Raw genomic sequence first — 55,414 nt, 5'->3', positions numbered from 1 at the left:
CAGCGGCCTGCAGGAAGACCGCGACGGCAGCCACCCGCTGGCCCAGCAAGTGGTGATGCTGCGCTACTCGCGGCGCTTCGGCGAAGGCAGCGGCATCGGCCAACTGGCGCGCTGGGTCAACCAGCAAAACGCCGAAGAAGCGCGGCGGTTGCTGGCCGCCGGCAGCCACCGCGATTTGTTCTGCGTCAGCCTCAAGGGCGAACACGACCACGCACTGGAACGCCTGGTGCTGGATGGACCGGGCGACGGCGCCGAAGGCTATCGTGCTTACCTGAACCTGCTGCACGCTGCGCGTCCACCGGCCGACACCCCGCGTGACGACCCCGCCTGGACCCACTGGGCACAACAACTGCTGCAAGCCTTTGACGCCTTCCAACTGCTCTGCGCCGTGCGCAAGGGCCCTTGGGGCGTGGAAGGGCTGAACCTGCGCATCACCGCCGCCTTGCGCAAAGCGCGGCTGATCGACAGCGATGAGCAATGGTACGAAGGCCGCCCGGTGCTGATGACTCGCAACGATTACGGCCTGGGCCTGATGAACGGCGATATCGGCATCGCCCTGAAGCTGCCCGAAAGCGACGGCGGCTCCCACGTGTTGCGCGTGGCCTTCCCACGTAACGACGGCCAGGGCGGCGTGCGCTTTGTGCTGCCCAGCCGGCTCAACGACGTGGAAACCGTGTACGCCATGACCGTACACAAATCCCAGGGCTCCGAGTTCACCCACACCGCGTTGATCCTGCCGGATGCGTTGAACCCGGTGCTCACCAAAGAGCTGATCTACACCGGCATCACCCGCGCCAAGCGCTGGTTCAGCCTGATCGAGCCACGCGGCGGGGTATTTGAGGAAGCCGTGCGGCGCAAGGTCAAGCGCCTGAGCGGGTTGATGCTGGAGTTGGGCCATGAGCCAGGAAAAACGGACTGATCGGCCCTTAGGTATTTCTGATTCGAACGTCTGATTTTTCTGAAAAAATAGCGGGACCCTTCGAGGCGTTGCCTCGTGGGGCTTTTCGCCGCTGTGCTATCGTTGCGGCATCACCCCTCGCTAACATCTAAGAGAGTCGCTGCATGAACGTGGCTGTCTCGCCCACAGGGTATCGCTTGAGCTGGAGACGCGTGTTACTGATGGCAGTACTCTGGCTGCTCGCGGTGCGTGCTTTTGCCGAGACGGCCAGCCCCGTCGGCATGGCCGATTCCCGTGCCCAGGCGGTGACCCAGGTGGTGCTGGGCATCCTCAGTTATGCGCGCTGGCCAGTGGAACCGACGCAATTGCGCCTGTGCATCGTCGGGCCGACCCAGTACACCGACGATTTGGTCAAAGGCACCACCCAGGCCACTGGTCGCCCGGTGGTGGTGCAGCGCCTGCTGGCCGACAACCCCGATATCGTCAATGCCTGCGACGCCGTGTACATCGGCGAACTCAGTGTCGATGAGCGCAGCCGTTTGTTTGCTTCATTGATGGGCCACCCGGTGCTGAGCATCAGCGAAGGCGGCGGCCAATGCACCGTCGGCAGCCTGTTTTGCCTGCGCGTGGGCGATGAGCAGGTGTCGTTCGAGGTCAACCTCGACTCCGTGGCCCGCAGCGGCGTGCGCATTCACCCCAGCGTGTTGCAGCTGTCGCGCCGTCGAGCGCCGACGCCATGAGCAACGAAAACGTGCGACCGACGCTGCGCTCGGTCATCGGTCGCGGGCACTTGATCCTGGCGCTGGTGGCGGTGACGCTGGCCAGTGTGTCCCTGACCCTGCTCGGGGTGCTGGCGTTGCGCGTCTACGCGGAGCACAACCTGGACCTGATCGCGCGTTCCATCAATTACACCGTGGAAGCGGCGGTGGTGTTCAACGACCGTGCGGCGGCCACCGAGGCTCTTAGCCTGATCGCCGCCACCGAAGAAGTGGCCGAGGCCCAAGTCTTCGATGCCAACGGCCAGCTGTTGGCGCAGTGGCTACGGCCGGAAACCGGGATGCTGTCCCGGGTCGAACTGCAATTGGCCCACTCCCTGCTCGAACAGCCGATCAGCCAGCCGATCGTTCACCAGGGGCGCACCATCGGCAGCATTCACCTGACGGGTCACGGCGCCAGTCTGTTGCGCTTTTTGCTCAGCGGCCTGGCCGGGATTCTGATCTGCACCGCCCTCAGCGCCTGGGTCGGCCTGTATTTGGCGCGGCGCCTGTTGCGCGGGATTACCGGGCCGTTGCATAGCCTCGCGACGGTGGCCCATGCCGCGCGCGTCGAACGCGACTTTGACCGCCGCGTGCCACCGGCACAAATCGCCGAACTCGACAGCCTGGGCAACGACTTCAATGCCCTGCTGGAAGAAATGCAAGCCTGGCAAAACCACCTGCAAAGCGAAAACGAAAGCCTTACCCACCAGGCCAACCACGACAGCCTGACCGGCCTGCCCAACCGCGCGTTCTTCGAAGGCCGTTTGATCCGTGCCCTGCGCTGCGCCGCCAAGGCCAACGAGCGGGTGGCGGTGCTGTTCCTCGACAGTGACCGCTTCAAAGACATCAACGACAACTACGGTCACGCCGCCGGCGACGCAGTGCTGGTGGCCGTTGCCACCCGCGTGCGTGCGCAATTGCGCGAAGATGACCTGGTGGCACGCCTGGGCGGCGACGAGTTCGCCATCCTGCTGTCGCCGCTGCACAAGGTTGAAGATGCCCAGCGCATCGCCGACAAAATCATTGCCAGCATGGACGTGCCGATCCCGGTGCCGGGCAACACCGAAGTGTTAACCTCCCTGAGCATCGGCATCGCCATCTACCCCGATCATGGCGCCACCCCCGGCGCCCTGCTCAACGCCGCCGATGCGGCGATGTACCAGGCCAAACGGTTGTCACTGGGCGGCCAGCAAACGGCGGAGACGGAGCTCCCTGTCGTCAACGTTCACCACAGGAGTTGATCCCTTGTTCTTGACCGCACGCGTTGTGTTTATCACCTTATTCGTGGCCCTGTTGGCCCTGAGCGGCTGCCAGACCGCGCCCCCCAAAGGCCTGAGCCCGGCGCAAGTCGCGGTCCTCAAGCAACAAGGCTTCGAACCGACCGACGACGGCTGGGCGTTCGGCCTGTCGGGCAAAGTACTGTTCGGCAGCGACGTAGAAAGCCTCAACGCCCCCAGCACGGAAATCGTCGAGCGCATCGGCAAGGCGTTGCTGGGCGTGGGCATCGACCGCGTGCGCATTGACGGCCACACCGACACCTCGGGCAAAGAAAGCTATAACCAGCAACTGTCCCTGCGCCGCGCCAAAAGCGTCGCCACGGTGCTGACCCACGTGGGGATGAAAGAACAAAACATCCAACTGCGCGGCCTGGGCAGCAGCCAGCCGGTGACCGCCAACGACACCGCCGCAGGGCGCACCGAGAATCGGCGAGTGTCGATTGTGGTGAGTGCCGACTAAGCGACTTCACCCGTTCCAATATATGAAATGCAATCAAATGTGGGAGGGGGCTTGCCCCCGATGGCGGTGTGTCATCCAGTAGATGTGTTGGCTGTCACACTGCTATCGGGAGCAAGCCCCCTCCCACATTTGTACCGTGTTCGCTTAACCGCTCGGCGTCAGCGCCTGCGTCAAGTCATCCACCACCGCCTTGCCCATCTCACACAGATAATGCGCCGCCCAGGCGTATTGCTCGCCGCGCACATCCATGGCGGCTTCCATCGCGAGTTTCTTGGCGTAGTAAAGCAGGGTAGAGGCGTGCTCCAGCGCTTCGCCGAGCGGCATGCCCGCGTTGACGCGGAACAGTGGCTTTTCGTTTTCGCCGTAGTCGCCGAAGGTGACGACGCCGAGGGTGGTGAAGGACGAAAGCGGTGGATCGGGGACGATTTTGGTCATGATCTATACCTGGGAGTTTTAGGAACCACCCGTTCATGTCGCTAAACATGAAAGGGTGGCAGCTGTACGCAGGTTAGCGAACCGGACCCAGGACCCGGCAGACCCGAAGATCTCCCACGCACAGCCGCCATAACACGAGAACGAAGAGCACGAAGCTCCTGCCGTTGGGGGCTGTGTCCGGGTTCGGGTCGCTAAACCCGTTCGCTGATTTCAGCGAAGTACGGAGGCTAGTGACTCGAACCCTAAGGCGCAATAGGCTGGAGATTCTCTAGGAATCGTCCTGCAATTTAAAGCGAATCGTCGTTGCTGGCCCTTTAATCCGCAAACCGCATCTCCCGCGTCTCCCCCATCAACAACCCCCGATTCTGCTCCGTCACCTCGCGTATGTAATCCCACAACAACGTAATCCGCTTCAACTTCCGCAAATCCTCGCGGCAATACATCCAAAACTGCAAGGCATGCAGGTTTTTCCCAATGATTAAAGGGTTAAACCATTATGAGTCAGCTTACAGAACGTCTTACTGTTACAAGTCCTGGGCCAAACCCTACAGGTCCCTTGAGGCCAGCTACGAGGCTCGCCAAGCCCTACCACTTCAGACGCAACGGTATTTACTACATGCGTCTCAGGGCGACAGGTGCCACCACAGAGTTCGCTTCAGTGTCTCTCAAGACCAGCAGTCGTCGGGATGCTATGGATGCTTCAGAACTTCTCTCGGAACTCGTTAGGGCGTTCCACCGGGAGACCCCAGGCGCGACATGGCTCGAGCTGAAAGAACACTTTCGGGCGGTCTCTGAGGAAGTCCTTGCAGGCGGTGATGTGGCCCAGCAGTGGGGCGGCTTACACACAGGGGCGAGTGGTGGCGGTCTCGGTGTCGTGGGGGCTCTGAGGCTCGTAGAGAGTGCTTCCCGGCCTCAATCTGTATTGCGTTCGTCTCCGTCCCAATCTGTACAGACACTGACCTTTAAGGCTCTTTCAGCTCTGTACTTGAAGGACCGTTCAGGCGAACAGAAAGCGTCAACACTGAGTACCACCAAGTTCACGCACGGGGTTCTTAGTGAGCTGTTGGGCTCCCTGGATCTACGGGTACACACACGAGAAGACCTTGTGGGCCTTCGGGACACTCTCGCGACGACTCGTAAGCCTTCAACGGTTAACCAGATGCTCATGAAGCTCTCTGCTGTCCTGAACTGGGCTGTTGAGAATGGTCACCTCGAAAAGTCATACGACAAGAAGCTGAAGTTCACGAAGGGGCTTGAGTCGACCCGTAAGGCATTCTCACAGGATCAGGTAGGCAAGATCGTTGCTTACGCGAACACGTTCCCTGAGACCTCTTGGAAACGCTGGTTGCTAAGCCTGGGTGCAATCACTGGTGGACGTCTCAATGAAATCTCTCAGTTGACGGTAGGTGACGTACAGACACTGGGGGCAGGCATTACGGCTATTCACATCAATGAGGTGGGGGAGGGTAAGACAATCAAGAACAAGCGTAGCGAGCGTTTGATACCGCTGACAGATGGGGCCTACGGTTTTGACCTTGCGGCATTCCTGCGATATGTAGAATCGTGCAGGCTTGCAGGGGCGAACGCACTGGCTCAGATTGGATATAGACCCGCTGGAGAATGGGCTAACCAGACAGCCATCCCTGAGGCACTGGGAGACTCCTATGCGCGGGGCTTGGTGTTCCACTCATTACGTCATTCGCTGGCGTCCCTTATGCAGGAACATGGCGTCCCCACCACACATGCCCAGGCCCTAATGGGGCACGCTACTGGCACGATAACTTTTGATGTGTACGGCTCAGGGGTTCCCGTTGAGACGCTGGCGGGGTTACTGAAAACAGTGTTCAAACGAGAGGTTGTTGATTGAATGCGTTAGAAACCGTTCTGGCTATCCCGTACCACTACAAGCGCAAAGGAATTTGCTATCTGCGTTTGCGGCCACGGGGTGCCAAGCCCAATTGCTTCAGTATTTCGCTACGTACCTCAGATGGTGTCTTAGCTAAGAGCATCGCCACGGATATCTTAAAGCGGCTTTCTGAGTTCCACTTCAGGAAACCAGCGGCTTCATGGCAACAGCTAAGAACTCAGGCGGAAGAAATTTCGCTGAGGTGCTTGTCTGAGGTTCATGGTGATGTGTCGATGGTGGCGTATCGAGCTGGTAAGACCCGGAGTTCTAACACCTACAAAGAGCCAGTCAGCACGGCCTCTCGAAAGAAGTTTTACTTCACGCCTCGCGGGATAGTAGAACCTGACTGCGCAATTCAAAAACCGGACTATGGCAACCGTGAACTGGGGTTTGGTAATCCTCGTGGTCTGTGGAAAGCAAACCTTACTGTTCCCGGTGAGGACGCTCGGCCTCTGGTCGAAGAGATAGTTCAGGCGCACGAAGCCAACTATAAGAAACTCTTGGCCGAACATGAAAAGAACCCACCAGCGGTTCCTCGCGGTAAGACGCCTCTGCTGCCCTACGAGGGCGATATGCCTTTCGTGATCAACGATGACGGCACTGTGACCTTCAAGATCAAGGGCTATGCCTCGTACATCGATAAGAACACCCAGGAGAACAAAGCGATTCCCCTGAAAGTGGTCGACTCCAAAGGTAAGCGTATCGACAACGTTCCGGCCATCGCTGGTGGCTGTGAGTTGAAGGTGAAGTTCACTCTGTTCCCGTATTGCTGGACAGCTGTGGCTGGTGCTTCCGTGAAACTGCAACTCGACAGCGTAATGCTGATCAGGTTGGTCGAACTCGACACCGATGATGGTTGGGCCGCTGAGGCCGTCGAGGGCGGTTATGTGAGGACAGAACTACAATTGCCATAGGGGGGGTATCGAGCTGGATGTACTCACCGGCCACCCCGACCACGATCTTTTGTTCGTAGCGACTCAGGTAGCCCGTGCGGCTGGCTTGAAGACCCCTCGCGGGGCGGTGCAGGCATATAAGGCAGTCCCTGGGGCCCTGCAAATCAAGGAGGTCCGCTCAATAGTGCCGAACTTCGGTACTTTTGGATTGCACGCTTCAGTTGGCAAACGATTCCCTGATGCCTGGCTTTTCCCAGAAAGCACCATCTATCAGATGCTCCTACGCGGCCACGCCCCGGCCTCTGAGCCGTTCCGTAAGTGGGTCACAGAGGAAGTCCTACCGACCATCCGCAAGACCGGTAAGTACAACGCCGAAGAGTCCACCAATCCAATCGCACAGGGTGTCATGGATGAGCTGAAGACCCTCAGAGGCGAAGTCGGGGAGCTGAAGTCTCTCATTGAAATCCTGATGTCGTGGTGCGCCGTGCCTGAATTCTGCCGATAAAAACACCCACTAATACCCCTTCGTTACAAAACCCCTCACTAAAACCAGAAGGGCTCCCGCTCGCCTGAATTTTGATGAGGAGGTAACACAATGCTCACACCCACAGAGCTGTCCGAGTTGGACAAATGCATTGGCTCTCGAGCTGATGAACTCATAGCTGCACGTACTGAGCGCTGCAAAGCTGCTTCAAAGGTTGCTGGCGTTGGTAAAGGCTCCACACGCACCCGAGGAAGACCACCCAAGTCAATTGAGAATCCCTTTTACCAGTTCATTGGGCCGACCAGCAGTTACGGTCGTTATCCCGAATTTGCATTGGATGTCATTGAGGGCGTTGCACGGCTGGACTGGCATGACCGCCCAATAGGTTCTGGTGGGAAATCCGTGTCTCTGTCTGTGCGCAAGCTGGCAGTGATTCTTGAGAGTCTTGAAAAGGTGACGGCGGAAGCTGTCGGCCAGATTCTTTTGCTCGCTGAACGCCACTCTCAAAGGTACGTAAAGGCTATCGGAATCATCATTCCATACATGCTGAAAGCTCGGCCCAAGCTGCTCACCGATGAGATGGAAGGGCGCTTTGACTGAGAAATTACGTACCGAACATCGAAGCTGAATTACCGCCGCATGTATAAGAGGACCAGTCGAGACTCGAGACCCTGATAGATTAGGTTTGTGAGTATTATTCGTTGACATGTGTGATTGGTGATCGTACATTTGCCTTTCTTCAAACGCACTGAGACAGCGCAATGAGCAATCTAACCGCCTTCAATACCACAGAGCCTGCAATATACATCTCTCTTGAGTACAGCGACGACTATGACGATTACAAGGGCACCGGTTCATGGACCTGGGTTGCTAAGCGCTCATGGAGTTATGGCGGTGCAGTTCGTACAGAAGTGTTTGAAGTCCCTCAGGGCGCAGAGGGAGCAGACAATGAGGATGTGGTCAGTATGATCAGGGCTCTCACGCGCGCGCCGGAAGATAGTGACATTAAGTATGCAGTGGCACAGATGGGGGATACACCAAGTTACGTGGCTGTCCGGGTGGAGTAAGGCTCCTTCCGATACGGTTAGATGTTGAATAATTAAAAAACTGTAACGTGTACGGGTCGTATTCGTATATCTTGAGTGGCTAACGCTTCTCGAGGATTACTTAATGGCCGCTCCCGTATTCGTAACTGACAGTCTTTCAATTGCGCAAGCAACGCCTAAAAGGCGTCATGTTGACTTAAAGGTAAGCCTAACTGCTGCATTGAATGAATTTGTTGCTTTGGGGTTGTTCGAAACTTCAGAGAGTACTGAGGGGCATACCATTTGGAGTCTGGTCGGCGGTCCTATAGTTGCTCAAGAGGCGTTCTATGAGGATTCCTTCAAGAGGCAGTTCGACTTCCTTCAGTTGACCCGTGATGCTGCCCTGGGTGTCGTACTGAGGGCGAGGCATGCAGGGGACCGTGCGGCAATTGTCGATGCAATTCGATACTCCTGAGAGAAGGTTGATTTAAAAACCCTCACTTTAGGGAATAGACCATGCATCTATTTTCGCTTACCAGTTCAGTCCGTATCAGTCAGGCCCGACCGCCTATTACATGATTATCATCTATCACAGCTTCTTTTGGTTGGACTTCTTGGAACCTGGCAGTAACCCGTGTGGGGTGCTGTGAGGCTGTCAGGAGGTCGGCCAAGAAGTCCAACCAAAGGGAATTCACGAGATTATGAATGTCGAAATTGCGCATAAACACGCAGGCCACCTCATTGTTGTCCAAGGCAAGCCTTTCAAAGCCAATGATTCGGGTATGTGGAACTTGACCGAAATTTGGCAGGCCTTGAGATTACCAAAAGCTAAACAGCCAGGTAAGTTTGTAGATCGTAAGGAGGCTCAGAGATTTTTGGAAACCGGAAAAATCGGTTCTGAAAGGAAAGGCTCTCTGAATCAGACTTTCGCGGCAAAGCAGGCCGTTATTCGTTACGCGGCTTGGGTGTCCTCAGAATTTGAAGATGTCGTTTACGACGCTTTCGAGGCAATCCTTGATATGCCAGATGTTGCGCTATTGGTTGCAGGGAAGATGTCTGAGCTTGGAAGGGTAAAGGAATCTGAAATACTGCGTCGAATTGCTGAAAGCGATAAGAGCGCGAGACAAGTCGCACTTAGGCATCTCAATAGAGGTCGTGTTCGCCGAGCGTTGAGTCCGCAGGAGAAGGAAGTACAGACACTTTCTCGGCATGCCGCTCGTTTTGAGAAAAAGCTAAGAGGGTGATTTAAACTTAATTTTCTTTGTCGCGGAGCAATTCCGTAGGCGCAACTTTTGGCTTTCTGCTCGAAGCTAATCATTATTCAAACTTCTCTGCCTAACCATCCGAACTATGCCGGAGCCCTAAGTGTGGGCGCTTGAAATTGGCGTCGGTGGTCGGAGGCAGCTCAAATAAGAGGAAATTTAAATGACCACCTCCGACAACTATGAATCAGTGAAGGCCAAGGGTACGCCCTACGATTCGCTAATTCGACAAGAAGCTGACCGCAACGAAATCCCTTACGAATTCATGCACAAGCTGATCTACAACGAGTCGAGCTTTAACACCGTTGCCAAGTCCCGCACAGGCCCCTTAGGTCTCGGACAGTTCACAGAGTTGACCGGTAAGGCTTACGGCCTGATGTCCCCTGAGGACCGTATGGACCCACAGAAGGCAGTCCCAGCGATTGCCCGCCACCTCAAGGACCTCAAAGGTGCCTATCAGGGTGACTTGCTGAAGGCCGCTTTGGCATACAACCAAGGCCAGGGCCGTTTGGGCTCCCCTCAGTTGGCCGCATTGGATCAAGGTGACTTCACTAAGATCAGTCCCGAGGGCCAGAACTACATGCGCAAGCTGCTGGACGTGTCCGGTGATTCGCCTTCCCGCCAATGGTTCGATGCTCACGGGGTGACCGATCCCGGTATCAACCCAAAGGCCCGAGCCGTCAGCTTTGAGGATGCTACTCGGGGTGTGACGGCAGACTCTAAGGTCCGTGTGGGTCAGGACCTCCCTCAGTTGGGCAATATGAATCTGGAAGGCGGCACCGCGCCTCAGACCCAACAGGATTTCATCACCCTTGAGAACCACATTGGGAAGCCCGAAAGGGGCACCTTCGAGGGGACAGGTGATGCCACAGAGGCCTCCTTGGCTACCTCACCGATTGCCTCCCTGTTCCGGTACGCGGTCCAAGAAGACCATGACCCTCTGGACTGGGTGAACCCAAGTGACAACTCTCAGTGGACCTCTGACGATTACGACATGATCCGCAAGGAAGGTGTGGACCCTCAATACTTCAGCTTCGTGCAGGACTACGCCAAGGGCAAGCGGGCCAACCTTCCGAACGCCATTGCGATGGCAAAGGAGAACATGGCCTATGAGCAGCGCATTGGTAACGCTGGGACTGGCGCTCAGATTGTCGGTGGGTTTGCGGGTGCCGGTCTGGACCCACTGACCTACACGCCTGTTCCAGGGACAACCGGTCTGCGTCTTATCTCTCGGGTTGCTCAAGGTGCGATGTACTCGGGGGCCGCTGCTGTGGCCTCAGAGGGTCTACGCGAGAACATCACGGGCATTGAGGGGCACTACGGGACCGCTCTCGTAGGTGGTGCATTGTTCGGCGCGGGTGCCACAGCCATGTTTGATAGAGCACTGAGGCCAACACTTAGGGAGCCTCGTGTAGACGTTCCTGATGCTGACCTTGAGTCGATCCTTGCGCGGCACGGTGAGTCCGGCTTACCGAATGAGAGATTTGACCTGCACCCTGATATGGAGCCTGACCTAAACGACTTTGCGGGTCCGAGCATTCGCTTGGAGGCCCGAGAGACGGCCAGACAGTTAGGAGAAGAGGACCCGACCAGATACCCATGGACAGCCGGTGAGGAACCTAAAAGCTCCCTCGGTGTGGATTATGTGGATCATCCCAGTGAGCCCGGTGCGGTTCGTCTTCAGGACGGCTCAATACTCTCAGCTTCCAATCCCCTAAACCCGAAGACCATTGAGGAAGCAATGGCCGTGATGCCAGACGACAGGGCAGCGCCTGGGGTATCCATGGGCGGCTTCACCGAGATTGGCTATGTGCTCAACCGCTCAGAAAACCCTGATGTCCTGGCTATCGGCAATCAGTTGTTCCGCTCACCTACAGGGACCGTATCGGGTTCTAACGGGCGCTTTGGGGCTACCGCTTCGGACATCATTGAGCGCATCCAGGGACAGGACCATCTGACGTACAACAAGCTTTCTGATGATGTGCTTGAGGCCATCAAGGACCCTAAGTATGCAATGACCGATGGTGGCCGTCAGGCTCACATTGAGACAGCTTTCAGGAACGCCGCTGAAGCCATTGAGGACACAACAGGGACCAAGCTGGGTCAACTCACAGCCGGTGAGAAGAAGGTCGTGGAGACCCTCAAGGCTCACTATGACCGTAAGGCTGACATGCTGGAATTCCCGGCACAGTTCGGCAACAGGGCAGCTAAGGCGGTGCTCCCAGAAACCCGTCACGCTGGTTCCTACATCCCGAACGTTTACAGCACAGCGGCCAAGGCTCTGAATGTTCAGCGCTTCGGTGGTGCTGATGGTCTTCAGGATGCAATCGTTGAGTCTTGGATGGCTTCCTATGCTGCACGTCCAGCCGTAAAGGCTCGTGTGGACGCCTTGATTAAAAGCCAGCTTGAGGCCGACCTACCGAAACCTGTAGCCGGTAAGCCAGCACCAACGGTCACACCTCAGATGATTCAGGAGGCCGTCGATAAGTACGCCCGTGGGAAGGCTTACGGTATCTCTCACTCCCAGGACTTCGACCGGTCACACCTCGTTGACCCTGACGCTCTGGGGATGGTTGGTGCAGCAAATAACAACTTCCTTGAGGGCCGTCACTTGTTCGACAGTGACATGAAGGTGCCCATGGGTGATGGCGCTACGTTCTCCGTCAATGACCTTCGTGACTTTGACCTGGCTCGAATCACGCCCAGCTATGACCGCCGTGTGAACGGTGACATTGGAATCATGGGCGCTACAGGCAAAACCCCTGGGGAACTTCGGGCACAGATGCAGGCGGTCAAGGACGGCAAGGCCAACGAACGGGCAGCACTTGAAGAGGGCTTGAAGATTCTCACCGGGCAAGCTCGAAGAGACCCTGAAGGTGCCTTTGCGACGGCTGCTCGTGCTCTGACAGATTGGAGTTTTGTCTCTAAGAACGCCTACATGGGTGTGCAGTCGATCACCGAGGTTGCCGCAATGGTCACCAAGGGACACACCAGCATGCTTCTTAAAGGGGTCCCCGTTATCCGTGACATGGTTTCTTGGGGCTCAAAGATCAACGCTGATGACCTGGCTGAGATGCACCAAATGGTTTTTGGTCGTGAGCTGGACAACCTCATTCGTCCAAGCCGTCAGGACATCATTCAGCGTCTCCGTGACCACGCAAATACGAACCCCACTGTGGCTAACGTTATTGGTTCCATCAAATACGGCACACAAGAGTTCGCGGCTTGGTCACCGTTCACAAAGTTCCTCACAGAGTCCTCTAACTACATCGCAGATGCTGGACGTCAGGGGGTTCTATCGGACTTCGTGAATCATGCTGTGAACGGTCGGGCATCAAAGCTGTTTGAACCTGAGCGTCTGAAGTCTATGTCCATCACCCCTGAGCAATTCAAGGGAATGACGGACCTCGTTAGGCAGTACGCCAAGAAACAACCAGACGGGTCCTACAAGATCACCGATAAGGCAGCCTTTCAAGCTGACCCTCGGACAATGGACCTGTGGCGGATGGGCGATAAGATCGCTGACGAAACCATTTTGAGACCGCACAAGTTCTCTTCCACGGATACGGTGGCCTATGGCGCTGGTGTGAAGATGGCTATGCAGTTCAAGAACTTCACAATGCGCTCTGTTAACTCTCGCCTCATCCGGGGCTATCACGACGCCACAAAGAACGGTCGGGCAATCGATCAGACAATGCAGGCGGTAATCTCCACGGGCCTTGCTGTGAGTGCTTACGTAGCGATGAAGTATAGCCAGTCAGCGGGAATGCCAAAGGACCAGCGTGAGAAGTTCTTGAAGGCTTCCCTTGATCCCAAGATGTTGGCCTATGCGGCGCTGTCGCGTAGCTCCCACCTCGGGGCTCCTTTGGGTTTGGTTAACATCGTAGCGGCTCCTTTGGGTGTCGATCAGGCCGCAATGGTCCGTTCCTCGATTCTCCCAAGGGGTCCTAAAGAGAAACGTCCTGAAGGCGCAATGAAATACAGCGCCACCAGTGATGACCGTGTGACTGGCTTCTATGGCCGTGTGGCCGAACAGGTCCCAGCGCTTGGAGTCCTGAGTAATGCCTATCAGGTTGGCTACAACGTTACAGGGGCTTCCGCAATGGACTCCCGTAAGGCTGATCAGGAATACATGACAGGCGTCTTTAATGGCCTTCGTGGGCTCGTACCGAATGACCCCGTTACTCAAAAGCTCTTGCTAATGATGATGGAAAGTCAGGGCGTAGAGATTCGCTGAACACGAGCAATGAAACTAAATATAGAGCGCCTCCAGGCCCCTATCAAACTCGCCAGACAAAAGGAGAATTAATTGATATGAAAACCACTTATCCAAAGTTGACCATTCAGAAAGCTACCTTAGAAGACTTGAAGGTGGCTGCTGCGAATCTTTCGGAAGGAGATTTGAGAGACTTCAACTGCATGCAAGCCGGACGACAACCGATGGATGTATTTCCTAAACACCTTGATGCCACCACGGTAGTCATAAAGTTCCTTGGTGAAGTATTGGCAGTTGGGGGGCATAGTGCGAATGTCTGGCTCGTCACCACAAAGGTCGTAACCTATATGACTCAGGCTGAACGCTATGGATTCTATCGGCTAATAAAAAGTCACGTTGATTTCGTTAGGAGCCAGGTGCAGGACGAAAGCATTCTTTCAAACTTTGTATCGCTGGCAAACCTGTCACACATTAAACTCCTCAAGAAGCTGGGTTCTAAAATAAGTGAAGAAACTTATAATAGCCCCGCAGGATTTCACTTTAAGAAGTTCTATTTGGGTGGTGTGAACCATGTGTGAACCAGTCTCCATTAGTATCGCGATGGGCGCAATGATGGCTGGCACGGCAGCAATGAGCGCCTCTGAGTCTGCGAAAGCTAAAGGCAAGATGACAGACAACGAGCGTAAGTCCCAAAACGAAATCGTGAAGCAAGCCAACTTCGCGGAGAACGATCAGAAGCTTGCGACCGTGGATAAACACGATGAGGCCCGCCGTCAGCTCACAGAGGTGAACCTACAGGCCCTACGGAACCAAGGGACCATCAATGCTGCTGTGGGTGAGTCTGGTCTTGCGGGCAACTCCATGGACCGCATCAAGAATTCTGTAGCCAACGATGCATCGGCGCAGAAGATGAACATCACCGAAAACTACGAGCGGGACTATCAGGCGATCTTTGCGAATCGCGTGGGTAGCTCTGAGAACTCTAAGGCTGCTGTACGTGGTGCAGGTGGCAAAAATTACAAGGTGAACAACATCGCCAACGCCCTGAACATCGTGTCTTCCGGGGCGCAGGGTTACATGGGGGCTGGTGGTAAGTTTGGTAGCGGGGCTTCAGGTACCCCATCAGGTGGTAACAGTGTGAGCGTTAACAATGGCGGGACACGTTGAGGTCTTCATGGTCTAACGAGTGTTGACCAATCAGAGGGGCCTTCGGGTCCCTTATTTTTTCAGTTTTGCCAGATGGCTACAGGCCACGCCCTGCAAGGGTTCCAAAAGCACCCACTATAACCATAGGGAGGCTTAAAGTTTCTTTCTTAGAGCCCCGAGACGTTACAGTCTGTAAGGGCTCCAAAACCCCTCACTATAACCATAGGGAGGCTTAAAGTTACTTCTTAGAGATGTCTCTGAGACCTCCTGACTGGGGGTGGTGGTTATCACCATCTACCACCCTCTCTGTTACCAGCTCAAAGGAGGCCTAAGCGATGCCTACACGGTGGAAGACCTGTGTTGCTGTTATCCGCACTCTGGCTACCCATCGTGTCACTTACCGATTTCTTGCTCTACTCCTTGTCAGTCTTGGAGTTGTTCAAGGTGGTCCACTGGTCGAACGCTTTGGTGGTGCTGTCTGTGTGTTGCTTAGTGGTTGCAAAGGGTGACTTTGGGTGTTTACTGAAACCTCGAAAATGACCTGCTCAGTACCTGACAGATTGCCACTCACCGCTGTATGCTGGCTGCATCTTTGAAGGAGCTATGCAGCATGGCGATGATTGACCTCTACTCCAAGCGGCGAAGCCGAGAACTGCATGGCGTACCAGATGTTTATACCTACGATTCGTTCTCGGCTAATTTCCGTGTAAAACTCTCAATGTTGATTGACGATTTGTTGGGTGACGGCGGTGCCTACGTGTCCAGTCGTGGAGCCAGCGAGGCTTATGACACTATTGTCGCTTTATTGAAGAAAGAATACGGAGTTCGGTCGCTTGCTGATCGTAGGCATTCCAACGCGTATTCTGAGTTGCATTATTTCATAGAGAATGAGCCTACGGTAGATAGGTGTTTGGATGCCGTAGAGTTGTCCTATCGAATGGGTGACCTTGTTGCGCGTAAACCTCAGTATTACCCTGAATTTAAAACTGATGCCCATAACTATGTCGATTCGTGCATCATCGAACTTAATGCGAGGTTTAAGGAGTCTGGATACGGCTATGAACTGATTGATATGGCAATCATGCGTGTCGATTCTGAGTTCATGCATACTGAAGCAGTAAAGCCTGCTATTCAGTTACTCAATTTTGACGGCTTTGAAGCAGCAAGAATTGAATTCTTTGGGGCGTATGAGCATTACCGTCATAAGCGTTACAAGGAAGCTCTCGTGGATGCAGCAAAGTGCTTTGAGAGTACCTGCAAAGTCATTCTCACTGCCAATGGTTGGGCTTATACACCGCGCGACGGCGCATCTAAGCTCATAGAGATACTGGTGCGAGAAGAGTTCCTGCCAGCACTTCATAAGAGCCAACTAACATCACTTCAGTCGTTGCTCAGTTCCGGTATTCCCACGCTGAGAAACAATCTCGGTGGACACGGAGATGGTCCTACAGTTGTCGAGGTATCACAGGAGACGGTCGCTTACGGCCTACATCTCACAGCCTCTGCAATCGTTTTTCTCGGGAGCATCCACCAGCAACGCACTACATGAGAATCTGACAGAAAAATCTGAATGACCATCTCAACTGTTCTACGCCGCCAATTCCCCCGTGGCCCTCTCGTTAGCTACTCGCCAGTTCACAGCGCGCCTGAGCCTTACCGCATGGGTGCGCCTGGGGTCCTTGTCGCGGGCCTGCACGCCTCTGTAAGTCCTGCCGAGCGTTCCCCAAGAACGCCCTGTGCTGTTACAACTCAAGTACCAACTCAAGGTACAAACCTCTGGCAAACCCTCTCAGACCTCGTTAGGATTTGCCCACCTGAGTCCTTGCAGACTTACTGACTGGCAAACCGCATCTCCCGCGTCTCCCCCATCAACAACCCCCGGTTCTGCTCCGTCACCTCGCGTATGTAATCCCACAACAACGTAATCCGCTTCAACTTCCGCAAATCCTCGCGGCAATACATCCAAAACTGCCGCGTAACCGCAATCTGCTCCCCAAGCACCGGCAATAACCGTGGATCTTGCGCCGCCAAAAAGCACGGCAAAATCGCCATCGACCGCCCTTGCTGCGCCGCCACGTACTGCGCGATCACGCTGGTGCTGCGCAGGCTGGCGCTGGCGCCGGGCACTACGTTCGCCAGGTACAGCAGCTCCGAGCTGAAGGCCAGGTCGTCGACGTAGCTGATGAACGGATGCTCGGCCAAATCCGCCGGGCGGTGGATGGGCGGGTGTTGGTCGAGGTAGTCCTGGGTCGCGTACAGCTGCAGCTTGTAGTCGCACAGTTTGCAGCACACATACGGCCCGTGTTCCGGGCGTTCCAGGGCGATGACGATGTCGGCTTCGCGCTTGGACAGGCTGATGAAGTGAGGCAGGGGCAGGATGTCGACCGAGATCGCCGGGTAGGTATCGACGAAGTGGCTCAGTTGCGGGGTGACGAAGAAGCTGCCGAAACCTTCGGTGCAGCCCATGCGGACATGCCCGGACAGCGCCATGCCGGAGCCGGAGACTTGTTCGCAGGCCATGTGCAAGGTGCTTTCGATGGATTCGGCGTAGCCCAGCAAACGCTGGCCTTCGTTGGTGAGGACGAAGCCGCTGGTCCGGGATTTTTCGAACAGCAGGGTGCCGAGTGAGACTTCCAGCGAACTGATGCGCCGCGACACGGTGGTGTAGTCCACCGCCAGGCGCTTGGCGGCGACGCTGGCCTTGCGGGTGCGGGCCACTTCGAGGAAAAACTTCAGGTCATCCCAGTTCAGGGCGCCCAGCGATGTGATGTTTTTTTGCATATTGGACCGGCTTTTATGTGCGTTCTTATTAGAAGTTTGCACATCTATACTCCAAAAACAGTCCGAACGCCTCATCCTCAAGGCGATTCAACGCCTTGGTTCTCTGCCTATAAATACAAATTGGAGACCACATGAACGCATCTGCCGATATTTCCGTGCAGCAGGTCAAGTTGCTGATCAACGGTGAATGGGTCGAGTCAACGACCACCCACTGGCAAGACATCGTCAACCCGGCCACCCAGCAAGTGCTGGCCAAAGTCCCGTTCGCCACCGCCGATGAAGTTAACGCCGCCATCGACGCCGCCCATCGCGCCTTCCAGACCTGGAAGCTGACCCCGATCGGCGCCCGCATGCGCATCATGCTCAAGCTGCAAGCCTTGATCCGCGAGCACTCCAAGCGCATCGCCGTAGTTCTCAGCGCCGAGCAGGGCAAGACCATTGCCGATGCCGAGGGCGATATTTTCCGTGGCCTGGAAGTGGTGGAGCACGCCTGTTCCATCGGCACCCTGCAAATGGGCGAGTTCGCTGAAAACGTCGCCGGCGGTGTCGACACCTACACCCTGCGCCAGCCCATCGGTGTGTGCGCCGGGATTACCCCGTTCAACTTCCCGGCGATGATTCCGCTGTGGATGTTCCCGATGGCGATTGCCTGCGGTAACACTTTCGTCCTCAAGCCTTCCGAGCAAGACCCGCTGTCCACGATGCTGCTGGTGGAGCTGGCGCTGGAAGCCGGTGTGCCGGCCGGTGTGCTCAACGTGGTACACGGCGGCAAGGACGTGGTGGACGCGCTCTGCACGCATAAAGACATCAAGGCGGTGTCGTTCGTCGGTTCGACCGCCGTCGGTACCCATGTGTACGACCTGGCCGGTAAACACGGCAAGCGCGTGCAATCGATGATGGGCGCCAAGAACCATGCCGTGGTGCTGCCGGATGCCAACCGCGAACACACCCTCAACGCCCTGGTCGGTGCCGGTTTCGGCGCGGCGGGCCAGCGTTGCATGGCCACTTCGGTGGTGGTGCTGGTGGGCGCTTCCAAGCAATGGCTGCCCGATCTGAAGGCGCTGGCGCAGCAGCTCAAGGTCAATGCCGGCAGCGAAGCGGGCACGGACGTCGGCCCGGTGATTTCCAAGCGTGCCAAGGCGCGCATCCTGGAGCTGATCGAAAGCGGCGTGAAAGAAGGCGCCAAGCTGGAGCTGGACGGTCGTGGTATCCAGGTGCCGGGCTTCGAGCAAGGCAACTTTGTCGGTCCGACCCTGTTCTCGGGCGTGACCCCCGACATGCAGATCTACACCCAGGAAATCTTCGGCCCGGTGCTGGTGGTGCTGGAAGTCGACACCCTCGATGAAGCCATCGCGCTGGTCAACGCTAACCCGTTCGGCAACGGCACCGGCCTGTTCACCCAGAGCGGGGCGGCGGCGCGTAAGTTCCAGAGCGAAATCGACGTCGGCCAGGTCGGCATCAACATCCCGATCCCGGTGCCGGTGCCGTTCTTCAGCTTCACCGGTTCGCGCGGTTCCAAGCTCGGCGACCTGGGCCCGTATGGCAAGCAAGTGGTGCAGTTCTACACCCAGACCAAAACCGTCACCAGCCGCTGGTTCGATGACGACACGGTCAACGATGGCGTCAACACCACCATCAACCTGCGCTGATTCCGGGAGACGAGCATGAAGATTGCATTTATCGGCTTGGGCAACATGGGCGCGCCCATGGCCCGCAACCTGATCAAGGCCGGCCACGCGCTGAACCTGTTCGACCTGAACCAGGCGGTACTCAAGGAACTGGCGGAGCTGGGCGGCAGCATCAGCGATTCACCGCGTGATGCGGCAAACGGCGCTGAGCTGGTGATTACCATGCTGCCGGCCGCTGCCCATGTGCGCAGTGTCTGGCTGGGCGAAGACGGCGTATTGGCCGGTATCGGCCAAGGCGTGCCAGCGGTGGATTGCAGCACCATCGACCCGCAAACCATCCGCGATGTCGCGGTGGCGGCGGCCAAGCAAGGTGTGGCCGTCGCCGACGCGCCGGTCTCCGGCGGCACCGGTGGCGCGCAAGCCGGGACGCTCACCTTCATGGTCGGCGCCACCCCGGAGTTGTTCGCCACCCTGCAACCGGTGCTGGCGCAGATGGGCCGCAACATCGTGCGTTGCGGCGACGTCGGCACCGGCCAAATCGCCAAGATCTGCAACAACCTGCTCTTGGGCATCAGCATGGTCGGCGTCAGCGAAGCGATGGCCCTGGGCGATGCGCTGGGCATCGACACCCAAGTGCTGGCCGGCATCATCAACAGCTCCACCGGGCGCTGCTGGAGTTCCGACACCTACAACCCATGGCCTGGCGTGATCGAAACCGCGCCGTCGTCCCGGGGCTATACCGGCGGTTTTGGCGCCGACCTGATGCTCAAGGATTTGGGCCTGGCCACTGAAGCTGCGCGCCAGGCGCACCAACCGGTGATCCTCGGCGCTGTGGCCCAGCAGTTGTATCAATCGATGAGCCAGCGCGGGGAAGGGGGCAAGGACTTCTCGGCGATTATCAACAGCTACCGCAAGCCCAAATAAACAAACCCTGTGGGAGAGAGCGTGCTCCCTCCCACAGGTTATTGCGGTCAAGCAAACACAAAATACTTACGCACCGTCTCAACCACTTCCCACGTCCCCTTCATCCCTGGCTCCACCACAAAGATATCCCCAGCCCGCAAATGGATCGGTTCCATGCCTTCCGGGGTGATTACGCAGTAGCCTTCCTGGAAATGGCAGTATTCCCACTTCACGTATTCCACGTACCACTTGCCCGGTGTGCAGATCCAGGTGCCCATGATCTTGCTGCCGTCTTCGCTGGTGTAGGCGTTGAGGTTGACGGTGTGCGGGTCGCCTTCGAGCTTTTCCCATTTGCAGGCATCCAGGACCGGCAAGGGGTGGGTGTCGCGCAGTACGGTGATGGGCTTGGACATGATGACTCCGAGGCAAGTGAACGAGAGTCGAACCCTATAGCGTCGCAGGCAGAGTCAATGGTCTGAACTCGACATCGGGATGCCCAGAAGCGCAGGCGAATACCACTCCTCGGGCCATGTGGAGTCAATGTGGGAGGGGCGGTGCGACGATTCGACTTGCCCCCGATGGCTGCGGATCAGCTAGCACATGTGTCAACTGACACACTGCTATCGGGGGCAAGCCCCCTCCCACATTGGGCTCGGGTGCACGCTTCAGCGTAGTTCGACGATATTTCTGAGCGTCAATGAGTCACTTCTTCGCAGTAAGTGCGAAAGATTCCCCGCTTGGCGCAGGAATTCGCAAGAAAATTCACAGCTGGCCCTCGTATCATTCACATCAGTCACGACCGAGAGCCTTGATATGAACCCAATAAAAACGTGGTGGGACATCAGCCCGCCCTTGAGTACGGCGACCCCGACCTGGCCGGGGGATACACCGTTCCAGGAAGAGCGCGTGTGGCAGTTCGGCCCGGAGTGCCCGGTGAATGTCGGGCGCATTACCTTGTCGCCGCACACCGGCGCCCATGTGGATGCGCCGCTGCACTACAGCGCGGACGGCGCGCCGATTGGCGAGGTGTCGTTGGACGTGTACATGGGCCCGTGCCGCGTGTTGCATTGCCTGGACAGCGGCGCACTGGTGCAGCCGCAGCAGTTGGACGGGCGTGTGGATAACGTGCCGGAGCGCGTGTTGCTGCGCACTTATCCACAAGCGCCGCTGACTGAATGGGATGCGCACTTCACCGCCATCGCCCCGCAGACCATCGAGCTGCTCGCCAGCCTGGGCGTGCGCCTGATCGGTATCGACACGCCGTCCCTGGACCCGCAGCAGTCCAAGACCATGGATTCTCACAACGCCGTGGCCCGTCATGGCATGGCGATTCTCGAAGGCATCGTGCTCGATGACGTACCGGAGGGCGACTATGAACTGATCGCGCTGCCGCTGCGGTTTGCCCACCTCGATGCCAGCCCGGTCCGCGCAATCCTGCGCCCGCTTGTGGAGCCCGCACGATGAGCCAATGTCCCTTTTCAGAGGATTACCAACCGCCGGAAGAATGGCATAACGCCGAGCTGAATTTTTCCGAGTCCATGAGTTACGGCGACTACCTGGACCTGGGCAAAATCCTCAGCGCCCAGCACCCGCTGTCGCCGGACCACAACGAAATGCTCTTTATCATCCAACACCAGACCTCCGAGCTGTGGATGAAACTGATGCTCCACGAACTCAAGGCCGCCCGCGAACACCTGCGCCTGGGCGAGCTGCCGCCGGCGTTCAAGATGCTGGCGCGGGTGTCGCGGATCTTCGATCAACTGGTACACGCCTGGGCGGTGCTGGCGACCATGACCCCGTCGGAGTACAAGGCCATTCGCCCGTTCCTCGGCCAGTCGTCGGGGTTCCAGTCGTTCCAGTACCGTGAGATCGAGTTCATCCTCGGCAACAAAAGCCCGGCGCTGTTGCGGCCTCACGCCCATCGCCCGCAATTGTTGCAAGAACTGCAGGTGGCAATCGCCACGCCGTCGCTGTACGACGAGGCGATCAACCTGATGGCCAAGGCCGGTTTGGCGATCGACCCGCAACGCGCCGAACGCGACCCGACGGCGGCGACGGTTCACGATGCGTCCGTGGAAGCGGCGTGGCGCGAGGTCTACCGCGACCCGAGCCGTTATTGGGACCTGTACCAGTTGGCCGAAAAGTTTATCGACCTGGAAGACTCCTTCCGCCAATGGCGCTTTCGCCATGTGACCACGGTGGAGCGGATCATCGGCTTCCAGCCCGGCACCGGCGGCACCGAGGGCGTGGGTTACCTGCGCAAGATGCTCGACACGGTGCTGTTCCCCGAGCTGTGGCGAGTGCGTTCCACGCTGTAAACAAAAAGCCCCGGATCACCGGGGCTTTTCATTTGGAATGCAATCAAAAATGTGGGAGGGGGCTTGCTCCCGATAGCGGTGTGACAGCCAACACATCCACTGACTGACACACCGCCATCGGGAGCAAGCCCCCTCCCACCTAGGTTATTGCGTCACTGCCACTTTCGCGTTTTTGATCCGCAACCGGTAGGCAATGTAGATAACCCCCACCCAAACCGGCATCGCATACACCGAATCGCGAATGCCTGGGATCGCGAGCATTACGCTGATGATCATCAGCATGAACGCCAGGCACAGGTAGTTGCTGAACGGAAACCAGAAGGTCTTGAACGACGGCACCACGCCTTGCTCGCCCATGGCTTTGCGGAACTTGATGTGAGTCAGGCTGATCAGCGCCCAGTTGATCATCAACGAAGTGACCACCAGGGCGAACAGCAACTCCAGCGCACTGTGCGGCGCGACGTAGTTGACCACCACGCACAGCAGCGTCACCAGCGCCGAAATCGCCAGGGCGCGCAGCGGCACGCCTTGCTTGTTGAGCTTCATCAGCGCCTTCGGTGCATCACCTTGCTCGGCCAGGCCGAACAGCATGCGGCTGTTGCAGTACACGCCGCTGTTGTACACCGACAGCGCCGCGGTCAGCACCACGAAGTTGAGGATGTGCGCGGCGGTGTCGTTACCGATCAGCGAGAAGATCTGCACGAACGGGCTGCCGCTGTAGGCATCGCCCGACGCGCCGAGGGTTTGCAGCAGTTGATCCCACGGGTACAGCGACAGCAGCACGGTTAGCGCGCCGACGTAGAAAATCAGGATGCGGTACACCACCTGGTTGATCGCTTTCGGGATCACTTTGCGCGGCTCGCTGGCCTCGGCGGCGGTGATGCCCACCAGCTCCAGGCCACCGAACGAGAACATGATGAACGCCATCGACATCAACAGCCCCATGCCGCCATTCGGGAAGAAACCGCCGTGGCTCCACAGGTTGCTGATCGACGCTTGCGGGCCGCCGGTGCCGCTGAACAGCAGGTAGCAGCCGAGCACGATCATGCCGACAATCGCCACCACCTTGATGATCGCGAACCAGAACTCGGTCTCACCGAAGAACTTCACGTTCAGGGTGTTGATCAGGTTCACCGCGACAAAGAACACCAGCGCGCTGACCCAGGTCGGAATTTCCGGCCACCAGAACTGGATGTACTTGCCCACGGCCGTCAGCTCGGCCATACCCACCAGCACGTAGAGCACCCAGTAGTTCCAGCCCGCCAGGAAGCCCGCGTAACCGCCCCAGTATTTGTGCGCAAAGTGGCTGAACGAACCGGCTACCGGCTCCTCGACGATCATCTCGCCGAGCTGGCGCATGATCAGGAACGCGATAAAACCGGCAATCGCATAACCGAGGATCATCGACGGCCCCGCCGACTTGAGCACCCCGGCCGAACCGAGGAACAGCCCCGTACCGATCGCGCCGCCCAAGGCAATCAGCTGAATATGCCGGTTCTTCAGGCCACGCTTGAGGCCTACCGGGTTAACCATGTCATCCGCCATTAACATTCCCTTCTACTTGTTTTTCTCGGGGTTGATTGCACGCCGCGCCCAACCCCTCAGACGTGCTGAGGGGTCAGATATTACTCTGCGTGAACTTTTCGTAATACAGCTGAACGCCATCAAGTGCCTGATCCGCCAGCCATTGCTGGATGGACTCGACCATCGGAGGGGGCCCGCACACGTACATATCGGCCGAACTGTCCCGCCATTCGGCCAGGTTGAAATGCTCGGTGAGGTAGCCGCGCTTGCCGGGCCATGCGGGCGGCGGGTCGCTCAGTACTTCGGTGTAGCGAAAGTCCGCGAGCGCGGACGCATAACCTTCGATGCGCGCCGCTTCGCACAGGTCCTGCGCGCTACGCACGCCGTAGTACAGGTGTACCGGCCGCTCGCAGGCGTTGGCCGCCAGTTCATCGAGCATGCCCAGCAGCGCCGACAACCCGGTGCCCCCGGCGACCAGCACCAGCGGCCGGCTGACATGGCGCAGGTAGAACGCCCCCAGCGGCGCCTCCATCAGCAACTGATCGCCGACCTGGCAACGTTCGCGCAGGTAGTTGCTCATCACCCCGTCGGGCAGCAGGCGGATCAGAAACCGCAGCTGATTGCCCGGCCGGTTGGCGAAGGAATACGAGCGCCAGCTGTCGGTGCCCGGAACCGCCAGGCGGGCGTATTGGCCCGGCAGAAAGTCCAGCGCCTGGTCCAGTTGCACCTGCAGGATCGCCGTGCTGGTCGAGACCTGCCGCACCTCGCTCACCGTGCCGCGCACCTGCACCGGCCCCGGTGCGTTGCACAGGCTGGAATCGAAGTCGAAGTAGAACGTCGCATCCGACTTCACCCGGGTCTGGCAACTGAGCATCTTGCGTTGTTGCAGGTCGAGGCTGGAGAGGGCGTCCTCGTCCACATAGTCCTGGCTGTATTCGCCGCTCTCGCAGCGGCCCTGACAGGTACCACACACGCCTTCGCGGCAATCCAGCGGAATCTTGATGCCATTGCGCAGGGCCGCATCCAGCAGGATTTCATGCGCGCCCACCGGGAAAAACAGGGTCTTGCCGTCGGCAAAACTGAAGGCCACTTTGTGATTCATCCCCAGTACTCCGTGGGTTCATGTGTGAACCCCTGTAGGAGCGAGCTTGCTCGCGAAAAACTCAAGGACGCCGCGTACATTCAGGATGCCCGCGTCATCGTTGACGTCCTTCGCGAGCAAGCTCGCTCCTACAAGGGGGCGTTCGCCAGCGTTACAGGTGATAGAAATCCAGCACCGAGTTGATGGTGTCGTTGAGCAACAACGCGTGCTTGCGGGTGATCAGCCAACTGTCGCCATGGGGCTTGAGGCGATAGGTCGCGTGGCCGTAGAACTGCTCCGACGTGGCCAGGCGATAGAACAGCGTGTGCCAGTTCAAGCGCACCTCCAGCGTGCCGTCCGCCTGCTCGGCAATGCGCACGTTGTGGATCAGGTGCAAGGTGCGCGGCATCGGCGTGGCCGACGCCGCCTTGCCGGTGCGCAGGCGGAACACGCGGTCTTCCAGGCCCGTGCGGTTGGCGTAATAGATCAGCGACATTTCGCGCTTGGGGTCGCGGGTGTAGACGTGTTCGGAGTCCCATTGCGGCAGGTGGAACTCGCTCTGCGGGTCGAACAACTGCACGTAGGCGTCCCAGTCCTGGGCGTCGCACAGCTCGGATTTGCGATAGAAAAACTGCTCGATCCGGTACTGCAATGGCGCATTCATCATTCCACCTCCCGCAGCTTCAGCGCGCGTTGGTCGAGGCCGTTGAGCAGGAACTGCTGCCAGTTGCGGTGCTGGTTGACGTACAGGCCTTCGTGGGTGAATTCGGTGCCGGTCATGGCGGGCTGGATGCCGAGGGCTTCGCTGTTCGGCGTCGGCCCGGTGGCCCAGCGGTGGCTGCCGCGTGAGATATCGCTCCAGCGCTCCAGGCGGCCCTGGAATCCGCGCTGGGCTTCGCGAAACTCGACCAGATCGTCCGGCGTGCCCATGCCCGAGACGTTGAAAAAGTCCTCGAACTGGCGGATGCGGTTTTCCCGGTCGGCGTCGGACTCATGTTTCACCCCCAGGCACTGGCTGATGATCTCGGTCTTGTTCCACGCCAACGGGCGGATGATGCGCAGCTGCGAGCTGATCTGGTCGAGGAAGAACAGGCTCGGGTAGATGTTCAGGTTGCGCAGGCGGTGCATCATCCACTCGGCTTTTGGCTGGCCGTGTTCTGCCACCAGGCGCGGCATGATGGTGGCGTAGCCGGAGCGCACCGTGGGGTTGGGCATGTCGCTGAACAACAGGCTGTGGCCATTGTTGAAGGCGAACCAGCCGTCGTCGGTATTTGCGTCGCCGGCGCCGAGTTTGCTGTAGTCCAGCGTCGCGCCGGCCGCGGTGCCATTGGCGGTATTGACCTGCTGGCGGTGCTGCACCGTGGCCACGTAGTTGTAGTGGACGGTGCTGACGTGATAACCGTCCAGGCCGTTTTCGTTCTGCAGCTTCCAGTTGCCGTCGTAGGTGTACGCGGACTTGCCCGGCAGCACCTCCAGCTCACCGGTGGCGGACTGGGTGACCATCATGTCGAAGAACACTTTGGCGTCGCCGAGGAAGTCTTCCAGGCTGTCGGTGCCGTTCACGTCCAGGCTGATGAACACAAAGCCCTTGTAGCTGTCGATGCGTGCTTTTTTCAGGCCGCGCGTGGCCTTGTCGAAACCTTCCGGGTATTCCCCCGGTGCCTTGACCTTCACCAGCCGGCCGTCGCTCTTGTAGCACCAGGCGTGGAACGGGCAGGTGAAGGTCGACTGGTTGCCCTTGCCGACGCGGGTGAGGGTGGTGCCGCGATGCTGGCAGGCGTTGACCAGCGCGTTGAGGTGGCCGTCGCCGTCGCGGGTGATGATCATCGGCTGGCGCCCGGCGCGCATCGTCACGAAATCGTGGTTATTCGCCAGTTCGCTTTCGTGGCAGGCGTAGATCCAGTTTTTCTCGAAGATCAGTTCCATCTCCAGGTCGAACAGTTGCGGCTCGGTGAACATGTCGCGGGCGATGCGGAACACTTCATCGGCGGGGCGAAAATCCAGGCAGCTGTCGATGAAGCTTTTCCATTGCTCGACGCTTCTTGCACCACTCATGGGACGCACCTTTTGATAATGGCTGAACGGGTAAGCCATTTAGAGGCTGCACCGAGGCGGCGGGCTATCCGCTTAATGGGCGAAGGCGGGCCGGATAGTTGGGCAGCAAATACCCACGCCGGTGCAGGGCGGTGACGCGATGCGCTACTGTCATGCAGGGCGGTGCGCGCAGAAGTCGGTGGTTTATCCACATAGTCGAGCGTTGCTATCCACCCAGCAGCGAGACCGCCGCCGTGGCGCAGAACTTGCTGTCGATCTGTCACGACGCGCCGCTAGAGCGCGCAACCGCCTAACCGCCGTGGGTGCAGCCTGATGAGTAGCCATACACGCGATATCCGTATCGAACGCTTCGACCTGGAGGGCGCCCGCAGCTGGATGTCCGGCATCTGCGGGCCGCACCGCCTGGAGACGGCTACGCCCGAGCGCCTGCGTTTCCATCACAGCGCCAACGTGTTCAAGTCCCGCGCCACCACCTTGGGCGTGATCGAATACGGCACCGACGTGACCATCGACATTGAGGACGCCGAGCACTTCAGCAGCTACAGCCTGAGCCTGCCGCTGGTGGGCGAGCAGGAGTTGAGCAAGAACGGCGAGCGCCTGAGTTCCAACCGCGATCAAGGCGTGATCATCTCGCCCAACGAGCACCAGGTGCTGGCGATTTCCGGCGATTGCCGCAAGTTGCAGGTGGTGATTACCCGCGCGGCGATGAACGAGTCGCTGGAAGGGCTGCTGCAACGGCCGATTGAGGCGCCGCTGCGTTTTGAGTCGGTAATGGATGCGGTGGACGGTGCGCCGGCCTCGTGGTGGCGCATGGCGCGTTATTTCATCGCGGAGCTTGCGCGCAGCAGCGAGTTGTACGAGCAGGCGGCGTTTACCCGCGACCTGGAAAGCTCGCTGATCAAGGGCCTGATCCTCGCCCAGCCGAATAACTATTCAGAGGAACTGCGCGACGTACTCGGCGTGAAACTGCCGCACTACTTGATCCGCGCCCGCCAATACATTCACGACAACGCCCGCGAAGCGGTGCATCTGGAAGATCTGGAAGCCGCCGCCGGGGTCTCGCGGTTCAAGCTGTTCGATGCGTTTCGCAAATACTTCGCGCTGTCGCCGATGGCTTACCTGAAAAAGTATCGGCTGGGGGCGGTGCGCCAGGAGATCCTCGAACACGGCTCCACCCGAACCATCTCCGAGATTGCCCTGGGTTGGGGGTTTACGCACCTGGGGCGGTTCTCGGCGGAGTACAGAAAGCTGTTCGATGAGTCGCCGAGCCAGACCTTGCAGCGCAACCGCCTGCGCACTTTCTAAAAAACACCGCAGATCAACTGTGGGAGGGGCGGTGCGACGGTTCGACTTGCCCCCGATAGCAGTGGAACAGCCAACTTATGCATCGACTGACACACTGCCATCGGGGGCAAGCCCCCTCCCACATTTGATCTCCAGTGCCTGGGAGATTTCAGATCAGTTCTTCAACCAACTGCAAACAATGACTCAGCCCCGGCGACTGATCATTCACCCGCCGGCTGAGAATAATCGGCGAGGTCGCGGTGGTTTCCACAATCGGCGTGTAGCCGATGTCCGCCCGATGCAGCACCTGCACCGACGCCGGCACCAGCGTCACGCCCATGCCCGCGCCGACCAGGCCGATGGCGGTCTGCAATTCGTTGGTCCATTGCACCACCTTGAGGCTCAAGCCGTGGGCGTCGAACAGCGCGATCACATGGTCGGCATAGCTGGGCCGTGGGTTGCCGGGGTAGAGCACGCAGGGCTCGGCAGCCAGTTGGGCGAGGGTGGCGGGCGCGTCCAGCAAGGGGTGACCGGCGGGCAGCACCGCGACCAGGCGGTCCTCCACCAGCACGCGCTGGACGATGGCCGGGTCATCGATGCGAATCCGCCCGAAGCCCACATCAATGCGCCCAGCCTTGAGCGCTTCGACCTGCTGCAAGGTGGTCATTTCCGACAGCCCCAGCTCCAGCTCCAGCGCTTCATGGTTGCGCAGCCGCCGAATCAGCTCGGGCAGCACGCCATACAAGGTCGACGGCGCAAAGCCGATGCCCAGCCAGGTCTTCTCGCCCTGGCCAATACGCCGGGTGGTGTCGCAGACCTTGCCCAACTGCTCCAGCAGCACGTTGGCGTGCTCATAGAAAAACCGTCCGGCCTCGGTCAGCCGCAGCGGGCGGCCGCGCTCCAGCAGTATCACGCCCAATTCATCCTCCAATTGCTGGATCTGCCGGCTCAACGGCGGCTGGGCGATGTGCAGGCGTTCGGCGGCGCGGGTGAAGTTGAGGGTTTCGCCCAGCACCTGGAAATAGCGCAGATGTCGCAGTTCCATGACAGCTCCTTTGATACCTTGAAGGTATTGTGCGAGACCAATTCTATATTGGAACCCTGGAAAAATGCGGCACAGAATCGGCTCAAATCTATAAAGAACCCAACGGGTATAGCCATGCCGATTTGTGCCATCGAGTCGATCGAGACCATCATCGTCGACCTCCCCACCCTCCGCCCGCACAAGCTGGCGATGCACACGATGCAAAACCAGACCCTGGTGATCATCCGCCTGCGCTGCGCCGACGGCATTGAAGGCATCGGCGAAGCCACCACCATCGGCGGCCTGAGCTACGGCAACGAAAGCCCCGACAGCATCAAAATCAACATCGACCGCCACTTCGCCCCGCTGCTGATCGGCCAGGACGCGAACAACATCAATGCCGCCATGTTGCGCCTGGCGCGCAGCATTCGCGGCAACACCTTTGCCAAGTCCGGTATCGAAAGCGCCTTGCTCGATGCGCTGGGCAAACGCCTGAACCTGCCGGCCAGCGAACTGCTCGGCGGCCGCGTGCGCGACGCGTTGCCGGTGGCCTGGACCCTGGCCAGCGGCAACACCGAAAAGGACATTGCCGAAGCCGAGAAGATGCTCGACCTGCGCCGTCACCGCGTCTTCAAATTGAAGATCGGTGCCGGTGAGGTCAGTGCCGACCTGGCCCATGTGATCGCGATCAAAAAAGCCCTGGGCGAGCGCGCCAGTGTGCGCGTCGACGTCAACCAGGCCTGGGATGAAGCCGTCGCCCTGCGCGCCTGCAAGGTGCTCGGCGACAACGCTATCGACCTGATCGAACAGCCGATCTCGCGCAACAACCGTGGTGGCATGGCCCGGCTTAACCGGTCGAGCCCGGCGCCGATCATGGCCGACGAATCCATCGAATGTGTCGAGGACGCCTTCAACCTGGCCCGCGAAGGCGCGGCTTCGGTGTTTGCCCTCAAGATCGCCAAGAACGGTGGCCCGCGCGCGGTGTTGCGCACCGCCGCGATTGCCGAAGCGGCCGGGATTGGTCTGTACGGCGGCACCATGCTCGAAGGCGGCATCGGCACCCTGGCCTCGGCCCATGCGTTCCTCACCCTGGACACCCTGACGTGGGGCACCGAGCTGTTCGGCCCGCTGCTGCTCACCGAAGACATCCTCACCGAGCCGCTGGTGTACCGCGATTTCCACCTGCATGTCGGCACCGCACCGGGCCTGGGCCTGACCATCGATGAAGAGCGTCTGGCGTTCTTCCGGCGTGACAACCACTAAGAGGCGCCTGCCATGTTGTTCCACGTAAAAATGAGCGTACACCTGCCCGTCGACATGAACCCCGAACGCGCCGCCAACCTCAAGGCCGAAGAAAAAAACCTGGCGCAGCGCCTGCAGCAAGAGGGCAAATGGCGCCACCTGTGGCGCATCGCCGGGCTCTACGCCAACTACAGCGTGTTCGATGTCGACAGCGTGCAGGAGCTGCACGACCTGCTGATGCAACTGCCGCTTTATCCCTACATGGCCATCGAAGTGAATGCGCTGTGCAGGCACCCGTCGTCGATCCACGCGGATGACCGCTGAGCCTGTTTTATCCCGAATAATTACAAGATGAGGATTGCACCATGTCCATCCGACTGTCCCAGACTGCCCACGCCCAACAGTTTCTCGAAGAAGCCAGCGGCAACCGCAGCGAAAGCGGCAACCCGCGCACCAAGACGCTGATCTACCGAATCCTGCGGGACACGGTGAACATCATCGAAGACCTGGAAGTCACCCCCGAAGAATTCTGGGCGGCGGTCAACTACCTCAACGAATTGGGTAAACACCAGGAAGCCGGTTTGCTCGCCGCCGGGCTCGGCCTGGAGCATTACCTGGATTTGCTGATGGACGCCGCCGACGAAGAAGCCGGCAAAACCGGCGGCACGCCGCGCACCATCGAAGGCCCGCTGTATGTGGCGGGGGCGCCGTTGTCGAAATACGAAGCGCGCCTGGATGACGGCCAGGACCCGGGCGTGCCGCTGTTCATGCGCGGGCAGGTGCGGGACACGCAGGGCAAACCGGTGGCCGGGGCGATTGTCGATGTGTGGCAGGCCAATACCGGCGGCACTTACTCCTGGTTCGACACCGCGCAGTCGGAGTTCAACCTGCGCCGCCGCATCGAGACCGATGCCCAGGGTAACTTCCGTTTTCGCAGCATCGTGCCGTCCGGCTATGGCTGCCCGCCGACCGGGCCGACCCAGCAGTTGCTCGATCAACTGGGACGCCACGGGCAGCGCCCGGCGCATATTCACTTCTTCATCTCGGCGCCGGGGCATCGGCACCTGACCACGCAGATCAACCTGTCAGACGACCCGTACCTGCACGATGATTTTGCCTACGCGACGCGGGATGAATTGATTGCCGAAATTCGCTTCAGTGACGATCAGCAATTGGCGCGGGAGTTGGGTGTGGACGGGCGTTTTGCGCAGATTGATTTTGACTTTGAGGTGCAGCTCGCCGCTGCGCCGGTAGAGCAAAAGCGCATGCAGCGGGTGCGTGCATTGGAAGATTGATCAGCACGGTCAAAAAATGTGGGAGGGGGCTTGCTCCCGATGGCGATGGATCAGCTTGCGAATCCGGCGACTGACACACCGCTATCGGGAGCAAGCCCCCTCCCACATTTTTTGACCGATGGTGCTGCGGCTATTTGCGCAGCACCAGATCCAACACCTCGTCGCGATCCTTGATCTTCTGCAACACAATCTCCGAACGGATATCCATCACCCCCGCCGTGCGGTTCAGGTGGTTCACGATAAAGTCCGAAAAGTGCTTGAGGTTGCGCGCCTGCACCCGCAGCACATAGTTGCTGGCGCCGGTAATCACGTAGGCGCTGGCCACTTCCGGCCAGCCTTGCACCTTCTGGATAAACGTCTCATGCCAATCCTCCACGTCCTGGCGCAATGACAGGTGGACGATGGCTTCCAGCTCGATCCCCAACTGCTCGGCATTCAACACTGCGCGATAGCCGCTGATGATCCCTTCGCTTTCCAGCAGGCGCAGACGGCGCAGGCAGGCGGAGGGCGACAGCGCGACTTTTTCCGCGAGTTCCTGGTTGCTGATACGGCCGTCCTGTTGCAGGAAATGCAGGAGGCGCAGGTCGGTGGCGTCGAGAATCATACTTAGAATAAATCCGCGTTTTTTCGGTTGAACTTCGAATTTCCTACAGCTTAATTAGCCTGTTGCCCACCACTTTGCACGAAAATTCTCTAAAACCTCGTTCATTATTTGCTGCATATTCCTTTATAAAAATCAGGACAGCCCATGATCACTCGAAGCCATTGCCAAGCCCTTGACGACCAGGACCGGTTGGCGCCGCTGCGTCACCAGTTCGCCTTGCCGCAGGGGGTGATCTACCTCGACGGCAACTCCCTCGGTGCGCGTCCGGTGGCAGCGCTTGCGCGGGCGCAGCAGGTGATCGCCGAGGAGTGGGGCAATGGCCTGATTCGCAGTTGGAACAGCGCGGGTTGGGCGGATTTGTCGCAGCGCCTGGGCAATCGCCTGGCGCCGTTGATCGGTGCGGGCGACGGCGAAGTGGTGATCACCGATACCACCTCGATCAACCTGTTCAAGGTGCTCAGCGCCGCATTGAGCGTGCAGCGCCAACGCCAGCCGCTGCGCAAGGTGATCGTCAGTGAAGCGAGTAACTTCCCCACCGACCTGTACATTGCCGAAGGCCTCGCCGAGCTGCTGCAACAGGGCTATTCCCTGCGGCTGGTCAACAGCCCGGACGAACTGCCTCAGGCCATTGATCAGGATGTGGCGGTGGTGATGCTCACCCACGTCAACTACAAGACCGGCTACATGTATGACATGCAGGCGCTCACCGCATTGAGCCACGAGTGCGGCGCGCTGAGCCTCTGGGACCTGGCGCATTCGGCGGGCGCGGTGCCCATCGACCTGCATCGGGCCGGCGCCGATTACGCGATCGGCTGCACCTACAAATACCTCAACGGCGGCCCCGGCTCCCAGGCGTTCGTGTGGGTTAACCCCGCGCTGGTGGACGTGGTCCGCCAGCCGTTGTCGGGCTGGTTCGGGCATACCCGGCAGTTCGCCATGGAGTCGAGCTATGCGCCGAGTGCCGGCATCGCCCGTTACCTGTGCGGCACCCAGCCGATCACCTCGCTGGCCATGGTGGAATGCGGCCTGGAGATTTTCGAACAGACCGACATGGCCAGCCTGCGCCGTAAATCCCTGGCCCTGACCGACCTGTTCATCGCGTGCGTCGAAGCCCGTTGCGCCGCCCACGGCCTGGTGTTGATCACCCCGCGCGAGCACGCTAGACGCGGCAGCCATGTGAGCTTTGAGCACCCTGAAGGCTACGCGGTAATCCAGGCGCTGATTGCCCGTGGAGTGATCGGCGACTACCGCGAGCCGCGCATCATGCGCTTTGGTTTTACGCCGCTGTACACCAGTTTCAGCGAGGTATGGGACGCCGTGGAAATCCTCGGCGACATCCTCGACAACCACACGTGGGACCAACCGCAATTCAAGGTGCGCAACAGCGTCACCTGAACAAACACAGACAACAATGGAGGAGGGGGCTTGCTCCCGATAGAGCCGTATCAGCGTGCGAATCCGGCGACCGACACACCACCATCGGGGGCAAGCCCCCTCCCACACTGAGCCTGCGCCAGACACTCAATGAATGAACACCACAGACCCCTGTGGGAGGGGGCTTGCCCCCGATGGCGGCGGATCAGTCACCCATGCATCGACTGAAAGACTGCTATCACCAGCAAGCCCCCTGCCACAGGGAGTCTGTGGCAACAGACAAATCGTGCAATCACAACAATAAGGGGCACACCACGTGACCACGCCAAACGACGGCTTTGCAGAAATCACCCACCGTGAACTGGGCCTGAGGCGCCAGCTCACTTCCGGCCAGATGAGTATGATCGCCATCGGTGGCGCCATCGGCACCGGGCTGTTCATGGGCAGCGCCTATGCCATCGGCTATGCCGGGCCCAGCGTGCTGCTGAGTTACGCCATCGGTGCGTTGATCACCTTGCTGCTGATGGGCTGCCTGGCGGAGATGACGGTGGCCCATTCCACCTCCGGCTCCTTCGGTGCCTACGCCGAGTTCTACATCAGCCCGCTGGCCGGGTTCCTGGTGCGTTATGCCTATTGGGCGGCGATTGTGCTGGCGGTGGGCGCCGAGGTCACGGCGGTGGCGATGTACATGAAGTACTGGTTCGCCAACGTGCCGGAGTGGGTGTGGATCGTGTCGTTTTCCAGCGTGCTGATCCTGCTCAATGCCATCAGCGTGAAAACCTTCGGCAACTTCGAATACGGGTTCTCGACGATCAAGATCAGCGCCATCGTCGGCTTCATCCTCCTTGCGGTGTACGTGGTGTTCGGCTCCGGCAACCCGCAGTACGGCGTGCAGAACTACACGGCCCACGACGGCTTTTTCCCGCATGGCTTGAGCGGCATGTGGATCGCCGTGATCGTGTCGATCTTCAGCTACCTGAGCGTGGAGATGATCGCCGTGGCGGCCGGTGAAGCGGCTGACCCGGAGCAGGCGGTGAAGAAGGCTTTTCGCGCGACCATCGTGCGCCTGGTGGTGTTTTACCTGCTGACCCTGGCGCTGATGTTGGCCATCGTGCCGTGGAACCAGGCCGGGCAGACCCAGAGCCCGTTCGTCACGGTGATGCAGACCATCGGCATTCCTGGCGCCACCGGGGTGATGAATTTCGTGATCCTGATCGCGGCGCTGTCGGCGATGAACAGCCAGCTCTACATCACCACGCGCATGATGTTCAGCCTGTCCCGCGCCGGCTTTGCGCCCACGTCCATGGGCGCGTTGAGCAAGAGCGGCATCCCGCTGAACGCCTTGTTGCTGTCCAGTTCGGGCATCGCCCTGGCGACCCTGCTTAACCTGATGTATCCGGAAAGCGCGTTCACACTGATGATGGCGATCTCGATGTTCGGCGCGATCTTCACCTGGTTCATGATCTTCCTGACGCACCTGTTCTTCCGCCGCTATCGCAAGCGTCATGGCGGGGCGAAGTTGTCGTTCCAACTGCGCCTGTTTCCCTACAGCACGCTGCTGGGCCTGGTGCTGATGGGCGCGGTGATGATCACCACGTATTTCACCGACGCGTTCAAGATGACCCTGGTGTTCGGCGTGCCGTTCCTGCTGATTCTGTCGGCGGTGTATTACGGGTTTTTCCGCAAGGGCAGGGCCAAGGCGTCGAGCAAGGCCCTGGCATAACCCGGCAGGTGTTCGAACGAGCGCGCGCATAACAGCAACGTTCGACAGGCCCAATCTTCTCGCAACGGTTGGGCCTTGAGGCGCTGCTCCAACGGCCAACGCGCCAGCGCCGCTTGGGGCACGATCCCCAGGCCCGCGCCGCGTGCGACCATGCGCATCACCCCATCAAAGCCCTCGGCCCGGATGCGCGTTTGCAAGCGAAACCCCGCGTGCAACGCCTGTTCTTCCAGGTACACCGCCAACGCGCTGTGGGCGGCCAGGCCCACATAGTCGTAATGCAGGCTGTCGATAAAACTCACCGTACTTGCCGCCAACGGATGCTCCAACGGCATGATCAGCACCAGCGGATCGTCGCGAAACGCCAGGGTCTGCAAGCCGTGGGTGTCCACCGCGTCGGAGATGATCCCCAGGTCTGCGGTGCCCTGGCGCAAGGCCTGGGTGATGCGCAGGCTGGGCAGTTCCTGCAGGTCGATATCGAGGTTGGGGTGCTCGCGCAGAAAATCCGCCAGTAGTTCCGGCAGGTATTCGCTGAGGGCGGTGGTGTTGCACAGCAGGCGCACCTGGCCTTTGACGCCGTTGGCGTACTCCGCCAGGTCCTGTTGCAGGTGCTCGGCCTGTTGCAGCAACAGCCGGGCATGACGGGCCAGGGCGCGGCCAGCGGCCGTGGGCGTGACGCCACGGCGGCCGCGTTCGAGGCATTCGACGCCCAGCGCGGCTTCCATCGCGCGGATGCGCGCGCTGGCGGCGGCCAAGGACAAGTGGCTGCGGCTGGCGCCGGCGGTGATGTTGCCGGCGTCGAGGATGTGCAGGTAGAGGCGCAGGTCGATCAGGTCGAAGTGCATGGCTGGAAGATTTCCTTTCGCTGGACTGGCGCTATCGCGAGCAAGCCCGCTTCCACAGTTGGAATGCATTTCAACTGTGGGAGCGGGCTTGCTCGCGATGGCGGCATCAGCCTCACGCAAAACAAGAGGCTGCCTCAGTATATGGTGAATTTTCGCGCCCAGCGAAAAGCCCCACACTCGGCCGATGACAACCTTCCTCGCGTTCTACCAAAACCTCGGCACCGCCCTGACCCTGCTGGTGATCGGCACCTTCCTGCTGGCTGGCACCGTCAAAGGCGTGATTGGCCTGGGCCTGCCCACCGTCGCCATGGGCATGCTCGGCCTGGCTATGTTGCCGGCGCAGGCTGCGGCGTTGCTGATCATCCCTTCGATGGTGACCAACCTTTGGCAACTGGCCTTCGGCGGCCACTTGAGCGCGTTGCTCAAACGCCTGTGGCCGCTGTTACTGCTGATTTTCCTCGGCACCGGGGTGGGCACGTTGTGGCTGGGAATGGGCGGTGGCGATTGGGTGGCGCGCGCGTTGGGCGCGGCGTTGCTGGTGTATGCGTTGAGTGGACTGTTGCTGCCCACATTCAGCGTAAAGCCCGCAACCGAGCGCTGGTTGGCGCCGGTGTGTGGGCTGGTCACCGGCCTGATCACCTCGGCCACCGGCGTCTTCGTGATTCCTGCGGTGCCGTACCTGCAAGCGTTGGGTTTGAGTCGCGATCAGTTGGTGCAGGCGCTGGGGTTGTCGTTCAGCGTGTCGACATTGGCGCTGGCCGCCGGGTTGGTCTGGCGTGGCAGCCTCGGCGGCGGCGAAATCAATGCCTCGCTCTTGGCGCTGGCGCCGGCCTTGCTGGGGATGTGGCTCGGGCAGGTATTGCGCCAACGGATCAGTGCCGGGTTGTTCAAACGGGTGTTTTTTATCGGCATGGCGCTGTTGGGCGCGCATCTGTTGATCAGTGGGTAAAGGCAATAATAGATTCGAATTCGTGATTTTTAGTCAAATGTATTTTGCCGCGCCAAGGCTTATTCCGCACAAGGCGCATCGATACCCTGCCTTCAGACATTTTTAATCTTAAGGCGCTCCTCCATGAAAAAAGTCCTGTTGCTCAACGGCGGTAAACAATTCGCCCACTCCGACGGTCGCTACAACAGCACCCTGCATGACGCCGCCGTGGCGGTACTCGACCGTGGCGGTATCGACATCAAGGTCACGCATATCGACGAAGGCTACGACGTGGCCGAAGAGGTCGCCAAATTCCTCTGGGCTGACGTGATCATCTACCAGATGCCCGGCTGGTGGATGGGCGCGCCGTGGATCGTCAAGAAGTACATCGACGAAGTCTTCACCGAAGGTCACGGCAGCCTCTACGCCAGCGATGGTCGCACCCGTTCCGACGCGTCGCAGAAATACGGCAGCGGCGGCCTGATCCACGGCAAGCAGTACATGCTATCGCTGACCTGGAACGCCCCGCAGCAAGCCTTCGACGACCCGAGCGACTTCTTCGAAGGCCAAGGCGTGGACGCGGTGTACTTGCCGTTTCACAAGGCCAATCAGTTCCTCGGCATGACGGCCTTGCCGACGTTCCTCTGCGTGGACGTCATGAAGCGCCCGGCCATCGACGCTGACGTGGCGCGCTACGAGCAGCATCTGGCGCAGGTGTTCGACCTCTCGGTGTAAGCTGCGCTGTGCCGATAAAGAGGACAGCCTGTGAAAGCCCGATCCGATGAATTACAGATCTTCGTCAGCGTGATTGAGTGCGGCTCGATTTCCGCTGCGGCGGAGCAGATCGGGCAGACGCCGTCGGCGCTCAGCCGCACCTTGTCGCGCCTGGAAGCCAAACTCGACACCACGCTGATCAACCGCACCACGCGGCGCATGGACCTGACCGAGGAGGGCAAGTATTTCTTCGAGCAGGCCAAGGTGATCCTGGCGCAGATGGATGAGCTGGAGGAGCGCTTGTCGTCGCGCCAGAAAAAACCGGCGGGGCGGTTGCGCATCAATGCCGCCGTGCCGTTCATGCTGCATGGGATCGTGCCTTACATCGCCGAGTTTCGCGGGCTGTACCCGCAGATCCAACTGGAGCTGAACAGTGATGACTTGATCATCGACCTGTTGGAGCAGAGCACCGACATCGCCATTCGCATCGGCGCGCTGGCCGATTCCACCCTGCATGCGCGGTCCCTCGGCTGCACCCCGCTGCATATCCTTGCCAGCCCGGCCTATCTCAAGCAATACGGCACGCCGACCACGGTCGCCGAGTTGGCCGAGCACACCTTGCTTGGCTTCACCCAGACCGAGACGCTCAACCACTGGCCGCTGCGCCACGTGGCGGGTGACCGCTGGCTGATCCAGCCCGGCATTGCCGCGTCCAGCGGCGAAACCTTGCGACAACTGGCGCTCGAAGGGCAGGGCATTGGCTGCCTGTCGAACTTCATGACCAGCGCAGACATCGAGGCCGGGCGCCTGGTGCCGGTGCTGGAGGCGTTCAACAGCGGTTATCGCCAGCCGATCCACGCGGTGTATTACCGCAACTCGCAACTGGCCTTGCGCATCCAATGCTTCCTGGACTTCATCCAGGCCAAGCTGGCGCGGTACGCCTGCTGATTCGTGACCTGCACGCAAGATTGAATTGGGCAATACGGTCTTATTCAACAGGGATGGGGCCTTGATACTGGGCCCATCACTTACTCAGTCAGGAGAGAACGCCATGAACGTATTCGTTACCGGCGCCGCTGGTTTTATCGGCGGTTCCATCGCCACCGGCCTGGTCAAGGCCGGCCACCATGTGACAGGCCTGGTGCGCAGCGCCGATCAAGCCGCCGAGATGACGGCCCTGGGCATCACCCCGGTCATCGGCACTCTGGATGACCGTGCGGTGTTGACCGAACAGGCCACGCAGGCCGACGCGGTGATCAACGCCGCTAGCAGCGACCATCGCGCGGCCGTGGAAACGCTGCTGGCAGCCTTGAAAGGTTCGAACAAACCGTTGCTGCACACCAGCGGTTCGAGCATCGTCGGCGATGCATCGGGCGGCAAGGCCAGTGATGTCATCTACTTCGAAGACCACCTGCCGGAACCGACTGTCGACAAGGCCGCCCGTGTCGCCATCGACAAACTGGTGCTGGCTGCCGCCCAAGACGGCGTGAACTCGGCGGTGATCTGCAACACCCTGATCTACGGCCACAGCCTGGGCGTGAAGCGTGACAGCGTGCAATTGCCGCGCTTGCTCAAGCAGGCGCGCAAGAGCGGGGTAGTGCGCCATGTCGGCACAGGGCAGAACATTTGGTCCAATGTGCATATCGAGGACGTGGTCGCGCTCTACCTGCTGGCGCTGGAGAAGAACGTACCGGGCACGTTCTACTTCGTGGAAAGCAGCGAAGCGGCGTTTATCGACATGACCACCGCCATCGCCGATGCCCTGAACCTGGGCAAACCGCAGGATTGGCCCCTGGCCGACGCCGAAGCCGAATGGGGCTATGAAATGGCCAACTACGGCCTGGGCTCCAACAGCCGCGTGCGCGGCAAGCATGCCCGTGAACTGCTGGGTTGGGTGCCCAAGCGCACGTCGGTGGTGGAGTGGATTCGCCGCGAAATGGTCTGATACCCCTCTGCGCTTTTGTGGCGAGGGAGCAAGCTCCCTCGCCACAGGGGTATGCACAATCGCTGGCCCCACCGCGCCCAATTCCGTACCATTCCCCGCCTTATTCCCCGCAATGCCCTGGTACCTCATGAACCTCACCCGTCTTCGCGCCGACGCCCTGGCCGGCCTCACCACGTCTTTTGCCTTGCTGCCAGAATGCATCGCCTTTGCCCTGGTGGCGCACCTCAACCCGCTGATGGGCCTCTACGGCGCGTTCATCATCTGCACCCTCACGGCGTTGTTCGGCGGCCGGCCGGGGATGGTTTCTGGCGCGGCAGGGTCGATGGCGGTGGTGATCGTCGCGCTGGTGGTGCAACACGGCGTGGAGTATTTGCTCGCGACGGTGCTGCTGGGCGGGTTGATCATGCTGGTCTTCGGCCTGCTGCGCCTGGGCAAACTGGTGCGGATGGTGCCGCACCCGGTGATGCTGGGGTTCGTCAACGGCCTGGCGATCATCATCGCCCTGGCGCAGTTGGAGCATTTCAAAAGCGCTGATACCTGGCTCAGCGGCACGCCGCTGTATGTGATGACCGGCCTGGTGCTGGTGACCATGGCCATCGTCTACCTGTTGCCGCGCCTGACCCGTGCGGTGCCGCCGGCCCTGGTGGCGATCCTCGGCGTGGGCCTGGCGGTGTACCTGCTGGGCTTGCCGACGCGCACGCTGGGCGACATGGCCCACATCGCCGGTGGCCTGCCGAGCTTCGCGCTGCCGCAGATCCCCTGGACCCTGGAGACCCTCGGCATCATCGCGCCCTACGCATTTTTGATGGCGATGGTTGGCCTGCTGGAAACCCTGTTGACCCTGAATCTCACCGACGAAATCACCGAGAGCCGCGGCTATCCCGACCGTGAGAGCGTGGCCCTGGGCGCCGCGAATATGCTCTCGGGCCTGTTCGGCGGCATGGGCGGTTGCGCCATGATCGGGCAAACCGTGATCAACCTCAGCTCCGGCGGGCGCGGGCGTTTCTCCGGGGTCTTGGCCGGGGTGATGATCCTGTTGTTCATTCTGTTTCTGTCACCGCTGATCGAGCGCATTCCGCTGGCGGCGCTGGTGGGGGTGATGTTCGTGGTGTCGCAGCAGACCTTCGCCTGGGCGTCGCTGCGGGTGATCAACAAGGTGCCGCTCAACGACGTGCTGGTGATCATCGCGGTGACCGTGATCACCGTGTTCACCGACCTGGCCACGGCCGTGTTGTGCGGGATCGTGATCGCGGCGCTGAACTTCGCCTGGCAACAGGCGCGGGAGTTGTATGCGGATGAACATCTGGAAGCGGACGGCAGCAAGCTCTACCGCGTGCATGGCACCTTGTTCTTTGCCTCGACCACGCCGTTTTTGAACTGCTTTGACCCTGCGAACGACCCGGCAGCGGTGACGCTGGATTGCCGTCACCTGAGCGTTGTCGACTACTCCGCGATTGCCGCGCTGATGACCTTGCGCGAGCGCTACAGCAAGGCCGGCAAGCATCTGCGCGTGCTGCATTTGTCCGAGCGCTGCAAGAAGCTGCTCAAGCGCGCCAAGGTCCATCACGACTGATTGTGAGGGATCACGGCCCGACCAGGTCTTCCAGTTCCTGGGCGCGGGTCTGGGTCATGTCCAGCACGCAGCCGGTGCCGTTGACCTGATCAATGCTGCCGCCGGTGGCACTGCCGGCAAAGGCGCAATTGGCATCGCGGTACTTTATCCACAGGCGCTGCACCTCCTGCAATTGCTGCTTGCGCGCACCTTCCTGGGCGGCGAGGGCGGTCTTGTAGGCGGTGTTCAGGCGCGTGTCCTGCACTTTGGTTTGCTGGGTGTTGCACTTGACCATGTCGACGGTCGTGTTGGCGCTGTCCATGCATTTCTTCAGTGCGGCGTTGTCGGCGGCCGACGCGCTGCTGCACAGGGCGAGCAGCACGGCGCTGGCGGCGAGGGAGGTGCGGATCATGAGCGAGTGTCCTGGATGTCGGTGGGTGCGCATTTTAAGACTCAAGCGCGCGTGTTGAGTTTCCAGCCTTTTCTGAACTTGATGTAAGAACACCCCCTGAATTTTCATGCGCCGCTGTCGGGCATGTCCCAACGCGACAGCGCTTATCTGTGGGCGAAAATTACTTTCATAAAAATTGAAAATGCTCCTCGGTAATGATTTATGAGTTTCACAACCCATTCGACGTGAGCCTTTCCGAGGAGTACCGCATGGCCGCATCACCGGGCTTCGGGCTATTGGCATACGCTGCCATCGCCATCATTGCTTTGATCGTGCTGATTGCACGTTACCGACTCAACCCGTTTATCGTCATCACCCTGGTGTCCATCGGCCTGGCGCTGATGGCCGGGATGCCGGCGGACACCATCATGGGCTCCTATGAGGCGGGCGTCGGTAAAACCCTGGGGCATATCGCCCTGGTGGTCGCGCTGGGCACCATGCTCGGCAAGATGATGGCTGAATCCGGCGGCGCCGAGCAGGTGGCGCGCACGCTGATCAACCGCTTTGGCGAGCGCAATGCCCACTGGGCGATGGTGTGCATTGCTTTTCTGGTGGGGCTCCCGCTGTTTTTCGAGGTCGGTTTTGTGTTGCTGGTGCCGATCGCCTTTACCGTGGCCCGGCGTGTGGGGGTGTCGATCCTGATGGTCGGCTTGCCGATGGTCGCCGGCCTGTCGGTGGTGCATGCGCTGGTGCCGCCGCACCCGGCGGCGATGATGGCGGTGCTGGCGTACAACGCCTCGGTCGGGCAGACCGTGCTCTATGCGATTTTGATCGGCATTCCCACGGCGATCATCGCCGGCCCGCTGTATGCCAAATTCATCGTGCCGCGCATTCACCTGCCAGCGGAAAACCCGCTGGAGCGCCAGTTCATCGAGCGCGAGCCGCGCAGCCGGTTGCCGAGTTTCGCCCTGACCATGGGCACCATCCTGTTGCCGGTGGTGCTGATGATGATCGGCGGCTGGGCCAACGTGATTTCCACCCCCGGCAGCGGTTTTAACCAGTTCCTGTTGTTTATCGGCAACTCGGTGGTCGCGCTACTGGTTGCGACCCTGGTGAGTTTCTGGACCCTCGGCCTGGCGCAAGGTTTCAACCGCGAGTCGATCCTTAAGTTCACCAACGAATGCCTGGCGCCGACCGCGAGTATCACCTTGCTGGTGGGCGCGGGCGGCGGTTTGAACCGGATCTTGGTCGACGCCGGCGTGACCAATGAAATCCTCGGCCTGGCCCATGCCTTCAACCTGTCGCCGCTGGTGATGGGCTGGCTATTCGCCGCGTTGATGCGCATCGCTACCGGGTCGGCCACCGTAGCCATGACCACCGCTTCCGGGGTGGTCGCGCCGGTCGCGCTGGGCCTGGGTTATCCACACCCTGAACTGCTGGTGCTGGCGACCGGTGCGGGTTCGGTGATCTTTTCCCACGTCAACGACGGCGGCTTCTGGCTGATCAAGGAATACTTCAATATGAGCGTGATCCAGACCTTCAAGACCTGGACCGTGTTGGAGACCCTGATTTCAGTAGTTGCCTTCGGTCTGACGTATGGTCTGTCCTGCATCCTGTAATCCGGAGACCCCATGGACATCCTCTACCAGATCCGCGCCCGCCAGGCGTCTTTCAGTGCCGGCGAAGGGCGTATCGCCAAGTTGATGCTCGATGACGTGGGCTTTGCCGCGTCGGCCAGCCTGGAAGAGTTGTCCCAACGCGCCGAGGTCAGCACCGCCACGTTGTCGCGGTTTGCGCGCAGCGTCGGTTGCCGGGATTTGCGCGACTTGCGCCTGCAATTGGCCCAGGCCAGTGGCGTGGGCAGCCGCTTCCTGGACCCGGCGGGCAAGCCTGAGCAGTCGGGGTTTCATCGGCAGATTCTCGGCGATATCGAGGCGACGTTGCGCCAGCACCTGTCGGGGTTCGATCAGGCCGGCTTTGTCGATGCGGTCAGCCTGCTGGGCAAGGCGCGGATGATCCACGCGTTTGGCATGGGGGGCCCGTCGAGCCTGTGCAGCGATGAGTTGCAAGTGCGCCTGGTGCGTCTGGGCTACCCGATTGCCGCCTGCCATGACCCGGTGATGATGCGCGTCACGGCGGCGACGCTGGGGCCGGAGCATGCGTTGATCGTCTGTTCGCTCAGCGGTCTCACCCCGGAGTTGCTGGACGTGGTGGCCCTGGCGCGCAACTACGACACGCCCATCGTCGCCATCACCCTGGCCGGCTCCCCCCTGGCCGCGCTGGCGGATGTCGTACTGGCGCTGCAACCGGCCGAAACCAGCTTCATCTACAAACCCACGGCGGCGCGCTACGGCATGCTGCTGGCCATTGACCTGCTTGCCACCGAACTCGCGCTGGCCATGCCGGACGACAACCAGGAACGCCTGCGCCGCATCAAGCTGGCCCTCGACGACTATCGCGGCGGCCCTGACAGCCTGCCGCTTGGAGACTGATATGCAGTACGACACGCTGATTCGCCAGGCGCTGATCATGGATGGCCGCAACACGCCTGGGTATGTCGCCGATGTGGGGCTGCGCGACGGGCGTATCGAGGCGATCGGCGACTTGTCGGCGGCGCTGGCCGAGCAGGCGATCGACGCCCGAGGCCGGGTGTTGGCGCCGGGGTTTATCGATGTACACACCCACGATGACACGGTGGTGATCCGTCAGCCGCAGATGCTGCCCAAGCTCAGCCAGGGTGTGACCACGGTGATTGTCGGTAACTGCGGCATCAGCGCGTCGCCCGTGCGTTTGCGCGGTGAGCCGCCGGACCCGATGAACCTGCTGGGCCGGCGTGAGGCGTTCACCTATCCACGATTTGCCGATTACCGCGCCGCCGTGGAAAGCGCACACCCGGCGGTCAACGTCGCGGCGCTGATCGGCCACACGGCGCTGCGCAGCAACCATATGGACGACCTGCACCGCAGCGCCACGCCGGATGAAATCGCCGCGATGCGCGTGCAGTTGCGCGACAGCCTGGAGGACGGCGCCCTCGGGTTATCCACCGGCCTGGCCTACGCCAGCGCGATCAATGCGGAGACCGATGAGGTGCTGCAACTGAGTGAAGAACTGACGGCCTATGGGGCGGTGTACACCACCCATCTGCGCAGTGAGTTTGAACCGGTGCTGGAGGCCATGGACGAAGCGTTTCTGATCGGTCGGCATGCCCAGGTGCCGGTGATCATTTCCCACCTAAAGTGTGCAGGTGCGGGTAACTGGGGGCGTAGTCCGCAGCTGTTGGCGGCGCTGGAACAGGCGGCGAAAACCCATCCGGTGGGGTGTGATTGTTATCCCTATGCGGCGAGTTCTTCGACCCTGGATCTCAAGCAGGTCACCGACGCGTTTCGCATCACCATCACCTGGTCGACACCGCACCCGGAAATGGGCGGACGCGACTTGCAGGCGATCGCGGCCGAGTGGGACGTTTCGCTGATGGACGCCGCCCGCCGCCTGCAACCGGCGGGCGCGGTGTATTACGGCATGGACGAGGCGGATGTGCGCCGTATCCTCGCGCATCCGCTGTCGATGGTCGGATCGGATGGCTTGCCCGAAGATCCGTTCCCGCATCCGCGCTTGTGGGGCGCGTTTCCACGGGTGTTGGGGCATTTCAGTCGGGACGTTGGGCTGTTTCCGCTGCACACGGCGGTGCATAAGATGACCGGCTTGTCGGCGGCGCGATTCGGCTTGTCCGAGCGGGGCGAAATTCGTGTAGGGCACTGGGCCGATCTGGTGCTGTTCGATCCGCTACGCGTGCGCGATGTGGCGGATTTCGAGGCGCCGCAGCAGGCCGCGCAAGGGATTGATGGCGTGTGGGTCAACGGCGTGTTGAGTTATTGCGACGGACAGCCGAATGGCCAGCGGCCGGGGCGGTTCCTGGCACGCAGTGGGGATTTGCGGGGTGGGTTTTCGACTCTATAGTGGGCGCTCTTACACACGGAGCGGTTGCCATGCACTTAGGAAAAGTCACCCCCATCCTGCGGATTTTCGACGAGGCCAAGGCGTTGGCGTTCTATGTCGACTTTTTGGGGTTCACGGTCGATTGGCAGCACCGCTTCGAGGCGAATTTTCCGTTGTACCTGCAGGTGTCGTTGGGTGAGTGCGTGCTGCATTTGTCCGAACACCATGGCGATGCTTCGCCGGGTGCGGCGGTGCGGATTCAGGCGCAGGGCATCGACGCCTATCAGCAGCAATTGCAGGGCAAGGACTATCGTTTTGCCAAGCCAGGCGTTGAAGAAATGCCCTGGGGTTCGCGGGAGATGAGCATCCACGATCCGTTTGGCAATCGGCTGGTGTTTGTCGAGGAGGGCGAGGGCTGAGGGGTAAAGCGCAGGCAATAAAAAACCGCCTTAGTAGGGCGGTTTTTTTTGTGCAAGCCCAGTGAGTGACTGGGGTTGCGTTCTAACAGGAAGCGTTGACCCGCATCCAAAGGCTCACATGTTCCGGTAAGTGCGCTGGAGGTAAGGCCCAACTCATGGAGGGCCGAGTATGTCTAAGTTTGCACGACATACGTGGAACCTCGTCGTGAATGCCTGTGGCGAGGGAGCTTGCTCCCGGTGGTTCAAAGCGGCCCCTACTCAAGTTGATTCAGGTAACGGTTTGGGCTGCTGCGCAGCCCAACGGGAGCAAGCTCCCTCGCCACAATGATTGCGCTTTACACCCGGAAGTGGCTGACCATCTGCTGCAACTGGCTACCCAGCCGTGCCAGTTCCACGCTCGACTTGGCCGTCTCGTCGCTCGCGGTGGCGGTCTGTTCCGACACGTCACGCACGTTGATGATGCTGCGGCTGATTTCTTCGGCCACGGCGCTTTGCTCTTCGGCTGCCGCTGCAATCTGCTGGTTCATCGACTGGATATTCGACACCGTGCGGGTGATGTTTTCCAGGGATACGCCGGCCTTGCGCGTCAGCTCGACACTGCTGTCGGTGAGGCTGCGGCTGTTGTTCATCACCGCGGCCACCTGCTGGGTGCCGTTCTGCAAGCCGGCCACCAGGCCTTCGATTTCTTCGGTGGATTTCTGCGTGCGTTGGGCCAGGCCACGCACTTCGTCGGCGACGACGGCAAAGCCACGTCCGGCTTCACCGGCACGCGCGGCTTCAATCGCGGCATTGAGCGCCAGCAGGTTGGTCTGTTCGGCTACGGCCTTGATCACGTCCATTACGCTGCCGATCTTGTTGCTCTCTTGTTGCAGATGGCTCATGGCGTCGGTCGAACGCGCCACTTCGGCGGCCAGGCGTTCGATCTGGGCGATGGCTTCAGCCACCACTTTGTCGCCTGCGCGGGCTTGTCCATCGGCATCGGCCGCGGCCCGGGAGGCCTGCTCGGCGTTGCGCGCGACTTCCTGCACGGTGGCGGTCATTTCGTGCATGGCGGTGGCGACTTGATCGGTCTCGATCTTCTGGCTGTTCACACCGGCGCTGGTCTGCTCGGTCACGGCCGACAACTCTTCGGCGGCGCTGGCGATTTGGGTCACGCCGTCGCGAATACCGCTGATCAATTCGCGCAGGGTCGTGCCCATGCGCTGGATGCCTTGTTGCAGCACGCCCAGTTCATCACGACGGGTGACCTGGATATTGTGGCTCAGGTCGCCGGAGGCAATGCGTTCCACCACGGCCAGGGTTTCCTGGATCGGGCGCGTGATCTGGCGGGTGATGACGAGCGCCGCGATGATGCCGACCAGCAACGCCAGCAAGGTGCTGATCAATTGCAGGCTGCGGGCCTGGGCGCTTTCGGCGTCGCGACGTGCGAGTTGGATGTCGTAGAGCTTGTCGCTGATGGTGACGATGTCGGCACCTTGGGTGGTCATTTCGGCGCGTGCTGAGACGATATTGGCGTTAGCCGCTTTGTAGTTCTGCACCGCACTGCGGTAGGCGCCGAGGGCGCTTTCCAGTGCGCTGAGCGCGGCCTGTTGGCTGCTGCCGAACACAGCGCCGAGGCCTTTCAGGCCGTTGATGGCTTTTTCGATTTGTGCGGCGGCGCGGGCTTCGGTGTCGGCGTTGACATTGCCGGTGTAGCCGCGCACTTCGTAGCGGGCCAACTGGAACTCTTGCTTGGCATGGGTCACGGCCTGGTACTGGGTGAAGCGCTCGGGGCTGTCGGGCACCTGCTGCACACTGCTGTCCAGCGCGTCGATCTGGGCGTTGGCGATGTCGGCCTTATCACCCATGACCTGGCGCGCAGCATTGCCGTTACGGTAGGCCTCACGCATTTTGTTCAGCGATTGCTGATAAGCCGTGATGACGGCTTTCTGGTCGTTGAGCAGCTTGCGGTTTTCCGGGCTCTTGAAGCTGTCCAGGAGTTTTTGCTGCTGGGCGGTGAAGGCATCCAGGCTGGTCTGTACGTTCTGGGCCACGCTCTCATCGCCGTTGGCGAGCATGTATTGCAGGCGCACGATGCGCAGCTTGGTCAGGGCGGCATTGAGTTGGGTGATGTCGCTCATCCAGTTGCTGCGGTCGATCAGGCTGCCCAGGCTGGTCCAGCCGGTCAGCGCGAGGATCGAGGTGAGGACAAGCACCAGGCCGAAGCCCAGGCCTAGTTTGAGGTTGACGCTGATGTTACCGAACCAGCTGTTCATCGAGTGCTCCGCAAAAATGATGTTTGTCTGCTGGACGGTATTGTTGTTTGAGCCAGCCAAGGTGTTTAGGCGGTATCGGCGGGCGCACGGGAAACTGAAACGTTTAATTAGTTATTGCGATGTACGGGGCCCGGCATCACCGATCACCGACGCCAGGCAGGCATGACGTGGCGGGCGCTCATCCCGTACTCACATTCTGTGCTAGTCTGCTGGCCCTTTTAGTTCTGGGCGGTGCGGGAAAACAGTGTTTTCAGCGCTGCTCTACAGCGGAGCCTCTTCATGTCCGACGTTAATCTGTCCACCGACGAAACCCGCGTCAGCTACGGTATCGGCCGTCAGTTGGGCGACCAACTGCGCGACAACCCACCACCGGGCGTAAGCCTGGACGCGATCCTGGCTGGCCTGACCGACGCGTTCGCCGGCAAGCCAAGCCGTGTTGATCAAGAACAAATGGCTGCCAGCTTCAAGGTCATCCGCGAAATCATGCAAGCCGAAGCGGCTGCCAAGGCTGAAGCCGCAGCAGGCGAGGGCCTTGCGTTCCTGGCGGAAAACGCCAAGCGTGATGGCATCACCACTCTGGCTTCCGGCCTGCAATTCGAAGTGCTGACTGCCGGTGAAGGCGCCAAGCCGACCCGTGAAGACCAAGTGCGCACTCACTACCACGGCACCCTGGTCGACGGCACGGTGTTCGACAGCTCCTACGAGCGCGGCCAGCCTGCAGAATTCCCGGTTGGCGGCGTGATCGCTGGCTGGACTGAAGCCCTGCAACTGATGAATGCCGGCAGCAAATGGCGCCTGTACGTGCCGAGCGAACTGGCTTACGGCGCTCAAGGCGTTGGCAGCATTCCGCCGCACAGCGTTCTGGTGTTTGACGTCGAGCTGCTCGACGTTCTGTAAGACCTGCTGATTACCTGTTGGGAAGAGCCTGCTCGCCCCAACAGGGTTTTGCGCGGTTGCTCATGGGTGAAACTTGCCATTGGGCTCCGTCACCGGGCGCAACGCTCGGGCATAGCAGAACAGAAACAGATCGCGCACCACTTCCTTCAGTACACCGGGTTCACTGGAACTCAGGCCATTCACGTCCAAGTCGCCCTGGTCCTGCAGTTCATTGAGCGCTTCTTCCTCCAGCACCGCACAGACTTCCCCGGTTTCCCGATGAAGGATCCGTAGGTAAGGGTGTGGGCGGTCCAGCCAGGCATCTATCAAATAAGTCATGGTCGTTCTCCTTGATAAGTTTCAATGAGAATAATTCTTATTCGTAGAATAGCAAGTGCCTATTGGCGGTTTCTGGTTTTTTCTGTGTGGGTATTGCGCGCGATCAACAGCGAGGGCGAAACGCCATCCCACGGCGGGCGCGGGATGGAAGCCGCAGGATCAGACCTTGCGGACGAACTCGGACTTGAGTTTCATCGGGCCGATACCGTCGATCTTGCAGTCGATATCGTGATCGCCGTCGCACAGGCGGATGTTCTTGACCTTGGTGCCGACCTTGACCACCAGGGAGGTGCCCTTGACCTTGAGGTCTTTGATCACGGTGATGGTGTCGCCGTCCTGCAGGACGTTGCCCACAGAGTCTTTCTTCACGGTTTCATCGCCGGCCACTTCGGCCTCGCCAGTGGCGGACCACTCATGGGCGCATTCCGGGCAGATCAGTTGGGCGCCGTCTTCGTAGGTGAATTCGGAATTGCATTTCGGGCAGGGTGGCAAAGTGCTCACTAAAGCTCCTTAAAGGTCAGGATGGCTAAAGTCGCACATTATATAGGGAATTGTAGGGAGGCAGGGCGCGGTCTTGGATTGGTAATACAAACTAAATGTGGGAGGGGGCTTGCCCCCGATGGCGGTATTCCAGTCGATACAGTTGGCGACTGATACTCCGCTATCGGGGGCAAGCCCCTCCCACATTTGGTATTTCTAGTGCGTGCGCGCGACCGCGAATTCACTCAGCTCAACCAGGGCGTCCCGGTATTCGCTGGCGGGGAGGGCGTCCAGGCATTTGATCGCACGGGCCACGTAGTCACGCGCCAGTTGTGCGGTGTAGTCCAGGGAGCCGGAGGCTTCCACGGCAGCGCGGATGCTTTCCAGGTCTTCGATCCCGCCTTTCTGGATCGCCTTGCGCACCAGGGCCGCTTGTTCCGGCGTGCCTTCGCGCATGGTGTAGATCAGCGGCAAGGTTGGCTTGCCTTCGGCCAGGTCGTCACCGACGTTCTTGCCCAGGGTTTCGGCGTCGCCACGGTAGTCGAGCAGGTCATCTACCAGTTGGAACGCCACGCCCAAGTGATCGCCAAAGGTGCGCAGGGCTTCGGCCTGTTCGGCCGTGGCTTCGCATAGGGCAGCGGCGCTGTGGGTCGAGGCTTCGAAGAGCATCGCGGTTTTGCCGCGAATCACTTCCATGTAGGTTTCTTCGGTGGTGCTGGCGTCACGCACCTTCGACAACTGCAGCACTTCGCCTTCGGCGATGATGCGCGTGGCCTGGGAAAGAATCTTCATCACCTGCATCGAGCCCAGTTCGACCATCATTTCGAACGAGCGCGAATACAGGAAGTCGCCGACCAGCACGCTCGGGGCGTTGCCCCACATGGCGTTGGCGGTCTCGCGACCACGGCGCATGCCGGACATGTCGACCACGTCGTCATGCAGCAGGGTCGCGGTGTGCAGGAATTCGATAGTGGCGGCCAGCAGGCGCAGGTCATCGCCTTCGCGGCCCAGGGCCTTGCCGCACAGCAACACTAATAAAGGACGCAGGCGCTTACCGCCCGCCGACGTAATGTAGTCGCCAATTTTGGAGACCAGCGGCACTTTAGACGTCAGCTGCTGCTTGATGATGCCGTCGACGGCGCTAAAATCGTCCGCGACCGCGCGGTAGAAAGCTTGGGGTTGCATCAGCGACAGTCGCTCCAGAAGGGTTGCGCGGCATGCTAGGACCCTGACCCCGCAGTGTCAAGGCGCGATAGACAGCCTCTTGCAACGCGTCAACGCCTTGCGTACAATCGCGCACCCTGAACTTCCTGGGCAGCACCTGCCTTACGCAATTGCATTCGGGACGTCCATCCCATGCAGCCATGCCAGCCAATACCTCTTCTTATAAAGCGCTGGGTGAGCAGGATTATCGGAGAAATACCATGTCGTATGCAGTAATTGTTACTGGTGGCAAGCAATACAAGGTCGCCCCAGGTGAATACCTGAAGATCGAAAAACTGGAAATCGCTACCGGCGAATCCGTTACTTTTGATCGCGTTCTGTTGGTCGCCAATGGCGATGACGTGAACATCGGCGCTCCAGTTGTTCCTGGCGCTACCGTTGTGGCTGAAGTGATCTCCCAAGGTCGTCACGATAAAGTCCGCATCATCAAGTTCCGTCGTCGTAAGCACCACATGAAGCGTATGGGCCACCGCCAGTGGTACACCGAGATCAAAATCACCGGTATTCAGGCTTAATTTCAGCCTAATCCTCACTAGGAGAATTGACTCATGGCACACAAAAAAGCTGGTGGTAGTACCCGTAACGGTCGCGACTCAGAAGCCAAACGCCTTGGCGTGAAGATGTATGGCGGCCAGGTTATCATTCCGGGCAACATCATCGTGCGTCAGCGCGGCACCCAATTCCACGCCGGTTACGGTGTTGGCATGGGTAAAGATCACACTCTGTTCGCTAAAATCGACGGCGTGATCAAGTTCGAAGTAAAAGGCGCCTTCGGTCGCCGTTACGTGAGCATTGTCCCGAAGACTGAAGTCGTCGCGGCATAATTACGTAGTTGCTGGAAAAGCCCTGTCTCGCGACGGGGCTTTTTCGTTTGTGGAGTGAGTCTCTTGCAAAGCTGTTTGTAATGAGCTCAAGCGCTGGATTTGCGGTCGTTGATTGAGGTCGCTGCGCTCATTTTTGCAAGAGTCTTATGTCTTGGTTTCTTAAGCTCGTCCGTGCGGCGAGAGGCGTTTTGTTATGAAGTTCGTTGATGAAGTTTCCATCCGAGTAAAAGCAGGCGACGGCGGTAACGGTTGCATGAGTTTCCGTCGCGAAAAGTTCATCGAAAACGGTGGCCCCAACGGCGGTGACGGCGGTGACGGCGGTTCCATCTACATGATGGCCGACGAAAACCTCAACACCCTGGTGGACTACCGTTACACCCGGCACTTCGATGCCGAGCGTGGTTCCAACGGCGGCAGCACCGACTGCACCGGTAAAAAAGGTGAAGACATGGTGCTGCGCGTACCGGTCGGCACCACGATCATCGATTCCGCGACCCAGGAAGTGATTGGCGACCTGACCAAGGCCGGCCAGAAGCTGATGGTTGTGCAGGGCGGCTGGCACGGTCTGGGTAACACCCGATTCAAGTCCAGTACCAACCGTGCGCCACGCCAGACCACGCCGGGCAAGCCTGGCGAGCAGCGTGACCTCAAGCTGGAAATGAAAGTACTCGCCGACGTGGGCCTGTTGGGCCTGCCAAACGCTGGCAAAAGTACCTTCATCCGCTCGGTCTCGGCCGCCAAGCCGAAAGTCGCCGACTACCCGTTCACCACCCTGGTGCCAAACCTGGGCGTGGTCAGCGTCGACCGTTGGAAAAGCTTCGTGGTCGCCGACATTCCCGGCCTGATCGAAGGTGCTTCCGATGGCGCGGGCCTGGGGATTCGCTTCCTCAAGCACTTGTCGCGTACCCGTTTGCTGCTGCACCTCGTCGACATGGCGCCGCTGGATGACACCAGCGCACCGGACGCCGCCGAAGTGATCGTCAGCGAGCTGACCAAGTTCAGCCCGGCCCTGGCCGAGCGTGACCGCTGGTTGGTGCTGAACAAGTGCGACCAGATCCTCGAAGAAGAACACGAGGAGCGCGTCAAGGAAATCGTCGATCGCCTGGAATGGACCGGCCCGGTCTATGTGATCTCGGCCATCGCCAAAGAAGGCACCGAGCGCCTGACCCGCGACATCATGCGCTACCTCGAAGACCGCGCTGACCGCCTGGCGGCCGACCCGGTGTTCAAGGCCGAACTCGCCGAGCTCGATCAGCAGATCGAAGACGAAGCCCGTGCCCAGTTGCAAGCGCTGGACGACCAGCGTGCCCTGCGCCGCAGCGGCGTGAAGTCGGTCCATGACATCGGCGATGACGATTGGGACGAAGAAGACGTGGATGATGAAGACGGTCCGGAAATCATTTACGTGCGCGACTGATTCGTTGCAGTAAACTTAAGCGCCGCTCACTTGAGCGGCGTTTTGGTATCTGGGTATATCTGTAGTCACGAATGTAGTCACGAATAACGTTATGGGCGGCGCTGGGTCGCGTCGAGCCCTCTAACCAAGGTTGAAGATGATGCGGAGCAAAGTGGCAGGTGCGCAGCGCTGGGTCGTAAAGATCGGAAGTGCGTTGCTGACGGCAGATGGCAAGGGGCTGGATCGCGCAGCAATGAGCGTGTGGGTCGAGCAGATGGTGGCCTTGCATGAGGCCGGTGTCGAGTTGGTGCTGGTCTCGTCCGGAGCGGTTGCCGCCGGGATGAGCCGCCTCGGCTGGACCGCGCGACCCAGCGCGATGCACGAACTGCAAGCCGCTGCCGCGATCGGCCAGATGGGCCTGGTGCAAGCCTGGGAATCCAGCTTCGCCGAGCACGGCCTTCACACGGCGCAGATCCTGCTGACCCACGACGACCTGTCCGACCGCAAGCGCTACCTCAACGCCCGCAGCACCCTGCGCGCGCTGGTGGAGCTCAAGGCGATCCCGGTGATCAACGAGAACGACACGGTGGTCACCGACGAAATCCGGTTCGGCGACAACGACACCCTGGCCGCGCTGGTGGCCAACCTGGTGGAGGCCGACCTGTTGGTGATCCTCACCGACCGCGACGGTATGTTCGACGCTGACCCGCGCAACAACCCCGACGCCAAATTGATCTACGAAGCCCGCGCCGATGACCCGGCGCTGGACGCCGTGGCTGGCAGCGTCGGTGGGGCCTTGGGCCGTGGCGGCATGCAGACCAAGCTGCGTGCGGCGCGCCTGGCTGCGCGCTCTGGCGCGCACACCATCATCGTCGGCGGGCGCCTGGAGCGCGTGCTCGACCGTCTCAAGGCCGGTGAGCGCATCGGTACGCTGCTGTCGCCGGAGCGCGGCATGCTGGCCGCGCGCAAGCAGTGGCTGGCCGGGCATTTGCAGACCCGTGGCACGCTGGTACTCGACGATGGCGCCGTGGCGGCGTTGTCCCAAGGCCACAAGAGCCTGCTGCCGGTGGGCGTCAAGTTGGTGCAGGGCAGCTTCCGCCGTGGCGAGATGGTGGTGTGCGTGGCGCCGGACGGTCGTGAAATCGCTCGTGGCCTGGCCAACTACAGCGCGCTGGAAGCGCAGAAAATCATCGGGCAGTCATCTGACGCGATTGTCGGTCTATTGGGTTACATGGCGGAACCGGAACTGGTCCACCGCGACAACCTGATCCTGGTTTAAACGAAAGGAATACACGATGCGTGTGATGAAGGGATTGCTCGGCCTGCTGCTGGCCATGCCATTGTTGGCCTCGGCCGAAGAGATCGGCCAGGTGTCGACGGTGTTCAAGTTTGTCGGCCCCAACGACCGGATCGTGGTCGAAGCCTTCGATGACCCCAAGGTCGATGGCGTGACTTGCTACCTGTCGCGTGCCAAGACCGGCGGCGTCAAAGGCGGCCTGGGCTTGGCCGAAGACCGCTCTGAGGCGTCGATTGCCTGTCGTCAGGTCGGGCCGATCCGCTTCAAGGGTGAACTCAAGGATGGCGACGAAGTGTTCAAGGAACGCACGTCGCTGGTGTTCAAGACCATGCAGGTGGTGCGCTTCCTCGACAAGAAGCGCAATACCCTCGTCTACCTGGTCTACAGCGACCGCCTGATC

55 protein-coding genes and 3 pseudogenes (2 of these 58 only partly in view) are annotated in these 55,414 nt (G+C 59.9%); 41 read left to right on the top strand and 17 right to left on the bottom strand.

Going from position 1 to position 55,414, the window contains the following annotated elements; all coding sequences use genetic code 11:
* The 4 genes from recD to ACP7CJ_RS10110 form a co-directional block, all read left to right on the top strand.
* Positions 1 to 919 carry the 3' portion of an exodeoxyribonuclease V subunit alpha gene (gene recD, locus ACP7CJ_RS10125; RefSeq protein WP_426100268.1) on the top strand. Its footprint begins 1,151 nt before the window's first position, so 919 of the gene's 2,070 nt are visible here — the last part of the coding sequence; the start codon falls outside the window, past its left edge; it ends in the stop codon at positions 917 to 919.
* A 143-nt stretch (positions 920 to 1,062) separates the two neighbouring features.
* Positions 1,063 to 1,638: a YfiR family protein gene (locus ACP7CJ_RS10120; RefSeq protein ID WP_247404246.1), complete on the top strand. Its 576-nt coding sequence runs from the start codon at positions 1,063 to 1,065 to the stop codon at positions 1,636 to 1,638.
* Complete coding sequence (locus ACP7CJ_RS10115) at positions 1,635 to 2,897, top strand: diguanylate cyclase domain-containing protein (protein WP_247404242.1); 1,263 nt, start codon at positions 1,635 to 1,637, stop codon at positions 2,895 to 2,897. The genes ACP7CJ_RS10120 and ACP7CJ_RS10115 overlap by 4 nt, the downstream gene beginning before the upstream one ends.
* A gap of 4 nt (positions 2,898 to 2,901) precedes the next feature.
* Positions 2,902 to 3,393, top strand: coding sequence for an OmpA family protein (locus ACP7CJ_RS10110; protein WP_247404240.1), 492 nt, complete (start codon positions 2,902 to 2,904; stop codon positions 3,391 to 3,393).
* A gap of 144 nt (positions 3,394 to 3,537) precedes the next feature.
* Here ACP7CJ_RS10110 and ACP7CJ_RS10105 read toward each other — a convergent pair whose 3' ends face one another.
* Positions 3,538 to 3,828, bottom strand: coding sequence for a DUF3077 domain-containing protein (locus ACP7CJ_RS10105; protein WP_247404237.1), 291 nt, complete (start codon positions 3,826 to 3,828; stop codon positions 3,538 to 3,540).
* Positions 3,829 to 4,142: 314 nt separating this feature from the next.
* Positions 4,143 to 4,280 (bottom strand): annotated as a pseudogene (locus ACP7CJ_RS10100) (LysR family transcriptional regulator); the annotation flags it as partial.
* Between the two features lie 206 nt (positions 4,281 to 4,486).
* On the opposite strand from ACP7CJ_RS10100, the gene ACP7CJ_RS10095 reads away from it, so the two are divergent.
* The 12 genes from ACP7CJ_RS10095 to ACP7CJ_RS10040 all read left to right on the top strand — a co-directional run bounded on the left by ACP7CJ_RS10095 (position 4,487) and on the right by ACP7CJ_RS10040 (position 16,309).
* Positions 4,487 to 5,695, top strand: coding sequence for a tyrosine-type recombinase/integrase (locus ACP7CJ_RS10095; RefSeq protein WP_426100266.1), 1,209 nt, complete (start codon positions 4,487 to 4,489; stop codon positions 5,693 to 5,695).
* The gene (locus ACP7CJ_RS10090) at positions 5,692 to 6,648 is read left to right on the top strand and encodes a DUF2815 family protein (protein ID WP_426100264.1); all 957 of its coding nucleotides are present in this window, start codon (positions 5,692 to 5,694) and stop codon (positions 6,646 to 6,648) included. Before ACP7CJ_RS10095 ends, ACP7CJ_RS10090 begins: the two co-directional genes overlap by 4 nt.
* A gap of 7 nt (positions 6,649 to 6,655) precedes the next feature.
* Entirely contained in the window at positions 6,656 to 7,132 is a 477-nt protein-coding gene (locus ACP7CJ_RS10085) for a BRO-N domain-containing protein (protein WP_426100286.1), read from the top strand.
* Between the two features lie 90 nt (positions 7,133 to 7,222).
* Positions 7,223 to 7,711 (top strand): hypothetical protein, encoded by a 489-nt coding sequence (locus tag ACP7CJ_RS10080; protein WP_426100262.1) that lies wholly within the window; start codon positions 7,223 to 7,225, stop codon positions 7,709 to 7,711.
* Between the two features lie 161 nt (positions 7,712 to 7,872).
* Positions 7,873 to 8,178, top strand: coding sequence for a hypothetical protein (locus tag ACP7CJ_RS10075; protein WP_426100260.1), 306 nt, complete (start codon positions 7,873 to 7,875; stop codon positions 8,176 to 8,178).
* Between the two features lie 103 nt (positions 8,179 to 8,281).
* Entirely contained in the window at positions 8,282 to 8,611 is a 330-nt protein-coding gene (locus ACP7CJ_RS10070; RefSeq protein WP_426100258.1) for a hypothetical protein, read from the top strand.
* 226 nt (positions 8,612 to 8,837) lie between these two features.
* Positions 8,838 to 9,380: a KilA-N domain-containing protein gene (locus ACP7CJ_RS10065; RefSeq protein ID WP_426100256.1), complete on the top strand. Its 543-nt coding sequence runs from the start codon at positions 8,838 to 8,840 to the stop codon at positions 9,378 to 9,380.
* Positions 9,381 to 9,561: 181 nt separating this feature from the next.
* Positions 9,562 to 13,635, top strand: coding sequence for a transglycosylase SLT domain-containing protein (locus tag ACP7CJ_RS10060; RefSeq protein ID WP_426100254.1), 4,074 nt, complete (start codon positions 9,562 to 9,564; stop codon positions 13,633 to 13,635).
* Positions 13,636 to 13,712: 77 nt separating this feature from the next.
* The gene (locus ACP7CJ_RS10055; protein WP_426100252.1) at positions 13,713 to 14,192 is read left to right on the top strand and encodes a phage protein Gp13 family protein; all 480 of its coding nucleotides are present in this window, start codon (positions 13,713 to 13,715) and stop codon (positions 14,190 to 14,192) included.
* Positions 14,185 to 14,781 carry a virion core protein, T7 gp14 family gene (locus ACP7CJ_RS10050; RefSeq protein WP_426100250.1) on the top strand — a complete coding sequence of 199 codons (597 nt, stop codon included), beginning with the start codon at positions 14,185 to 14,187 and terminating at the stop codon, positions 14,779 to 14,781. The genes ACP7CJ_RS10055 and ACP7CJ_RS10050 overlap by 8 nt, the downstream gene beginning before the upstream one ends.
* A gap of 314 nt (positions 14,782 to 15,095) precedes the next feature.
* Positions 15,096 to 15,269: a gp19.5 family protein gene (locus ACP7CJ_RS10045; RefSeq protein ID WP_426100248.1), complete on the top strand. Its 174-nt coding sequence runs from the start codon at positions 15,096 to 15,098 to the stop codon at positions 15,267 to 15,269.
* Positions 15,270 to 15,370: 101 nt separating this feature from the next.
* Positions 15,371 to 16,309, top strand: coding sequence for an STM4504/CBY_0614 family protein (locus ACP7CJ_RS10040; protein ID WP_426100246.1), 939 nt, complete (start codon positions 15,371 to 15,373; stop codon positions 16,307 to 16,309).
* A gap of 281 nt (positions 16,310 to 16,590) precedes the next feature.
* Here ACP7CJ_RS10040 and ACP7CJ_RS10035 read toward each other — a convergent pair whose 3' ends face one another.
* The gene (locus tag ACP7CJ_RS10035) at positions 16,591 to 17,541 is read right to left on the bottom strand and encodes a LysR family transcriptional regulator (RefSeq protein ID WP_426100244.1); all 951 of its coding nucleotides are present in this window, start codon (positions 17,539 to 17,541) and stop codon (positions 16,591 to 16,593) included.
* Between the two features lie 131 nt (positions 17,542 to 17,672).
* On the opposite strand from ACP7CJ_RS10035, the gene ACP7CJ_RS10030 reads away from it, so the two are divergent.
* Together ACP7CJ_RS10030 and mmsB are read left to right on the top strand one after the other, a co-directional pair.
* Positions 17,673 to 19,190, top strand: a complete 1,518-nt coding sequence (locus ACP7CJ_RS10030; protein ID WP_426100242.1) for a CoA-acylating methylmalonate-semialdehyde dehydrogenase — start codon at positions 17,673 to 17,675, stop codon at positions 19,188 to 19,190.
* Positions 19,191 to 19,205: 15 nt separating this feature from the next.
* A complete protein-coding gene (mmsB, locus tag ACP7CJ_RS10025) occupies positions 19,206 to 20,093 on the top strand; it encodes a 3-hydroxyisobutyrate dehydrogenase (RefSeq protein ID WP_426100240.1) in 888 nt (295 codons plus the stop codon).
* Between the two features lie 47 nt (positions 20,094 to 20,140).
* Here the strand turns inward: mmsB and ACP7CJ_RS10020 are convergent, their stop codons facing one another.
* Complete coding sequence (locus tag ACP7CJ_RS10020; protein WP_003230905.1) at positions 20,141 to 20,485, bottom strand: cupin domain-containing protein; 345 nt, start codon at positions 20,483 to 20,485, stop codon at positions 20,141 to 20,143.
* A gap of 400 nt (positions 20,486 to 20,885) precedes the next feature.
* On the opposite strand from ACP7CJ_RS10020, the gene kynB reads away from it, so the two are divergent.
* Both kynB and kynA read left to right on the top strand, forming a co-directional pair.
* Positions 20,886 to 21,536 (top strand): arylformamidase, encoded by a 651-nt coding sequence (gene kynB / locus ACP7CJ_RS10015; protein ID WP_247403642.1) that lies wholly within the window; start codon positions 20,886 to 20,888, stop codon positions 21,534 to 21,536.
* A complete protein-coding gene (gene kynA / locus ACP7CJ_RS10010) occupies positions 21,533 to 22,390 on the top strand; it encodes a tryptophan 2,3-dioxygenase (RefSeq protein ID WP_247403640.1) in 858 nt (285 codons plus the stop codon). Before kynB ends, kynA begins: the two co-directional genes overlap by 4 nt.
* Before the next feature lie 144 nt (positions 22,391 to 22,534).
* Here the strand turns inward: kynA and ACP7CJ_RS10005 are convergent, their stop codons facing one another.
* The 4 genes from ACP7CJ_RS10005 to antA form a co-directional block, all read right to left on the bottom strand.
* Positions 22,535 to 23,935, bottom strand: coding sequence for an amino acid permease (locus tag ACP7CJ_RS10005; RefSeq protein WP_426100238.1), 1,401 nt, complete (start codon positions 23,933 to 23,935; stop codon positions 22,535 to 22,537).
* Positions 23,936 to 24,008: 73 nt separating this feature from the next.
* The gene (gene antC / locus ACP7CJ_RS10000; protein ID WP_426100236.1) at positions 24,009 to 25,016 is read right to left on the bottom strand and encodes an anthranilate 1,2-dioxygenase electron transfer component AntC; all 1,008 of its coding nucleotides are present in this window, start codon (positions 25,014 to 25,016) and stop codon (positions 24,009 to 24,011) included.
* Between the two features lie 151 nt (positions 25,017 to 25,167).
* The gene (gene antB / locus ACP7CJ_RS09995; protein WP_247403632.1) at positions 25,168 to 25,659 is read right to left on the bottom strand and encodes an anthranilate 1,2-dioxygenase small subunit; all 492 of its coding nucleotides are present in this window, start codon (positions 25,657 to 25,659) and stop codon (positions 25,168 to 25,170) included.
* Positions 25,659 to 27,050, bottom strand: coding sequence for an anthranilate 1,2-dioxygenase large subunit (antA, locus tag ACP7CJ_RS09990; protein WP_426100234.1), 1,392 nt, complete (start codon positions 27,048 to 27,050; stop codon positions 25,659 to 25,661). The genes antB and antA overlap by 1 nt, the downstream gene beginning before the upstream one ends.
* A gap of 312 nt (positions 27,051 to 27,362) precedes the next feature.
* Between antA and ACP7CJ_RS09985 the strand changes: the two genes are divergently transcribed.
* Entirely contained in the window at positions 27,363 to 28,355 is a 993-nt protein-coding gene (locus ACP7CJ_RS09985; RefSeq protein ID WP_276194873.1) for an AraC family transcriptional regulator, read from the top strand.
* Positions 28,356 to 28,503: 148 nt separating this feature from the next.
* On the opposite strand, the gene ACP7CJ_RS09980 is transcribed toward ACP7CJ_RS09985, so the two are convergent.
* Positions 28,504 to 29,379 carry a LysR family transcriptional regulator gene (locus ACP7CJ_RS09980; RefSeq protein ID WP_426100232.1) on the bottom strand — a complete coding sequence of 292 codons (876 nt, stop codon included), beginning with the start codon at positions 29,377 to 29,379 and terminating at the stop codon, positions 28,504 to 28,506.
* A 114-nt stretch (positions 29,380 to 29,493) separates the two neighbouring features.
* Here ACP7CJ_RS09980 and ACP7CJ_RS09975 point away from each other — a divergent pair, with 114 nt between their 5' ends.
* The 3 genes from ACP7CJ_RS09975 to catA are packed head-to-tail and all read left to right on the top strand — an operon-like array spanning position 29,494 to position 31,895.
* A complete protein-coding gene (locus tag ACP7CJ_RS09975) occupies positions 29,494 to 30,621 on the top strand; it encodes a muconate cycloisomerase family protein (RefSeq protein ID WP_426100230.1) in 1,128 nt (375 codons plus the stop codon).
* A gap of 12 nt (positions 30,622 to 30,633) precedes the next feature.
* A complete protein-coding gene (gene catC, locus ACP7CJ_RS09970; protein ID WP_426100228.1) occupies positions 30,634 to 30,924 on the top strand; it encodes a muconolactone Delta-isomerase in 291 nt (96 codons plus the stop codon).
* A gap of 41 nt (positions 30,925 to 30,965) precedes the next feature.
* Entirely contained in the window at positions 30,966 to 31,895 is a 930-nt protein-coding gene (gene catA, locus ACP7CJ_RS09965) for a catechol 1,2-dioxygenase (protein WP_247400147.1), read from the top strand.
* Between the two features lie 130 nt (positions 31,896 to 32,025).
* Here the strand turns inward: catA and ACP7CJ_RS09960 are convergent, their stop codons facing one another.
* The gene (locus ACP7CJ_RS09960) at positions 32,026 to 32,499 is read right to left on the bottom strand and encodes an Lrp/AsnC family transcriptional regulator (RefSeq protein ID WP_247400149.1); all 474 of its coding nucleotides are present in this window, start codon (positions 32,497 to 32,499) and stop codon (positions 32,026 to 32,028) included.
* Between the two features lie 144 nt (positions 32,500 to 32,643).
* Between ACP7CJ_RS09960 and kynU the strand changes: the two genes are divergently transcribed.
* Positions 32,644 to 33,894, top strand: a complete 1,251-nt coding sequence (gene kynU, locus ACP7CJ_RS09955; RefSeq protein ID WP_426100226.1) for a kynureninase — start codon at positions 32,644 to 32,646, stop codon at positions 33,892 to 33,894.
* A gap of 295 nt (positions 33,895 to 34,189) precedes the next feature.
* Positions 34,190 to 35,596, top strand: coding sequence for an amino acid permease (locus tag ACP7CJ_RS09950; protein WP_426100224.1), 1,407 nt, complete (start codon positions 34,190 to 34,192; stop codon positions 35,594 to 35,596).
* Here ACP7CJ_RS09950 and ACP7CJ_RS09945 read toward each other — a convergent pair.
* Positions 35,542 to 36,438, bottom strand: coding sequence for a LysR substrate-binding domain-containing protein (locus ACP7CJ_RS09945; protein WP_426100222.1), 897 nt, complete (start codon positions 36,436 to 36,438; stop codon positions 35,542 to 35,544). The genes ACP7CJ_RS09950 and ACP7CJ_RS09945 overlap by 55 nt on opposite strands.
* Before the next feature lie 184 nt (positions 36,439 to 36,622).
* Between ACP7CJ_RS09945 and ACP7CJ_RS09940 the strand changes: the two genes are divergently transcribed.
* The 5 genes from ACP7CJ_RS09940 (at position 36,623) to ACP7CJ_RS09920 (ending at position 41,598) form a co-directional block, all read left to right on the top strand.
* On the top strand, positions 36,623 to 37,387 hold the full coding sequence (locus ACP7CJ_RS09940; RefSeq protein ID WP_426100220.1) for a sulfite exporter TauE/SafE family protein: 765 nt from the start codon (positions 36,623 to 36,625) through the stop codon (positions 37,385 to 37,387).
* 123 nt (positions 37,388 to 37,510) lie between these two features.
* A complete protein-coding gene (locus tag ACP7CJ_RS09935) occupies positions 37,511 to 38,101 on the top strand; it encodes an NAD(P)H-dependent oxidoreductase (protein ID WP_276194859.1) in 591 nt (196 codons plus the stop codon).
* Between the two features lie 30 nt (positions 38,102 to 38,131).
* Positions 38,132 to 39,028 (top strand): LysR substrate-binding domain-containing protein, encoded by an 897-nt coding sequence (locus ACP7CJ_RS09930; RefSeq protein WP_426100218.1) that lies wholly within the window; start codon positions 38,132 to 38,134, stop codon positions 39,026 to 39,028.
* A gap of 103 nt (positions 39,029 to 39,131) precedes the next feature.
* Positions 39,132 to 40,025, top strand: coding sequence for an NAD-dependent epimerase/dehydratase family protein (locus ACP7CJ_RS09925; protein ID WP_426100216.1), 894 nt, complete (start codon positions 39,132 to 39,134; stop codon positions 40,023 to 40,025).
* 127 nt (positions 40,026 to 40,152) lie between these two features.
* A complete protein-coding gene (locus tag ACP7CJ_RS09920; protein WP_426100214.1) occupies positions 40,153 to 41,598 on the top strand; it encodes a SulP family inorganic anion transporter in 1,446 nt (481 codons plus the stop codon).
* 10 nt (positions 41,599 to 41,608) lie between these two features.
* Here ACP7CJ_RS09920 and ACP7CJ_RS09915 read toward each other — a convergent pair whose 3' ends face one another.
* Positions 41,609 to 41,989: a lysozyme inhibitor LprI family protein gene (locus tag ACP7CJ_RS09915; protein ID WP_276194852.1), complete on the bottom strand. Its 381-nt coding sequence runs from the start codon at positions 41,987 to 41,989 to the stop codon at positions 41,609 to 41,611.
* A gap of 248 nt (positions 41,990 to 42,237) precedes the next feature.
* Between ACP7CJ_RS09915 and ACP7CJ_RS09910 the strand changes: the two genes are divergently transcribed.
* The 4 genes from ACP7CJ_RS09910 to ACP7CJ_RS09895 are packed head-to-tail and all read left to right on the top strand — an operon-like array spanning position 42,238 to position 46,323.
* Entirely contained in the window at positions 42,238 to 43,587 is a 1,350-nt protein-coding gene (locus tag ACP7CJ_RS09910) for a gluconate:H+ symporter (protein WP_426100212.1), read from the top strand.
* A gap of 12 nt (positions 43,588 to 43,599) precedes the next feature.
* Positions 43,600 to 44,460, top strand: a complete 861-nt coding sequence (locus ACP7CJ_RS09905; protein WP_426100210.1) for a MurR/RpiR family transcriptional regulator — start codon at positions 43,600 to 43,602, stop codon at positions 44,458 to 44,460.
* 1 nt (position 44,461) lies between these two features.
* Complete coding sequence (locus tag ACP7CJ_RS09900) at positions 44,462 to 45,925, top strand: N-acyl-D-amino-acid deacylase family protein (protein ID WP_426100208.1); 1,464 nt, start codon at positions 44,462 to 44,464, stop codon at positions 45,923 to 45,925.
* Between the two features lie 29 nt (positions 45,926 to 45,954).
* Positions 45,955 to 46,323 (top strand): glyoxalase superfamily protein, encoded by a 369-nt coding sequence (locus ACP7CJ_RS09895; protein ID WP_426100206.1) that lies wholly within the window; start codon positions 45,955 to 45,957, stop codon positions 46,321 to 46,323.
* Positions 46,324 to 46,658: 335 nt separating this feature from the next.
* Here the strand turns inward: ACP7CJ_RS09895 and ACP7CJ_RS09890 are convergent.
* A pseudogene (locus tag ACP7CJ_RS09890) lies at positions 46,659 to 47,255 on the bottom strand (methyl-accepting chemotaxis protein); the annotation flags it as partial.
* Positions 47,256 to 47,513: 258 nt separating this feature from the next.
* Positions 47,514 to 48,578, bottom strand: a pseudogene (locus tag ACP7CJ_RS09885) (methyl-accepting chemotaxis protein); the annotation flags it as partial.
* 279 nt (positions 48,579 to 48,857) lie between these two features.
* Between ACP7CJ_RS09885 and ACP7CJ_RS09880 the strand changes: the two are divergent.
* Positions 48,858 to 49,475, top strand: a complete 618-nt coding sequence (locus ACP7CJ_RS09880; protein WP_426100205.1) for an FKBP-type peptidyl-prolyl cis-trans isomerase — start codon at positions 48,858 to 48,860, stop codon at positions 49,473 to 49,475.
* A 60-nt stretch (positions 49,476 to 49,535) separates the two neighbouring features.
* On the opposite strand, the gene ACP7CJ_RS09875 is transcribed toward ACP7CJ_RS09880, so the two are convergent.
* The 3 genes from ACP7CJ_RS09875 to ACP7CJ_RS09865 form a co-directional block, all read right to left on the bottom strand.
* Entirely contained in the window at positions 49,536 to 49,793 is a 258-nt protein-coding gene (locus ACP7CJ_RS09875; RefSeq protein ID WP_426100204.1) for a hypothetical protein, read from the bottom strand.
* Positions 49,794 to 49,952: 159 nt separating this feature from the next.
* Positions 49,953 to 50,294: a zinc ribbon domain-containing protein YjdM gene (locus ACP7CJ_RS09870; RefSeq protein WP_046382089.1), complete on the bottom strand. Its 342-nt coding sequence runs from the start codon at positions 50,292 to 50,294 to the stop codon at positions 49,953 to 49,955.
* A 195-nt stretch (positions 50,295 to 50,489) separates the two neighbouring features.
* Positions 50,490 to 51,458 carry a polyprenyl synthetase family protein gene (locus tag ACP7CJ_RS09865; protein ID WP_247399681.1) on the bottom strand — a complete coding sequence of 323 codons (969 nt, stop codon included), beginning with the start codon at positions 51,456 to 51,458 and terminating at the stop codon, positions 50,490 to 50,492.
* Between the two features lie 239 nt (positions 51,459 to 51,697).
* Between ACP7CJ_RS09865 and rplU the strand changes: the two genes are divergently transcribed.
* The 5 genes from rplU to ACP7CJ_RS09840 all read left to right on the top strand — a co-directional run.
* The gene (gene rplU, locus ACP7CJ_RS09860) at positions 51,698 to 52,012 is read left to right on the top strand and encodes a 50S ribosomal protein L21 (RefSeq protein WP_007901869.1); all 315 of its coding nucleotides are present in this window, start codon (positions 51,698 to 51,700) and stop codon (positions 52,010 to 52,012) included.
* A 33-nt stretch (positions 52,013 to 52,045) separates the two neighbouring features.
* The gene (gene rpmA / locus ACP7CJ_RS09855) at positions 52,046 to 52,321 is read left to right on the top strand and encodes a 50S ribosomal protein L27 (RefSeq protein WP_017340859.1); all 276 of its coding nucleotides are present in this window, start codon (positions 52,046 to 52,048) and stop codon (positions 52,319 to 52,321) included.
* Positions 52,322 to 52,514: 193 nt separating this feature from the next.
* Entirely contained in the window at positions 52,515 to 53,738 is a 1,224-nt protein-coding gene (cgtA, locus tag ACP7CJ_RS09850; RefSeq protein ID WP_247399679.1) for an Obg family GTPase CgtA, read from the top strand.
* 139 nt (positions 53,739 to 53,877) lie between these two features.
* Positions 53,878 to 54,996, top strand: coding sequence for a glutamate 5-kinase (gene proB, locus ACP7CJ_RS09845; protein ID WP_253400441.1), 1,119 nt, complete (start codon positions 53,878 to 53,880; stop codon positions 54,994 to 54,996).
* A gap of 16 nt (positions 54,997 to 55,012) precedes the next feature.
* Positions 55,013 to 55,414 carry the 5' portion of a CreA family protein gene (locus tag ACP7CJ_RS09840; RefSeq protein WP_017847751.1) on the top strand. The gene runs 63 nt beyond the window's last position, so the window shows 402 of its 465 coding nt (coding positions 1–402); the start codon lies at positions 55,013 to 55,015; its stop codon lies beyond the right edge, outside the window.

The sequence above is a fragment of the Pseudomonas sp. PSPC3-2 genome, from assembly GCF_049897085.1.
Taxonomy (GTDB): Bacteria; Pseudomonadota; Gammaproteobacteria; order Pseudomonadales; family Pseudomonadaceae; genus Aquipseudomonas; species Aquipseudomonas paraveronii.
Note: the sequence above shows the minus strand (reverse complement) of the source record. Positions and strands in the feature narration are given on the sequence as shown.

What these genes read in the sequence shown, in the direction of transcription:
- antC (WP_426100236.1), bottom strand. Translation starts at nt 25,016, where the DNA reads ATGAATCACAAAGTGGCCTTCAGTTTTGCCGACGGCAAGACCCTGTTT.
- catA (WP_247400147.1), top strand. Translation starts at nt 30,966, where the DNA reads ATGTCCATCCGACTGTCCCAGACTGCCCACGCCCAACAGTTTCTCGAA.
- ACP7CJ_RS10030 (WP_426100242.1), top strand. Translation starts at nt 17,673, where the DNA reads ATGAACGCATCTGCCGATATTTCCGTGCAGCAGGTCAAGTTGCTGATC.
- cgtA (WP_247399679.1), top strand. Translation starts at nt 52,515, where the DNA reads ATGAAGTTCGTTGATGAAGTTTCCATCCGAGTAAAAGCAGGCGACGGC.
- ACP7CJ_RS10055 (WP_426100252.1), top strand. Translation starts at nt 13,713, where the DNA reads ATGAAAACCACTTATCCAAAGTTGACCATTCAGAAAGCTACCTTAGAA.
- ACP7CJ_RS10020 (WP_003230905.1), bottom strand. Translation starts at nt 20,485, where the DNA reads ATGTCCAAGCCCATCACCGTACTGCGCGACACCCACCCCTTGCCGGTC.
- ACP7CJ_RS09960 (WP_247400149.1), bottom strand. Translation starts at nt 32,499, where the DNA reads ATGATTCTCGACGCCACCGACCTGCGCCTCCTGCATTTCCTGCAACAG.
- ACP7CJ_RS10040 (WP_426100246.1), top strand. Translation starts at nt 15,371, where the DNA reads ATGGCGATGATTGACCTCTACTCCAAGCGGCGAAGCCGAGAACTGCAT.
- ACP7CJ_RS10120 (WP_247404246.1), top strand. Translation starts at nt 1,063, where the DNA reads ATGAACGTGGCTGTCTCGCCCACAGGGTATCGCTTGAGCTGGAGACGC.
- ACP7CJ_RS10035 (WP_426100244.1), bottom strand. Translation starts at nt 17,541, where the DNA reads ATGCAAAAAAACATCACATCGCTGGGCGCCCTGAACTGGGATGACCTG.
- ACP7CJ_RS09945 (WP_426100222.1), bottom strand. Translation starts at nt 36,438, where the DNA reads ATGCACTTCGACCTGATCGACCTGCGCCTCTACCTGCACATCCTCGAC.
- ACP7CJ_RS10005 (WP_426100238.1), bottom strand. Translation starts at nt 23,935, where the DNA reads ATGGCGGATGACATGGTTAACCCGGTAGGCCTCAAGCGTGGCCTGAAG.
- ACP7CJ_RS10045 (WP_426100248.1), top strand. Translation starts at nt 15,096, where the DNA reads ATGCCTACACGGTGGAAGACCTGTGTTGCTGTTATCCGCACTCTGGCT.
- ACP7CJ_RS09980 (WP_426100232.1), bottom strand. Translation starts at nt 29,379, where the DNA reads ATGGAACTGCGACATCTGCGCTATTTCCAGGTGCTGGGCGAAACCCTC.
- ACP7CJ_RS09975 (WP_426100230.1), top strand. Translation starts at nt 29,494, where the DNA reads ATGCCGATTTGTGCCATCGAGTCGATCGAGACCATCATCGTCGACCTC.
- ACP7CJ_RS10080 (WP_426100262.1), top strand. Translation starts at nt 7,223, where the DNA reads ATGCTCACACCCACAGAGCTGTCCGAGTTGGACAAATGCATTGGCTCT.
- ACP7CJ_RS09865 (WP_247399681.1), bottom strand. Translation starts at nt 51,458, where the DNA reads ATGCAACCCCAAGCTTTCTACCGCGCGGTCGCGGACGATTTTAGCGCC.
- ACP7CJ_RS10115 (WP_247404242.1), top strand. Translation starts at nt 1,635, where the DNA reads ATGAGCAACGAAAACGTGCGACCGACGCTGCGCTCGGTCATCGGTCGC.
- ACP7CJ_RS09915 (WP_276194852.1), bottom strand. Translation starts at nt 41,989, where the DNA reads ATGATCCGCACCTCCCTCGCCGCCAGCGCCGTGCTGCTCGCCCTGTGC.
- ACP7CJ_RS09940 (WP_426100220.1), top strand. Translation starts at nt 36,623, where the DNA reads ATGACAACCTTCCTCGCGTTCTACCAAAACCTCGGCACCGCCCTGACC.
- ACP7CJ_RS10060 (WP_426100254.1), top strand. Translation starts at nt 9,562, where the DNA reads ATGACCACCTCCGACAACTATGAATCAGTGAAGGCCAAGGGTACGCCC.
- ACP7CJ_RS09925 (WP_426100216.1), top strand. Translation starts at nt 39,132, where the DNA reads ATGAACGTATTCGTTACCGGCGCCGCTGGTTTTATCGGCGGTTCCATC.
- antA (WP_426100234.1), bottom strand. Translation starts at nt 27,050, where the DNA reads ATGAGTGGTGCAAGAAGCGTCGAGCAATGGAAAAGCTTCATCGACAGC.
- ACP7CJ_RS09900 (WP_426100208.1), top strand. Translation starts at nt 44,462, where the DNA reads ATGCAGTACGACACGCTGATTCGCCAGGCGCTGATCATGGATGGCCGC.
- ACP7CJ_RS10105 (WP_247404237.1), bottom strand. Translation starts at nt 3,828, where the DNA reads ATGACCAAAATCGTCCCCGATCCACCGCTTTCGTCCTTCACCACCCTC.
- ACP7CJ_RS09985 (WP_276194873.1), top strand. Translation starts at nt 27,363, where the DNA reads ATGAGTAGCCATACACGCGATATCCGTATCGAACGCTTCGACCTGGAG.
- antB (WP_247403632.1), bottom strand. Translation starts at nt 25,659, where the DNA reads ATGAATGCGCCATTGCAGTACCGGATCGAGCAGTTTTTCTATCGCAAA.
- ACP7CJ_RS10065 (WP_426100256.1), top strand. Translation starts at nt 8,838, where the DNA reads ATGAATGTCGAAATTGCGCATAAACACGCAGGCCACCTCATTGTTGTC.
- ACP7CJ_RS10070 (WP_426100258.1), top strand. Translation starts at nt 8,282, where the DNA reads ATGGCCGCTCCCGTATTCGTAACTGACAGTCTTTCAATTGCGCAAGCA.
- kynA (WP_247403640.1), top strand. Translation starts at nt 21,533, where the DNA reads ATGAGCCAATGTCCCTTTTCAGAGGATTACCAACCGCCGGAAGAATGG.
- ACP7CJ_RS09935 (WP_276194859.1), top strand. Translation starts at nt 37,511, where the DNA reads ATGAAAAAAGTCCTGTTGCTCAACGGCGGTAAACAATTCGCCCACTCC.
- ACP7CJ_RS09910 (WP_426100212.1), top strand. Translation starts at nt 42,238, where the DNA reads ATGGCCGCATCACCGGGCTTCGGGCTATTGGCATACGCTGCCATCGCC.
- rpmA (WP_017340859.1), top strand. Translation starts at nt 52,046, where the DNA reads ATGGCACACAAAAAAGCTGGTGGTAGTACCCGTAACGGTCGCGACTCA.
- kynB (WP_247403642.1), top strand. Translation starts at nt 20,886, where the DNA reads ATGAACCCAATAAAAACGTGGTGGGACATCAGCCCGCCCTTGAGTACG.
- ACP7CJ_RS09920 (WP_426100214.1), top strand. Translation starts at nt 40,153, where the DNA reads ATGAACCTCACCCGTCTTCGCGCCGACGCCCTGGCCGGCCTCACCACG.
- ACP7CJ_RS10050 (WP_426100250.1), top strand. Translation starts at nt 14,185, where the DNA reads ATGTGTGAACCAGTCTCCATTAGTATCGCGATGGGCGCAATGATGGCT.
- proB (WP_253400441.1), top strand. Translation starts at nt 53,878, where the DNA reads ATGCGGAGCAAAGTGGCAGGTGCGCAGCGCTGGGTCGTAAAGATCGGA.
- kynU (WP_426100226.1), top strand. Translation starts at nt 32,644, where the DNA reads ATGATCACTCGAAGCCATTGCCAAGCCCTTGACGACCAGGACCGGTTG.
- ACP7CJ_RS09905 (WP_426100210.1), top strand. Translation starts at nt 43,600, where the DNA reads ATGGACATCCTCTACCAGATCCGCGCCCGCCAGGCGTCTTTCAGTGCC.
- ACP7CJ_RS10075 (WP_426100260.1), top strand. Translation starts at nt 7,873, where the DNA reads ATGAGCAATCTAACCGCCTTCAATACCACAGAGCCTGCAATATACATC.
- rplU (WP_007901869.1), top strand. Translation starts at nt 51,698, where the DNA reads ATGTCGTATGCAGTAATTGTTACTGGTGGCAAGCAATACAAGGTCGCC.
- ACP7CJ_RS09895 (WP_426100206.1), top strand. Translation starts at nt 45,955, where the DNA reads ATGCACTTAGGAAAAGTCACCCCCATCCTGCGGATTTTCGACGAGGCC.
- catC (WP_426100228.1), top strand. Translation starts at nt 30,634, where the DNA reads ATGTTGTTCCACGTAAAAATGAGCGTACACCTGCCCGTCGACATGAAC.
- ACP7CJ_RS09875 (WP_426100204.1), bottom strand. Translation starts at nt 49,793, where the DNA reads ATGACTTATTTGATAGATGCCTGGCTGGACCGCCCACACCCTTACCTA.
- mmsB (WP_426100240.1), top strand. Translation starts at nt 19,206, where the DNA reads ATGAAGATTGCATTTATCGGCTTGGGCAACATGGGCGCGCCCATGGCC.
- ACP7CJ_RS09880 (WP_426100205.1), top strand. Translation starts at nt 48,858, where the DNA reads ATGTCCGACGTTAATCTGTCCACCGACGAAACCCGCGTCAGCTACGGT.